Here is a 57,671-nt window from a genome sequence, read left to right on the forward strand (position 1 = left end):
TTCGCTTAGCTAACTTCTGCCGATATCGACGGTTACTGAGATAAAGAAAATTCGCTAACCGCCACCAGAATACATAGCGTTTCTTCGGCTTTTTGTACGCTGAATGGATAGCCTTTCTCCAAGAAAACGGTCTATTTTCCTGGCCTATCACCTCTCGATGTAAACACTGTTTTAACTCATCAACTGACATATCTGGTTACATCCATTGGGATAACGTTAACGAATGCATTACTATATAGCGATTAGGGTGTTAATTACAGTTTCGGATTCTTTTCAATGCAACAGGCTACGTTTCGTTACGACATAAACGGCTTACGGGCTTATGCCTTATTATTGGTCGTATTTTATCATTTTAATCTGCCGCTTTTTCATGCTGGATTTATCGGTGTCGATATCTTCTTCGTTATTTCCGGTTATTTTATGACGAAGATCATTTTTGATAATTCTCGTAGTAATAAATTTAATATTAAGGACTTTTTTTACGCCAGATTTATTAGGATCGTCCCGCCGTTATTATTCGTTACCCTCATATTCTATTGTGTAAGTTTTTTTATTCTGAACCCAGGCGATTTTCAGTACTATTGTAAGTACATTATTAAGTCTCTTACTTACACCTCGAATATCTCCTTACTCAAAGAGGCCGACGACTATTTCGCGGCTAACAGTGCAAGGAATTTACTGCTGCACACATGGTCCTTGTCGGTAGAGTGGCAATTCTATCTGCTTTACCCTTTTCTGTTTATTTTACTGAATAAAGCGATTAAGCGGCCTAAAGGGTTGATCATTACCCTCAGCCTTTTACTACTTTCTTCATTACTCTTTTCGGTTTATCAATCGACGCTTAATCGCGCCTATGACTTCTATATGCTGACGACGCGTGCATGGGAAATGCTGGCAGGAGGGCTGGTCTATCTCTTTGAATGCAGCAGAACGACGCAACAAAACCGCCCTGCTATTCTTTGTAAGTTAGTAGGGATAGGCCTTCTTGTCGTCTCATTAATCATCATTAATGAAAAAGATCCGTGGCCGGGTTATTTAGCTAGCCTTGCGGTGATCGGTTCGTCGCTGATCATTTTTTCACCGAATAATAGGTTACGGTTTTTTAATAATCGGCTGATTTATACCCTTGGATTAGCCTCTTATTCGATTTATTTATGGCACTGGCCGATTCATTTTTTTGCTAATTACTACTTACCCCACCCCTCTACGCTTACCAATATTTTATTTGTAGCCTTATCGATCCTCATTGGCTATGGAAGTTATCGATTTATTGAAAGCAAGGGGATTGCTTGGGCGAAAAGTAAAGGCCAATTATTCTCCTTTTCTTTTTTCTTATGCATAGCATTGATTTTTATCGGTCTCGCAGACCAGACCCGCAAGCATTCTGGATTCCCTTGGCGAGGGGGTGAAAGTTATCTTTCAGTCGTTAATAAAATCAAAATGCCTAGCCCGGAAAATGGCTGGTGCTTTTACTCTATCGCCACGGATCATCAACTCTCTGTTGGCCTACCTGGCGTCCAATGTCAGATTGGTGACACCACTCATCCACAGGTTAAAGCGTTACTCTTTGGCGACTCTTATGCCGGACAGTACATTCCCTTTTGGCATAAGGTGGGAGAAAAGAATGCAATGCAGATCCAGGCAGTCACCACCAATTGGTGTAATCCCTCTACCGGTAAAGATTTCCTTGGGCCTCGTACTTCACCCGCCTATCAGCAATGTCTGTTTAATCGCCACTATGTTCTCGACCATATTAGCGATTATAACGTCATTATATTAGCCGGATCTTGGACCAAGGCTTTCGCGAATCCCCATGCCGTTGAAGGCCTGCATGAATTAATCAGTAGAATTCAGCAACAGAATATTCCGCTGATTATTATGGAAGAGCCTTACCAATTTGCAGAAAATATCGGGAATCGTTATAAGCAGCAGTTATGGCGACATCACTATTTCGATATTCGGCCTTACACCTCTGTGAAAATCGATAACAAGATTAAAGCCACCAGCCAACAGCTCGACCAGTTGAGCGCTAATTCCGTACAGACGCTACACCTGCGCCGCAGTGATCTCTTCTCACCGACGCATTATGCCGTCGATGATATTCCTTATTCATTGGATGGAGGGCATATCAGTGTGCTGGGCTCGTTAGCCGCTGAGCGCTATTTTATCGCACAAGGTGGCAATGAGAAGCTTCGCCATTTCCTCAAGCAATAAGCTCGTTCATCCCCCAGTACACTGGGGGATGAATAATTATCTACTCAACGATACGAATAGATTTACGGTGCGTGAAGGCTTGGAAGCTAAAGAAACCGTGATATTCTCCCATACCTGAGCCACCCACCCCGCCAAACGGCAGATAAGGGGAAAAGAAGTGGGTCAATGTACCATTAACTTGCGCATCGCCACTCGGTACCGCGCTAATCACTTTTTTACCTGTCGCCGTGTCCTGAGTGAAGACATAAAATGCAAGCGGATTTGGATGACGACGGTTAATCTCCTGCACGACTTGATCAACCTCCTCATAGTTAACGATAGGTAATACCGGCCCGAACAGCTCTTCCTGCATTAACGCATCATCCCACTGTACATCAGATACGACAGTCGCTTGTAGATAGCGATTAGCGGGGTCAGCTTGTCCACCGATATCAACATGTCCACGGGTCTGCGTCAGTAACTCGAGTAAATGCTCAACCTGCCGTTGACTCACGACTTTACCGGTAGAATGCACTTCGGGGAGCTGCTCACGAATGGCTTGCGTTAATCGATCCACTAATGCGGTTTTAAGGCTAGAGGGCACCAGTACATAATCCGGTGCAACACAGGTCTGACCACTGTTGGTGTATTTACCAAACATCAATTGTTGGGTGACTTGGTCGAGGTCAGCATCAGGCAACACTAAGAAAGGCGTTTTACCCCCTAGCTCTAACACCACCGGCGTTAAATGCTTCGCGGCAGCCTCCATCACCACTCGACCCACAGTCGGGCTTCCGGTAAAGAAGATAAAATCGAAAGGTAAGCTGAGCAGTAAGGTATTTTCCTCTCTGGCCCCTTGCACCACGGCCAAATAGTGACTGTCAAAGGCGGTATTGACGATATCCTCAATAACCTTTGCTGTATGCGGGACTTGCTCCGACGGCTTAATTATCGCGGTATTACCGCCTGCGATGGCACCGACGACCGGCCCAAGCGCCAAGGCAACAGGATAGTTAAAAGGACCAATGATGTAGCTAACGCCATAGGCCTCATGCTGATAAGAACAGGTTGAGGGGGCAAGGATGGTCGGCGTTTCGACCTGCTTTTCACTACACCATTCATCGAGATGCGCGAGCGCGAAGTCGATTTCGGAGACGACCTCGCCGATTTCCCCCATATCGACCAACGCTTTATCGCGACCCAAGTCCTCTGCCATCGCAACGTATAATGGCTCTTTGTGTGCCAGTAAACTCTCTTTCAGCCTAGTCAGTGCCTGCTTACGGAAGGCGACATCACGCGTTTTGCCTTGGGCAAAAAAGTCTTTTTGCTGTTGAAAAATCTGTTCGATTTTCTCTTTTGCGGTATATGACATGGTCTCTCCTTTCATTCAATAGAAGGTATTGCCTTTACTTAGGGTTATCTTGTGCATCGTGATGGCTTTCAATTTGAAACGTCCACTGCTTGCCATAGGGTTGTGCCTGCATAATGCTCCAGCCTGCGGTATTGCCCGCACCGGCATTGCCGCCATCACGAATAATTTTTTCGATATCCTGTGCCGTAAACGTGGTTGAACTATGGTTCCCCCAAGCACCGCGTAAATAGTTGATCAGATCAGCCGTCTGTTGTGCACTCAGTCGATCGGCATAGCCTGGCATGCTGACGGTAGACGGTGCCCAGTTGCCGGCGGGGAGCGTCGCCCCCTCACGGATGATTTTGACCAACGAATCCGGTAGCGGCCCGGTAACGATGGCGTTATCGCGTAGCTGCGGGAACATCCGTGCGATCCCTTCTCCTTGTCGGCCATGACATAGTGCGCAGTTATCGTCGTAGAGAGCCTCTCCCGCTGGGTGGGAGGACGGCGGCGTTTGCGCGACCCTATCTTCAGGTTGACGGGCTGGGAGGGTCTTCAGGTATTTCGCGATCGCCTGTAAGTCGGCGTCAGTCAGGTATTGGGTACTCCAACTAATCACGTCTGTCATCGGTCCAAAAGAGGCGGTCCGATCTGTCCGGCCGGTTTTTAAATACGCCACGAGCTCGTCCTCTGACCAATTTCCAAGGCCGTTATAGCGATCCGCGCCAAGATTGGGCACCGACCAGCCATCAATCACTGTGCCGCCTGCTAACCAGTGCTCACCTTGCTGTTCATCTAAGGCTTTTTCTTGCATCGCCATTCCACGGGGGGTGTGGCAAGAGCCGCAGTGTCCCAAGCCTTGCACTAAGTAGCTGCCTCGCGCCACTTGAGGATCAGAGTAAGCCTGAGCGTTAAAGGGCTTGGCCTCCGGTGCGAAAAGTCCACGCCAGATCCGTAATGGCCAACGCATCGACAACGGCCAAGGGATCTCGGTCTCTTTATTGACGGTGGGGTCGGCCTTTATGCCCTGCATAAAGTAGGCATACAATGCATTGACATCGTCATCGCTAAGACGCGAATAACTGGGGTAAGGCATAGCAGGATAGAGTGTTCGACCATCTTTACGAATCCCCTGACGCAACGCATTCGCGAACTCTTCGAGGCTATAGCCACCAATCCCTTGTGCGGGATCCGGCGTAATATTCGTCGAGTAAATGACCCCGATTGGCGATTTAATTGCCAAACCGCCGGTGAAAGGTTTCCCCCCCACCGCGGTATGACAGGCCACGCAGTCCCCCGCTCGGGCCAAATATTCGCCCTGCTTAATTAAACGTGGGTCACTCTGCGCCCCGTAGCTCGCCACACTCGATACCCATAATGCTAACCCGCAGAGAAATGAAATATTTTTCATGGCTATTTCTCCGGCATAAAGTTAGGGCCGATGATGACCTGCCCAGGGACCTGCTGCGGATTTTTTCGTGCATCGACTTCTCTTTGGTAAGTAGCGTTCGCACGCTGGATCAGAAATTGACGAATCGACTCAATTTGCGCCGCAGACATATTTTTCTTAAAACCCACCATACCGTAAGCGGTCAAGGCCCCGTCACCGACAACGCGATAGAAGGCATCGGTATCTCGAATTGCACCAGACCAACGTAGATCCGGTAATACGCCGCCCGATTCGCCGTTATCGCCATGACAGGCGGCACAATAGTCCATGTAGTGGCCATAGCCATTTTTCGCCTGCTCAGGGTCAAATTTTTCCGGTGGCTTGACCGGTAGAAATCCCTTAGTGTTGACCGGTGGTAGGGTTTTATCCCCATCTAAGGAGAAGACGACAATACGCGACTTATTAACGGTCCAGCCTCCGGTTCTTGCCACACCCCCCATCAGCAGAGGATAAATCCCGCCCCAGCCCACTTCGACCACAACATATTGCTTACCTGCCACGGAATAGGTAATCGGTGCAGCCATCACTGCGCTTTGTAAAGAGGTTTGCCAAAGTTGTTGGCCGGTCGTCGCATCGTAAGCATTAAAAAGACCATTAGTCAGGCCTTGGAAAACTAAATTACCGGCAGTAGCCAGTACTCCACCATTCCAAGGACCTTGATGATTTACCGTAAAAGCGGGGGCCTGCTTAACCGGGTCCCATGCAATCAGCCATCCTTTCAGTAACGAACCAAACTGAGTCTTCACTTTAGCGTCATCAGGGGCACCGATTTTCGACATATCCAGACCGAGGTTTAGACCTTGCGGTTTAAGCTTCGCATCTTGGCTCGGTACATAATTAAAGGGGATCTGTTGGGCTGGAAGGTAGACATACCCGGTTTTTGGGCTATACGCCATGGGCTGCCAGTTATGTCCGCCTAAATCGCCTGGCAAACTAAACCAAGGTTTTCCGGTGACTGAGTAAAGGGCATCGGGAACAGTGTTTGGTCGACCGGTTTTCGGATCGACGCCCTTCGCCCAATTGACCTCAACGTAATTTTTCGCCGAGAGAAATTGTCCGGTTTTGGCATCGAGAATATAGAAAAATCCATTTTTAGGGGCATGCATAATCACATGACGGGGCTTGCGGTCCACCAGAATATCCGCGGTCATGATCTGCTGTGTCGAAGTAAAGTCCCATTGGTCCTGCGGGGTTTCTTGGAAATGCCAAACATATTCGCCCGTCTCAGGACGCAGCGCGAGAATGCTGCCGAGGAACAGGTTGTCACCTTTACCGCCTGAGCGCTGTTGGTAATTCCAAGGTGAACCATTGCCGACACCGATATACACTAAATCAGTGACCGGATCGTAGGTAATGGCATCCCAGACCGTTCCGCCACCGCCGGATTTAACCCAGTTTCCCGGTCCCCAGGTTTTGTAAGCTAATTCAGCGAGGGGTTTATCAGAAATAGCATGATCAGGCTTATTATCAGGGGCGGGCACCGTGAAGAAGCGCCATTTTAATTTCCCCGTTTCTGCATCGAATCCAGAGACAAAGCCACGCCCCCCAAATTCAGCGCCTGCATTGCCAATAATCACCACGCCTTTTGCCACACGCGGCGCACCGTCAACAATATAGCTACGCACCTCCCCTAACTGTGCATCGTGGGGAATGGTGTCGGTTTCCCAGACAGGCTTACCGGTTTTCGCATCCAGCGCCACTAAACGTCCATCGAAGGTGCCGAGAATAATCTTCCCGTTCCAGTAAGCCGCTCCACGGTTGACCGTGTCGCAGCAACCTTTTACCGCAGTATTCCCCGGCACTTTGGGATCGTACTGCCAAAGTAGTTGTCCCGTATCCGCCTTATAAGCACGGACTTTACTCCAGTTAGTCGTCGCGTACAGCACCCCTCCAACGACTAAAGGCGTCCCTTCTTGACCACGGTTGGTATCAAAATCTTGGTACCATGCGATCTGTAACTGCTTAACGTTTTTATCGTTAATTTGCGATAACGGTGAATAACGTTGCTCAGAGTAAGTTCTTCCATAAGTGAGCCAGTCCTGTGGCGTTTTATCTGCATTGATAATCGCCGCTCCCGTATCTTGTGCATAACCCTGATGAGTCATGCTGGAGAGTAACGAGAACAGGATAGCTCCAAGGCTAAATTTATAATTATTTTTCATTAGGCATTGCTCCAGTATCACGTCCTTTAAAACATCTGCATCAAACGGAGTTTGATCACGCTTTCCGACTTAAATCCGTTTTCAATACTCGCGTCGCGTCCCCAAGTCCCGAGCAGTTGAGTATGGGAAGGGAACATATAGGCCGCACCAAAGGTGTATTTGTTTTCCGCGGGTTTGCCCTGACTGACACCGTCAACCGAGGAATTACCGCCCCACTCTTTGGTGTATGAGGTACGCAGGTCGAGGGCGGGGGTGATCAAGTAACGTAAGTGCACCTGCCCTTGGTACAAGGTATTTTGTGAGAGTCGGCTCGACTGCACACCATAGTCGTTGTTATCACCGAATTTGGTCGCATCTAGCCCTATATCGAGGAGCAGCTTATCGTAGACGGGGGTACTGAACGCCGCTTGTAACGCGTACTTCCAGCGATTTTCCCCCATATTCAGGCTCCCTTCATGGCGATAACGGCCTGTCGGCGCATAGAGGAAAGGCGTAACCCCAAAATAGGTTTGCGTCGCAGGGTCGTTATAGAGCCAAACCGTAGAAGCCAGAATTAAATCCCCTACCCCTTGAGTGCTCCCCATATCATTCCCGCCTAGCCGTCCCTTTACATGACCGAAAGGAAGCAAAAATTGCGGATCGACGGTGAATCCCCCTATCGTGGTGAAGTGGATTACACGCAATACTGAAACATCTTGATTTAATTTTGTGTCATGTTTCGTTGAGTGGCCTTGTGAGATATAATTCCCACTGTGGGAGTGGGTGTAGTAAAGCAGCCCAAGATTGGTACCTGCCGGCATTGCCGTATAATCACCGGCATCGAAATCGATCGCTAAGGCCGTATTACCCCCCCACCACAGGAGGGAAATCATCATTAATTTCTTATAGTTATACTTTATCATTTGCTCACCCTATCTCGAGAACTTCCTCATCCGTAAGCTGATGATGACTAAAGAGAGTCCATTAAAAGAGTTCTCAACATCACTCACTCAAGAAAGTTACCCAATGATGATACGTATTGCCCCACCCAACTGATAAGGTAGATATGACAACACAACCGATACATATTTCTAACAAATAGATATAAATCAGAATCATTTGATTAGTATTTTTAGTCTGTTTTACACATTAAAAAAATTTAATAAACAGAGGCGCGTCACAATGCTGAGTGACGAGCGTAAAAAAAGCGGAGTAAAAACGAACAGAGTGAAGGCGGTAGACAATGCAGACGGAAACGGCTGCGCGGAAAATGTAAAATCAGCCGTTGCATTATTGAGGGGAGAAAAAGAGGTAATTGAACACTAAGTCATGGCAAAAATAGTGATTACCATGCAGTGGATGGATGCGTTGATAAGGAACGGTAGAGTGGCGATTAACCGGTTTTCTTCAGTATTAACCGGTAATAATCAATGTACACTTAATTTACGCCACCCTCCTTGGCCGACAATTATTCTCTTACGCTTCGCTACAACGAAGCTGTAAAAAGGTCAGATCTAGCCAACGACCAAACTTTGTGCCTACCTCGCGAAGCGTGCCAACCTCAACGAACCCCAGTTTGCTATGCAAGCTGATCGATGCCGTATTCGTCGACTCGATACCGGCAACCATAATGTGTTTGCCCTGTTCAACCGCCAAGGGGATCAGAGATTGCATCAAGCTTTTACCGATACCCTTGCCCCGCATGGCCGGATGAACGTAAACCGAGTGTTCGACCGTATGGCGATAACCGTCCCAAGGTCGCCAATCCCCATAGGTGGCGTAACCCGCGACATTACCTTGCTCATCGATGGCGACTAAGATTGGAAAACCAGCTTGCTGGCGAGCCTGTAACCACTCTTGGCGATTCGCTCTATCTACCGTGTTATCGTTCCAAATTGCTGTAGTGTTAAGGACTGCATCGTTGTAGATCTCGGCGATAGTTTCAGCATCGCTAGCAATAGCATGACGGATTAGCATAGTGGACACCTCGTTCAATATTCACTAAAGTAGACAAATTAAACACTATATTATTTATCCACTATGAAAGATGAAATGTCTAGTAAAGAAGATGAAATTGTTCAGCGTATTGCAGGCAAGGTCAGAGAAGAGAGAGAAAAAAAGCATTGGTCGTTAAGTGATCTCGCCGAGCGTTCAGGCGTATCGCGCGCGATGATCCATAAAATCGAACGGGCGGAAAGCAGCCCAACCGCGACTATTTTGGCCCGTTTATCGGCCGCTTTTGATATGTCGATGTCTCAGTTTCTCGCCGAAACGGATACACGAAGCGGTACGCGAATTAAATTAGCCGAGCAGCCGACGTGGACAGATCCTGAAACGGGATACTTACGTCGACAAGTCTCGTCTTGGCAGCTCCCTGTGGATATCGTGAGTATTGAATTACCCGCACAGTGTTCAGTGACGATACCCACGGTATCTTATCCTGCCCGCCGTCAGCTAATTTGGGTGAGTGAAGGAGAGTTAACCTTTACTGAGGGCGAGCGCACGACGGTATTGTCCGTAGGGGATTGCCTTGAGCTAGGGGAACCGACTGAGTGTACTTTTCACAACGCTACCGAGACCCTCTGTCGCTATACCGTGGTGGTGGTAAAGCCTGCATAACCGAGTCATTGGTAGGTTGAGCAGCCATCGATTTGAAGCCGCCTCACGTCCAAAGGCATTGCTCTATTACGCTGCGCGAATGGTAAAGGCGGTTCGTCATAGCGCTTCCGCTTGATCGATTTTTTCAGCATCATCGAGGTGGTGTATAGCTTAAAGTAAACTTGGCAGGGTAATAGGTTGCTGTTGGGCAAGGAGTTGAAGTACTGTTTGGCCAATGATTTCTTCCAGAAATCCATCATGACTCACGACATTAGTATCCATATTATAACCCCTAGAATTCTCTACAATTTTATATCAATAACTGTAGAACAAGCCTTTAATTAACTCTACTCGTGAGAAACTAAATACGTTAAAAAGTATTTCACTTAATAATTAAAGTTAATTTAAAATTCAATTAAAATCTATATAAATCAACATCATGGTATATTAAATATAGGTTTAAATTTTAATATTTGCGAAAAAAAATAGATAAAATTAAAATTTACCTCATGAGTTTAATGAGGTTATAGATATGTTCACTCTTTTAAAATCCCAATTAGCGCTTCTTCGCCCGAGTGAGCAACCTGATTATATTTTACGCTTTTTAATTTCCCAGGTTGAACAAGGTCATCTTGCCTCTGGGTATAAACTTCCCTCTGTACGGGCGTTGTCTTCTCAACGACAAATTAATTATGCCACCGTTCAAAAAGCCTACCATCAATGTAAATTGGCAGGCGTTATCACCTCGCGTCCCGGAAAAGGCAGTTTTATTAGCCGCCGAGGTATCGTTGAAGCGCTACAGAGCAGCCACGACTTAACGTCGATGAATTCGCCCCTTAGCGAGCACTCTGAGGAGCTGTCGTTAGAATTAAAACAGCAAGCGATCTCCTCAATCTATGACTATGATTTTCGGACTATTTTTCGCTATCACTCGACACTCGATAATCTTGATATCCGTCAAACCGGCCTAGAATGGCTAGGTAAAAAGATCCTGCAGCCCTCGGTGAATCGTATTTTACCTTGCGCGGGGATTCATGAAGGATTGTTGGCGCTATTTATTCTGCATCAGAAAAAAGGGACGATTGCGCTCCCCCAGTATTTCTATTCTGGATTAAAGTCGATCGTCCAGCTACTCACCACCCCGTATGTCACCATACCTTGCGATGAAGAAGGCCCACTTCCCGATGCCTTAGCGCGACGGTGTGAAGAAAACCAGATTAGCGCGCTGTATATCAACCCCAATATTAATAATCCCACCACCGTTACGCTTTCGATTAATCGTCGGCTGGCGTTAGCGGAAGTCGCCAAGCGCTATCACCTATCGATTATCGAAGATGATGCCTACGGCGCCCTCGCCAGTCAGGGGATAGCAACCTTTAGTCAGATCCTGCCAAGTCATACGTGGTATTTACAGGGACTTTCGAAAAGTTTTGCGCCGGGGATGAGAATGGCGTGGGTCTATGGGCCGTCAGAGGGTGATACACATCAACTTTGCCAGGTAATGGCAGCGTTAAAAGTGAGTGATAATCCCCTGACTCATCAGATCGTTAATAAGTGGGTGATGTCTGGCGTCGCCCAGCGCACGGCAGAAGAAACGCTGAAAACGACGCGGGTACGAGTAAAGTTATTTCGTCGCTTATTCCCCGATGATCGCTATCAAATCTCTGACGATGGCTTTCATGTCTGGTTTAGCCTGGGCAAGAAAAATGCCTACGAGATTGCTTTCCTGCTGCAACAGGCGGGTATTTCTGCAACCCCCTCCAACGAGTTTAGTTTTGAAAAAAGCGAAGAGAGCTTTTTACGGATTAGTTTAAGCGGTTACAGCTCGCTTGCCGCATTAGAACTCGCGTTAAAGAAATTTCGCGATGTGTTAAATACCCTCTATTTAAAGCAGACCCAGGTATAAGGTGAACGATATGAGCGCAGTACAAGAGATCTTACAACGCGAACTCACACGGATTAATCTTGAGGAGAAACGCGATGATAAGCTAATTTTCGATCCGCGTTTTGTGTTCGAAAAAAAAGGCCTTTACGCCATTATGCTCGGGATGTTTATCCTGACGTTAGGGCTACTGATCTATTCGGATATTTTTAGTCGTCTCGATGTATGGATATGTGTGGCGATTTTTGTCTTATTAAACGGCTTTTTCTTTTTCCATATCACCCCGTCCTATCATCTCGATGATATCGATAAAATTGCATGGAAAAATTGTTATACCGGTGAGTGGTATCGAGAGGTTCCAGTACGATCCGCCGTTATCGATCAGATCCTTCATTCAGATCGGGTTTCTGATCAGAGTAAGAATGAGATCAAACGCTTACAAGCGTTAGGGGCTGAAATTTTCTTTCGTGATTTGGCGAAAATGCAGTAGTCCGGCGAGTAAGCCTTACCTCTTCCCCCACGCTGAAACACTTCTCGTATTTGGTTACGTCGACAGTGATTACTTTTAAATTGCTAGTCACTGTTTGACGATAAGCTCCCGTAAGCTGTACCGCTCAACGAATTGGAGTCTTATTATGAAAAAGCAGTCTTACTCGGCATTGCTACTCTTACTGGTCTCTTTCGCTTCATTCGCTCAACCCAAGGTACATAGCGAGGGTCACACTCGTCCGTGGTTACATCGATACCCGAATCATTATGCCGATACGGCAGAATCACCCGATGAATTTTTGAGAACGCCTGTACGAGAGCTCAAGCCTTAAGGTAATGACGAGGCATTCATCATCGAATGCCTCTTTTCACCATCAGTAATGTTCAGGAACGACCATATGTGGAGGCACTGGCGTGCGGATATAATCAGGCTTATGCTCCCGAGCGGGCAAGGTGACGCTCGGAGGCTCGACAGCTTCATAAGGAATTTGCGTTAATAGATGGCGAATACAGTTCAATCGCGCTTTCTTTTTATCAACACCCTGTACGACCCACCAAGGGGCATCAGGAAAATGGGTGCGTTCTAGCATATCTTCTTTGGCCTGCGTGTAATCCTCCCATAAACGCCGACTTTCTAAGTCCATTGGGCTAAGTTTCCATTGTTTTAGCGGATCGTGGATACGGCTAAGAAATCGAATTTCCTGTTCTTGATCCGTTATTGAAAACCAATACTTAATAATTTTTATCCCACTCCGGCTTAGCATCTTTTCAAACTCTGGGACGCTACGATAAAACTCTTCAAGCTCTTTCGCGGAACAGAAGCCCATCACACGCTCAACCCCGGCACGGTTATACCAACTGCGGTCAAATAGCACCATTTCACCGGCCGCCGGAAGATGTGCAATATACCGCTGAAAGTACCATTGCGTTTTTTCTCTATCATTCGGTGCCGGCAGTACAGTCACACGACATACACGGGGATTTAAGCGTTGAGTAATACGTTTAATCACACCGCCTTTGCCTGCCGCATCTCTTCCTTCAAACAGGATGATCAACCGATAGCCGGTTCGCTGTACCCACTCCTGCAATTTCACTAATTCACCTTGCAGCCGTAATAACTCGCGAAAATATTCGCGGCGCCACTGTTTTTCTTCATCACTTTGAGGATGATTTTCGCTCTCTAACCGTAACTCATCCAGCTCCATTTCCAGCTCTTCGTCATAGCTGTCGTAGAATTCTTGCAGTAATCGGGCATTAAATTTTATCGATGTATCAAAATGATCATGTAATGACATAATGCCTCCTAAAAGTGAGAAAAAAGCGTAAACAGCAGTGCAGAAAGTAATATTGAGGCGGGCAATGTCAGCACCCATGCCATCACCATATTGCGAAGGATCGTTGTTTGTAATCCACCGCCATTCGCGACCATTGTCCCAGCGACCCCCGATGACAACACATGTGTCGTTGAAACCGGTAATCCGAAAAGATCGGCCGCGCCAATCGTCGCCATCGGGACCGTTTCAGCACTGACGCCTTGCGCATAGGTAAGATGTGTTTTCCCTATACGCTCACCGACCGTTATCACAATACGCTTCCACCCGACCATTGTGCCTAAGCCAAGGGCTAGGGCGACGACGATTTTTACCCACATTGGAATAAAACGAGTGGCATGATCGAGCTCCGTTTTCATCGCATTAAGATTCGGTTGGACTGATTCCGGTAAAGGGATGTTGGCCGCTTTGAAGGCTCTTATCGCCTCTGCCGCGAGGTACATATCATTTCTTACGTTAGGGACGAGATGCGCAGGAATTTTATCCATGGTGCCATACAGTGTCAGCTCCCGATTAATTTCCATGAGTACCGTGCCCAACGCTGGAAGCACCTGCTGTGTCTGGCTAACAGCAGGAGTTTGAATAAAGTTTTTTAACTGATCTCTGGCCAAACTCGGCGCTAAACTTAGCGGGCTTTTAGGAATTAATTGCTGTCCCGTCACCTGAGCCAGCGCGGCAACTCGCGGTACCTCATTGATCGGCATAGACCGATTCAAGGAATAAGCTATCGGCATTGTGCCAACCAGAATCAACATAATAAGCCCCATCCCTTTTTGCCCATCGTTGGCACCATGCGCAAAAGAAACGCCGGAACAGGTAGCGATTAGTAGACTGCGAATCCATAAAGGAGGTGCGCCTTGCGCAGAGGGCGCACCAAAAAGCTTCTGATTACGCATCGTGCGTTTTAGTAGTAGGAGAATAAAAGCCGATAACAGAAAGCCGACCACAGGCGACACGAGTAACGCCGTAAAGACACTTGAGACTTGCGTCCAATTTACGCCACTCCAGCCATTCTGCCCGGCTTGTATCGCATAGGCGACACCTACCCCGATAATTGAACCGATCATCGTATGCGACGAGGAAGATGGCAGGCCAAAGTACCATGTGCCTAAGTTCCAGATAATCGCCGAACATAACAGTGCGAAAATCATCGCAAAACCATGGCCTGAGCTGGCTTGTAAGATTAAATCAACGGGTAGCAGAGAAATAATACCGAACGCAACCATACCGCTGGACAGTAAGACGCCGGCAAAATTACACAGCCCAGACCAAATTACCGCGATATTGGGTGACATCGACCGAGTATAGATAACCGTCGCCACGGCATTGGCTGTATCGTGGAAACCATTTACAAACTCGAAACCAAGCGCAATCACCAGCGCAAGCCCTAGTAAGCTAAATGAGAGTAAACTGGTAAAGCGGTCTCCCGATAGAGCGATATCTTGGAACAGGTTAATCCCAGCGAAAATCAACCCACCTATAGCGAGTACGCTAACAATCCACAAGGTACGGTAGTTCTTAGAACCCTCGATTAGCGAAGGACTAATAGGTCGGGCAGATAAAGGTACAGAGTTCTGACTCATGGGCGGTCTCTCAATAATGATATTGCCCGCATCATAGAAAGTGTACGTGAAGAGATTATGACAATGGCCGCAGCCTTGTCATCGGGGTGTCATGTTACCTGCCTACCGTGGGCGATAGTCGGAATATTGAGAGCCTACCCGCGTGCGAGTGACTTATTTTTCCCCTTTTATCAATTATGCCAACGAAGTTTCCGGAGTGATCCATGGCTATCTGTTTCTACCCAATCAGTTACCCTTGCGGCTGACCGCCGAGCAATTAGTCCTTCATCCTCAGCAGAAACAGCCTAAAGAAGGCTTTATTTGGTTACATATCAACTTACACCATGCCGCAGCCGGCCGCTGGTTACGCCAACACTTTTTACCCGATGATGATTTTCTAAAAGAAATCGCGGCGACCTCCCCTCTGACACGATTATCGTTACAAGATAATGCACTGTTTGCGGTACTGAACGACGTCACCCCAACAGAGGCCTCTAGCCGCAATGCATCATTATGGGCGTGGTACTGCGAAGCGATGATAATTACTGCGCGCTTTGCTCCGGTGACGATGGTCGAAACATTGGTCGCCGAACTTCACCACCTGCCCCTATCCCAACCCGAACATTTATTGATGTGGTTACTCGCTTATCAAGAGGATAACGTCGAGAAAATTATTCGTGAAGCAAGCCGCCACGTCCTCGATATTGAGGAGCGTTTATTCGACCACTCCTTACGGCACAACCGTACCGTACTGAGCCATATTCGCCGTAAATTACTCAGGATTCAGAGTCTTTTAGTCCCCGAACCTGCCGCACTCTTTCGCCTCCTTAACCGTCCACCCGACTGGTTGGCCGCCGATAGCGTGCGTGAACTCCGCGAATTCACAGAAGAATTTAGCTTAGGTATTAACGATATGAGTAATTTATTGGAACGAATTCGATTGCTACAAGAGGAAGCGAGCGCACAAGCCGTAGAGCAAAATAATCGTACCTTGTATTGGTTAACTGTCGTTACGGTCATGGCACTTCCGATTAATATTATTACCGGCCTTTTTGGAATGAATGTAGGGGGTATGCCCTTCGCCAGCGATCCCCATGGGTTTTGGCATTTACTTATCAGTGCAGCCAGCTTTACCTTATTACTTGTCCTGCTGATTTATCGTCGTACACGCTGAATTCAAAATCGCTTTGTTCCGCGATGTCATTCCCTTCAGCGTTACCCGAAATTATTGATTACCGATAAATACGTGGCCTTTCGACTTTTTTAACGAGAAAATAAAATCTGTTTATCTAAAGAAGAAATATCCATGCCTAATCAAAAAAAACTCACTCCCTTTAAGGCGATGATTGCTGCAGTCAGTGGTTACGCAATGGATGGGTTTGACCTGTTAATTCTAGGATTTATATTACCTGCGATCAGTAGCAGTCTCTCTCTTAATTCCGCACAGAGCGGCGCCTTAGTGACTTGGACCCTAATTGGGGCGGTTATTGGCGGAATACTGTTTGGGTTTCTCAGTGATCGGTATGGCCGCGTCAAGATGTTGACCATGACCATTTTAATGTTTGCCGTTTTTACCGGCCTCTGCGCTTTTTCCCAAGGCTATTGGGATTTGCTCACTTACCGTACTTTAGCCGGTGTGGGCTTAGGCGGAGAATTTGGTATTGGGATGGCACTTATCGCCGAGACATGGCCAGCGCAGCAACGTAACCGAGCCTCGGCGTGGGTCGGTATGGGATGGCAACTCGGCGTGCTGCTCGCCGCAATCATTGCCCCTCTCTTACTTACCGTCGTCGGGTGGCGAGGCATTTTTTTAATTGGCTTGCTCCCTGCATTATTCTCCTTTTTCCTGCGCCACGGGCTGGAAGAACCCACCGCTTATCGCCAAGCTCAAACACAGAAACCGCGAATTGGACTGGGAAAAAGCCTGGCGATGCTTTGTCTCGACCGTATAACAACGAAAGCCAGTATCGGGATAGTTATCCTCTGTTCCGTACAAAACTTTGGTTATTACGGATTGATGATCTGGATGCCCACTTACCTTTCTCAGCAATTCGGTTTTTCACTGACAAAATCAGGACTTTGGACCGCGGTTACCGTAGTAGGCATGATGCTTGGCATTGGTCTATTTGGTTTCTTAGCAGACCGTTACGCCCGCTGGAAAATCTTTATCCTTTATCAATTGGGTGCACTGGCGATGGTGATCCTCTATGCACAGCTACAAGACCCAACAGGTATGCTGATTGCCGGCGCGGTGATGGGAATGTTTGTTAATGGTATGGTCGGTGGCTATGGAGCCTTGATTTCAGATACCTATCCCACGGAAATCCGTGCGATGGCTCAAAATATCCTGTTTAACCTTGGTCGAGCGGTGGGTGGCTTTGGCCCTCTGGTGATGGGATTAATCGCTAGCCATGGCTCCTTTATGCTCGCCATTAGCTTACTGGCTATTCTCTATTTGCTTGATGTGATAGCAACATTATTCCTTGTCCCTAAACAGCAGCCGACGACTGAAGACCATTTGGGCGCTATAGGTTAATGTTTTTGCCTCGATAACAATAATCTAAGAGCTTAGCAGCACCTCATCCCACTCACGATGGGGGGCTGTATAGCGGCTACTGTAAACAAGGTCTTCAATCACTATTGAAAATAGACTCTTAAATGATATTATCGAAATAGTGATATTCGCTATAAGTAATAAAATAAAACACGATAAAATTCATAATGTCATCTTAACGAAATTTCTTGTTAATAAATTCACCCGCTTGAATAAATGCTTCCCTCGATACTGATAGCGCCCCTGCCATCTCAGTAAAGCCGTGTATCATCCCTTTCTCTTCAATATATTCAACTTCGACATTCGACTTTTTTAATTTTTCAGTATAAAAATATCCTTCATCTAAAAGAACATCACATTCACCTGTAAAGATCAGCGCAGGAGGGAGCCCTGTAAAGTCTTTCGCCTTTAGAGGGGACAACAACGTATCATTTCTATCGTGATTACCGACAAAAAAATTAAGCATATAATTACATGCTCCAATCGTTAAGGGCGGATAAGCAGCGTTACGATGTCTTGACGAATAATTACCAGCATCAAGTGAGAGATCGGTACTTGGATAAAAAAGCACTTGTGCTTTAAACTTAACCTTATCCTTCAATTGCTGGGTTGTGACTGCAGCGAGGCTACCGCCGGCGCTATCTTCTACAATGGCTAGCTTATCCTTATTTATCCCCAGCCTATCAGGATTATCTACAATCCATTCAACAGCCGATAATACATCTAGAGGACCATTCGGTGCAGGAAATTCTGGTGCTAATCGATAGGCTACCGAGATCACTTTCAGGTTACTGGTGGAAGCTAATCTTCTGCAAATTTTATCGTGCGTGTAAATACTTCCCACACACCATCCGCCACCATGTATATAAATTATCGCGCCGTCAGAAGAAATATTATTCGGCGAATATAGGCGTAAGTGAATTTTACCACCCTTGCCATTATCTTCTATCGTTACCTCTTCAACATGATCGACAGGTAATATTTCGCCCCCTAGTTTCTCCGACATTTGTGCATGGACTTTACGCATGTCGTCCAAGCTTAAAGATTCGAATGGGGGAAAGTTTGATGCTTCAATGATCTCTAAAACATTGAGTGCTTCTGAGCTTAATCTGGTTGGGTCAAGTTTTTCCATTTTCTATTTTCTTAGATCTCACTGTTTACATAAAGCATGATAACTACACTTAGTCTTAATTAAGCCATGATAAGATTTTTCAAATAAAAACCTCAGCATCAATTTAATAGTTATAGTCACTATCCTATAAAAGAACAAGCCATATTATGTGATCAATGTCGTTAATTTAACACTAATTAGAAATAGGGTTGGATACTAACTCATAAAAATTTTAAATTTATTTGAGTGTTATTTATATGGTTTTTAATAAAAGATTAAGTGGGTATTTTACTCCTAGCGTTTCATTTTTTAAGTGAAATTAACTCCCTTTAGTTTTTGACTGAAAAAATTAACACAATTTCTACTACCACTCTACTTATATTGATATTATATAAACCACTTTAAAAATAGTTAAACGCTTATTTATTTTAAGAATATTTATAGCCGATTAAATGAGGATAAGACTAAAGATAGCCAGCATGAGTAAAGGATCAGAGTTCTTTTATAGAAGAGGCGTATTTATCTCTCACTAAGGTTCATTTTATAACGAATCACGGTGCGTGATAGGATGGAAATGTGAAGAAGTTCATTACTATAGCGACAATATCATTATTTATAGTGTTAGCATCGCCTTAATTTGGCCCTATCTAAAAACGGGTTTTACTCACCGCACCTATTATTCTGAACAGGGTAAATGGGAGTGTGGATATTACACGCCTGAGCTTTTAAAGAAGGCTCCTCATCTTTCTGAACCTTCAACCTACGCTATAGAGCCCTATGTCGATACAGAGTAGTCCAACGACTGTACGTTAGGTACCGACTCATCGTTTAATATTTCTTGATACTTACCAACAATTAAAGATTTTATATGTTAGGCTGCTAACTGCGTGGCATCTTTATCGCTGGAGGGTATCAACATCAAGGATATAGACTTAAACATTCCCTTAAGGATCATTGGGCGAACAATCCGCTTGATGGTTGATGGTTGATGGTTGATGGTTGATGGTTGATGGTTGAGAACGATTTGACGATGGGCAAAGAGGATATCGTCGCGCAAATACATACGATGAGTTTAGCAGCCACCGACGCTGAGGAGCTGATCTACTACCGGTTAGCTATCCAAACGGTAACCCAAAAAAGCCACTAAATCACTTTATTAGCCCGCTAGGCCTTGACCCTTCTTAGCGTAGATCTCGCTAAGAGTGATCTCTTCGCTATGCGAATTTTGTATCTGGTGAAGTGATGAAAGGATTGCTTTCAATGCTGAGGCTTCTTCACGACAGGTCTCTTTCGAGAACTTATCTTGGAATGCGTGTAGCAAAGAGTCGAGTGTAATCTTCTCTTTCTTATCAAGTAGAGCTACTGATACTTCACCATATAGACGGTCTATAGTTTCTTCAGGGATTAAAGCCATACAGCGTGGGTTCCTCTCTTTCACTTTACTCGAAGAATTTTACTGAAATTTCGTGATGACTCAAGAGCGGCATTGTTATTTTGTTTTAATCATTTCGAATTGACGTTTTTTATTGGTAGGCTGGTACTTACTAGATTGTTTATAAAGGATTTCACCATTGATAGCCGTTATCTATGTGATAACTGAACAATCTGTCCCCTTAAAAAGAATACTGAAAATGCTAAAGATAAATTTTAACGGCGCCGAAGGTAAGCGAGGTATTTATAGGGGGGTATCCTACTTAAGGCATATTGTTCGACAAGAGAAATATGCCCCATACCCGTTTATCCTTAACCCTAAGCTAAGTCCGGTATGGGGTTTATTCACACTTATCGGCCAACCAGCTTACGGCTTAATAACCGAGGCGAACAATTAAGGATACTTCGTTGAGGCAGTGACCCCGCCATCAATCAGAATATCGCTACCGCTGATATAAGTTCCCTTAGGGCCAAACAGAAATTCGGCGAGATCGCCAATCTCGTCCGGCGTCCCGCCGCGACCAGCTGGAGAGTTACCCAGCATAGTGCGGTAATACTCTCCGCGTTCGGCACTGGTTAATTCGTCATAGGCTAATGGGGGGTAAACAACCCCGGCGCTGATACAGTTGATCCGCGCACCGCGTTTACCCCACTTAACGGCCTCAGAGACGACACGTAGCGCATTGCCCCTTTTCGAGATTTGGTACGCATAGAGACTGTCATCAATTTCTTTGATCCACGGCAGCTCGAGCAGTTCCTCGGGCAGTAGCAGCGCTAGATCATCCGCGTTTTTTTGGGAGAGGGCATCGACGGCTAAGCGATGGCTCGATTGAGAGCCAATCACTACCCCCGATCCACCCGGCGCGATGACTTTACCGAAGGCTTCAAATACCACCGCTGTACCGTAGAGATCGACCCGTAATAAATTTTGCGCAGCGGATTGAGACGGTGATAATCCCGCCGTATGAATAACACCTTTTACCTCGCCCAGCGCCGTCGCGGTGGCCACTAAAGCGTCGATAGACTCACGGGAGGAGACATCCACATGGGTCGTGCTGACCTCAAAGCCCGCTTTTTTCAGGGTCTCTTCGACCCTTTGAGTCGTTTCAATAGCGATATCGGCGAGCAGGATTTTTTTGCCCACACTGACGCGGCGTGCGATAGCTTGAGCAATAGATCCACTCCCGATGACAACAATAACGTCTGACATAAGAAGACCTCGTTAGTCGTGTAGTGTGAATAATGGCATCTGTTGGCGCGACGATTATCGGGTCTGCGACCTCTTCGTAACGGACGTCGCCCGCACCGTGCATCATCGTTGCAAACATTGTTGTCTCCCAGTAAGTGAGTGGTTACTTAGTTTTAGTTTGATGGGTATGATTTGCTGTCGTGAGCGGGGAAAAGAACGTACTGTAGAGCATTACGGCGACACGCTCGGCTGAGCCAGCTCGCGTTTTTTAACAATTACAATCACCGCCAGCCCCTCGATATTCTGGTATCACGAGTTGAAAGCTTTTAGCAAAATCACCAGCCGCCATACCGTTGATAATGGCAACAATAGTGAACACAGACTAGAGGGGAAATGGCGAATAACGTTATCAATCCCATTCATTAATCCCTATCGATCGTCGCAGCATCAGCCGCGAAGAATTAATCGTGGCGCTGGCTAGCAGAACGTAAAAAAATCTTATAAATTACTTAAGTGATAAAGAATCGAGTAGATATAACAATAAAGAATAATAAGACGCGCCACTGTGAAAGTTTGGACTCGATCAGCCCGGCAAACGCCCTGTTTAGCAAGGAACAAAAATGAAGAAAACGTTGATAAGTCTCTTATTCACCGCATCGCTTACCGCGCTCTCGGCACACAGTGCTACGCCACCCAATACCTTAGTGGTCGCGCAATCGCTTGATGATGCGATCAGTTTTGACCCGGCACAGGGTTTCGAAACCTCTACCGTCCAAGCCTTTACCAACTTATACCAACGCCTGCTGCAATCGGATCCTTCTCACCCTGTCGATTTACGCCCCACACTGGCCACACATTGGCAAGCGGGGAGCGATAATCGGAGTTTAACCTTCACGTTACGCGACGGGGCGACTTTCGCCAGCGGCAATCCGATCCGTCCTGAAGATGTCATCTTCTCATTATCACGTGTGATTAAGTTGAATTTAGAACCTTCATTCGTTCTGACGCAACTTGGCTGGAATGCAAAAAATATCGATAGCCAACTGACAAAAACCAGTGCCAATCAGGTCACGCTGCATTGGGATGCCGCGGTCAGCCCAGCCTTTGTGCTGAGCCTGCTTTCTGCACCGGTGGCCTCTATCGTCGATGAGAAAGAAGCGTTAAGTCATCAAGTTAATAACGACTTCGGGCATCAGTGGCTATCCAGTCATTCCGCGGGCAGCGGTCCTTATCAAATCCGTCGCTACGTTCCTCATGAAGTGCTACTGATGACCGCTAACCCACGCTCACCCGCTGGGGCGCCCAAACTCAGCACGCTATTAATTAAAAATGTTCCTGAAGCGGCAACGCGCCGTCTCTTAGTTGAGCAAGGGGATGCGGACATTGCACGTAACTTAGGCAGCGACCAATTCAGTGCATTACAACATAAGCCAGGCGTCACGCCAGTCTCCGTGCCTATCGCCTCGCTTTACTACCTGCTGTTTAATACGAAATCTTCCGCAACGCTTAACAACCCGGCCTTCTGGGAAGCATCGCGCTATCTGTTTGATTACGATGGAATTGCCAATGGCTTATTAAAAGGCCAATTCTCTATTCACCAATCGTTCCTGCCCAGTGGCTATTTAGGTGCCCTTAACGATACCCCTTACAGTTATAACCCGGAGAAAGCGAAAGCAATTTTAGCGAAAGCTGGCCTCTCCACTATCTCCTTCAAGATCGTGGTCAATAACCAACCGCCTTATTTAGATATCGCGCAAGCGCTGCAAGCCAGCTTTGCAAAAGGTGGGGTAAAAATTGAGTTAGTGCCAAGCCTAAGCAGTGAGGTCACCGCTAAGATGGCGAGCCATCAGTTTGATGCGACCGTAACCTCATGGGGACCCGACTATTTCGATCCCAATACCAATGCCGCTGCCTTTGCCACTAACCCAGAAGATGGCAGTAGCACACTGGCCTACCGCGCTGGCTGGCATATCCCTGAGCTGACCGCCGAAACACATAAAGCGGTAGCCTTAACAGATAACGCTCAGCGAGCGGCACTGTATGAGAAATTACAACGCCAAGTTCAGAAAAGCTCGCCTTATGTCATTGGCTTGCAAGCCCACCAGCTGATCGCCCTGCGCAGTAACCTTAAAGGGTATCAGCAAGGGATGAACCCTGACATGGTCTATTACAGCCAGGTAACAAAATAATGGCAGTGTCTGCGTCCTCCTCTGGTCGCAGCATGCCGGTCAGGCGGCTTGTACAGCGCCTGGCGGGTAATCTTTTTTCATTGGTGATTACCCTGCTCGGTTTGTTAGCGTTTACCTTTACTCTCTCCCACCTCTCGCCAGTCGATCCAGTTTTACAACTGGTGGGCGATCACGCCACAGCCTCCACTTATGCGCAGGTTCGCCACCAACTTGGGCTTGATCACTCGCTACCTGTTCAGTTCTGGCATTACCTACAGCAACTCGCCCAAGGCCACCTCGGTGTATCGCAAAGCACAGGCCAACCCGTAGCCGACGATCTGTTACGCACCTTTCCGGCAACCTTTGAGCTGGCGACCTGCGCCCTAATCCTCGGCGCTACCTGCGGTATCGGTCTGGCACTGGTCTCAGTCTGGCACCCTAAAAGTTGGATTGACCATATTACTCGGGTTATCTCCTTATTAGGCTATTCTGTTCCCGTCTTTTGGATCGGTTTACTTGGATTATTACTGTTCTATGCCGGGCTGCATTGGTCAGCAGGGCCGGGGCAGCTCGACGATCTCTACATTTACACGTTAGAACCGAAAACCGGTCTGGTCATTATCGACAGTTGGTTATCCGGTGATCGTCAGATGTTTATCAATGCGTTGCAGCATCTATGGTTACCGGTAGTCATCCTAGGTTTACTGTCGATGGCCTCGATCACACGACTGCTTCGCGCAGCGTTACTAGAAGAAAACAGCAAAGAGTACGTCACCCTCGCAAGGGCCAAAGGGGCCAGCCGCTGGCGAATTGTCTGGCATCATTTGCTGCCGAATACCCGCGGAACCCTGATTACCGTCGTCATGCTCTCCTATGTTTCCTTACTGGAAGGTGCAGTATTAACTGAGAGCGTGTTCGCTTGGCCTGGATTGGGCCGCTATCTGACCAACGCGTTATTTGCATCAGATATGCCTGCCATCTTGGGAGCAACCTTAGTCATAGGAAGTTGCTTTATTATCATCAATGCCCTAACCGATGCGTTAGTTTGGCTTACCGATCCGAGAACACGATGACCGAGACTTCCTTACCGCTTCGCGCGGTCCGACGTGATAAGCGCCGATGGTTACTGATCATCGGCTATAGCCTGTTGGGGTTACTTATCGCCATGGCGCTGTTTGCCCCTTGGGTATCGCCTTACGATCCCAATGCCCAAGTGATGGCCGACCGGTTACTGCCACCCGATAGTCATCACTGGTTTGGCACCGATGGCTTTGGCCGCGACTTACTGTCGCGCGTGATTTATGGCACACGGCCTACGCTCCTATTAGTGGTGTTTATTCTCCTTCTGACCGTACCCGTTGGCATGACAGTAGGCATTGCTGCCGGCTATTTAGGTGGTTGGGTCGAACGTATCTTAATGCGTATCACCGATATCTTTCTCGCTCTGCCAAGCTTAGTGATCGCGCTGGCAATGGTCGCGGTGCTAGGACCCAGTATTTTGAATGGTGCACTGGCTTTGGCGCTGACAAGCTGGCCGCCGTTTGCGCGACAAGCCCGTGCAGAGACACAGCAACTAAGACGTAGCGATTACTTAGCGGCCGCAAAAATGCAGGGAATTAAGGGGTTACCCTTAATGTTTGGCCATCTGCTACCGCTTTGCTTACCTAGCGCGGTGGTCCGTGCGGCCTTAAGTCTTGGTGGCATTATTCTCTCTGCTGCAGGCTTAGGCTTTCTGGGAATGGGCGTGCAGCCCCCGACCGCTGAGTGGGGGTCGATGGTGGCAGAAGGCGGTAAAGTGATTTTTGACCAATGGTGGGTGGCGGCGGCACCGGGCGGAGCGATTCTTCTGGCAAGCTTAACCTTTAATTTCATCGGTGACGGTCTACGAGACCGCTTGGACAGTCGCAATGACAGCTAATACCTCCCCTTTTATCATTGCTGATCGGCTCACTATCGGCCTGCCCGAAGGCCGTCCCTTAGTCGACGGTATCTCGTTTGAAATTGGCAAAGAGCGGGTTGCGTTAGTGGGGGAATCCGGTTCGGGAAAATCGCTGACGGCCCGCAGTCTAATGGGGCTGCTTGCTCCCTCGCTGAGCCTTAACGCCTCGCAACTCTCTCTTGCAGGAAACGATTTACGTCATCTAAAACCGTCGCAATGGCAGTCGCTGCGCGGGGGGAAAGTCGCGATGGTGATGCAAGACCCGAAATATGCCCTAAACCCTTCTAAAACCATCGGTTGGCAGGTCGAAGAGCCGTTAATTCTGCACCGTAAACTCTCCCGCCGTCAGCGCCAAGAGAAAGTGTTAGCGATGCTTGAGGCCGTCGGTTTGGCGAATCCGCATCAGCTGATTAAGCGCTATCCCAATCAGCTTTCTGGTGGAATGGGACAGCGCATTATGCTGGCTATCGCCTTGATCACCGATCCCGAGTTCCTGATTGCCGATGAGCCAACGTCGGCCTTAGACCATGCGATGCGTGATCAAGTGCTGTCGTTGATACAAGACCTCGTGGCACAGCGCGATATGGGATTGTTACTGATTAGTCATGACTTACAACAGGTGGCGGATCACTGCCAACGGGTCATGGTGATGTACCAAGGGAAAATTCTTGACCGCTTAGCGGCCAAGGACCTTCCGCAAGCAACCCATCCTTATACCCAAACGCTTTGGGCATGTCGGCCAAGCCTCGCGACTAAAGGTAAGCGCTTACCCACACTCGACCGCGCAGCGTTGGAGGGATACCCATGAGTACCATCAGGTTAGACAACCTTAATGTCTCGCATCCTCAGGGATATCAGTTACGGCAAGTCGTCCAAGATGTCAGCCTCAGGGTCGAACCAGGCGAGTGTTTCGGGCTGGTCGGGCCTTCCGGCTGTGGAAAATCGTCGCTACTTTGGGTGATGGCAGGTCTTAATCCTCACTGGAGTGGAGATATGGTGTTAGCGGGTACTCACGTACAACCCGGTTCGACGTTTACCGGGCAGCTACGCCGCGATGTGCAAATGGTATTCCAAGATCCTTATGCCTCTTTACATCCTCGTCACCGTTTACGTCGTACCCTTGCAGAACCCTTAAAGCGGCTGGGCGTCGAGAATATTGATGACCGGATAGCCCAAGGCTTCCAGCAAGTCGGCTTAGCCAGTACGCTGATTGACCGCTATCCTCATCAGCTATCAGGCGGGCAACGGCAACGAGTCGCTATTGTGCGGGCACTGCTTCTTGAACCGAAAATAGTGCTACTTGATGAGCCAACCTCCGCGCTGGATATGTCAGTACAGGCGGAAATATTGAATTTACTCAATCAATTAAAAGCCGAGCGGCAGCTGACGATGGTGTTGGTGAGTCATGACCCAGATGTGATCGACCATATGTGTGATAGATCGGTGACGATGCAGGCAGGTCGCATTACCCATCTTAGTTAAAAACCGACTTTAGATATCATTTAAAACGAATATTCAGCGCAGTTGATCGTCCCTATACTCCTAATAACGCATCGTTATTAGGAGGCTTTACGAGTGAAACCCTATCTTCCGTTGTTCTTTGCTACCCTCTTTTCCTCCGCCAGTTATGCGGCAACGCCAGCAAATAGCTTAGTGGTCGCCATTCCACTGGATGGCATCATCAGTTTTGATCCGGCAGAGAGTTTTGAAACGGTGAGTACCAGTAGCTTGGTCAATCTGTATCAAGGTTTAGTCAGTGCTGATCGTAATCATCCGCAACAAATAGTGCCCGCGGCGGCGGCCAGTTGGTCGGCCGCATAGTCTGCGCTTTACCCTAACACCTCATCAAGCCTTTGCCAGCGGGAATCCACTGACTGCCGATGATGTGATTTACTCGTTAAGCCGCGCCGTAAAATTGAATAAAGCACCGGTGTTTATTTTGGGGGAATTCGGGTGGACCCCAGAGAATATCGATGCCTCATTACATAAGATCAGTGACACAGTCGTCGAAATAACCTGGCAAAGCGATATTGGCCAAGATCTTGCCCTGCGTTTACTGTCTGCCCCCATCGCCTCGATTGTTGACCATAAGTTAGTAAGTGAGCACCAACAAGCTGGTGATTACGGGAATAACTGGCTTAAAAATCATTCCGCAGGAAGTGCTGCCTACAGTATTCAACGCTATGTTCCGCAGCAAGCTTTACTGTTAGAAAAAAATCCGCATAGCGCTATCCAGCCAAAAATAGCGCATGTGTTATTAAAAGGGGTGCCAGACGCCAGCGCTCGCCGGTTATTACTGACGCAAGGGGATGCCGATATCGCCTACGGATTAGGTGCCGATCAGTTTGCGGCGCTACGCCATACCGCGGGAGTTAAGGTGGCCAGCTTCCCCTCCAGCCTAATTTATTATCTTGCCTTCAATACTCAGGATAGCCAACAACCGGCTTTAGGCAATCCAGCGTTATGGCAAGCCGCTCGCTGGTTAGTCAATTATGGCTCTCTGTCACAACAATTACTGAAAGGACAGTATCAGGTCCATCAATCCTTCTTGCCGATAGGGTTTGATGGGGCATTAGAGAAAACCCCTTTTAGCTTGGATGTGGCGAAAGCGAAACAGATCCTGAGTAAGGCCGGGATAAAACCCGGAACCACCTTTACGCTCTCTTTTACTAATCAACCCCCCTATAGCGATATCGCGCAAGCACTACAGGCGAGCTTCGCTCAAGCCGATATTCATATAGGGGTCAGTTTGGATATCGAAAATTATTGTACGTTAAGGTGGTTTTTTGTACCTCTGAGCTGTGGTGGAGCACAGGCAGCTTTGAGCGAGGAGCAGACGTACAGACCCATGGTACAAAAGACTATCTGACTGAATAAAATCACCACAAAAAATTGTGTGTCCAGCCAACGAGAAGTAGGCCGCATAATTCAGGTTTCGACCGTGGGACGCAGCAAATATGCGGATTAATGTCCTCTCATGCCATTAGATGGGGCCAAAGATTAATCACTAAGACCTGATATCCGTCAGACCTTAGTAACCCATAAGCTCTCTTTAAGCGCCCAGTTAACACTTACATAAAGATTATACGTGATACTTTCACACCAAAATCAGCATCAGGATTTGTTCTGCTGTCGCCGGCCCGTTCCCGGAATATGGCGGCTGCAAGATCCCTTCTTGTGGCCAGACGGGATACCTCAGCTGATGCCAGAGCTGCGGGTATTTCATCATAATGCAGATCTGTACAATAAACCGGAGAGCCCGGCTGCTGACGCCAGGATTCTGCCAGAATGCCTGCGTCATAGGCATCAAAGCCGGTATCACTGACCAATTTCATAATCAATTCGCGATGTTCCTTGTTATCACCGGCCACAGGTATGGCGATTCGGCTATCTGCGCATGCTGGCTTGCCTTTGGCTGCAAAAGATCCGGAACCAATCGCATTCCAAGCTTTAATAACGGGTCGGCCTAACTGCTCCTCAACCCACTGGCTTTCAACCTGGCCGCCTTCAATAGCGTCAATTCTCTGATCCCGGTGCGGATAATAATTAGACGTGTCAGCCACGATAACGTCAGAAGGCAGACTCAGGACAAGCTGCGAAATCTCAGGTATTCGCATAAGCGGTATTGAAAGTATTAACACATCAACGTCGCTGACGGTTTGTTCAACCTTAACAGGCAGAGCACCTGTTTCAAGTGTTTCGGCCTCAATCGTTTCCGGACCACGCGAGTTAGCGACCTTTACGCTATGTCCTGCGGCAGCTAATTTACGGGCCAGGGTTTTACCTATATGGCCAGTGCCAATGATGCCAATCTTCATAATAATTACCTTGCTTGTAGAGGGTATGGGATGCCACTTATTCAGATGCGGGATGAGACAGATCATTCAGCGTGTCGCGTAGCTGGGCCAGCCCTTCTTCGCTGAGCTGACAGGCGGTTTTGATTTTGTCGGTGATACACCAGAGTTCCTCCCGCAGGGCGTCTCCGGCTTCAGTCAGGGTGATGAGTACCCGACGCTCATCAGAAGTGTCGCGCGTGCGCTTGACCCTACCGGCAGCTTCCAGACGCTTCAGCAGAGGCGTGATGGTTCCAGTATCCATATCGAGTTTTCTCCCTAAATCACCGACTGCCCGTGGTGTGCCACAGAACAATTCAAGCATCACCAGATACTGGGGAAACGTCAGGCCCAGCGGGTAGAGAAATGGTTTATGAAGCCTGTTCATGCGGTTTGCGGCTCCGTACAAGGCAAATGAGAGCTGCTTCCCGGTTTCCATATTTGCTTTAGATTTCATGTTTTAAATACTCTGCCGCTTGATTACCTAGCGCGCTAGATAAAAGATAAACGTTCTTGCGTCGATATGAAAGATTTCAGAATGGGTAATTTGTGCGGTTTTTCAGTGTTAGCCGTTCAGCTAAGTTGTTATGCTTTTACAAAGAGGAATTCATGACCGCCTCCCTATTGCTTACATTGTTATGCCCGCTCCTGGCACATGGCTGCCGAAACAACACAAAGGGACTGCCCTGAGCGTGAAACGGACATTAATTTGAAGAGGAGAATATCGAAGTCAATACGTTGGATGTCAGTACCAGAGTCATCGGTTAGACACTAAGGATGATAAAAAAGCCCGGATATTATCCAGGCTATAGCAAAATCATTAATAAAATACTGCGGTAAGAATTACTCTACGACCACAACTATTTTGCCTACCTGGCCATTGGCCTCCATATAGCGCTGGGCGTCTGCAATCTCGTCGAGCGGGAACGTTTTATCGATGACGGGCTTCAGTGTGCCGACTCGTAAACCTTCTGTGACGAAGGATTTTGCGCGCGCCATTTTTTCAGAGTCCATCGTGATTTCAAACAGCTCATATCCACGCAGAGTGAGATGCTTACCGAGAATATCAAATACAGGCACAAGCATGTCACGGCTATCGAGCGCGCCATACTGAAAGAACATGCCCTGCGGTGCCATTACCTGAGTCAGTTTTGCCACGTCGGGGCCGCCGACAGGATCAAAAACAATATGGGCGCCCGCGCCATCTGTTGCACGATTGATTTCAGCAACCATATCCTGCTCCGCTGTAGCAATGACGGCGGCTGCACCGGCTTTCAGGAGCATTTCGCTTTTTTCTGCGGTGCGCGTAAGCGCGATGGGTTTTGCACCCAACATGTTAGCTATCTGTATGGCAGCCAGACCCACGCTGCTTGATGCTGCGCGGATCACGACATTCTGACCAGCCTGAAGGTTGCCATATTCAACCAGCGCACCATAAGCGGTGACATACATCATCCAGCTTGCGGCGGCTTCCTCGAAGGAAAGGTTTTCAGGATACTTCACGACAGCGTGCACCGGGGCGTTGACCAGTTCGCCGTACATGCCGTATTCATTAAACATAAATGAAGGGATCACACTTATCCGATCTCCACTGGCAAACTCTTCAACATTCTCACCTACGGCCTGAACAACGCCTGCTGCTTCATAACCAAGACGTGCCGGAAATTCCGGCTCAATAACATACTGACCGTTGCGGTACATGATGTCTGCACGGTTGAGACCAATAGCATGTACGCGAATCTGCACTTCACCCGCTGCCGGCGCGGGTACCTGTATATCAACAACTTCCAGCACTTCCGGACCACCGGTGCGGTTAAAGGTAACAACTTTAGACATATTCAGCTCTCGTCAGTTAACGGTACATCTTCAGAATAATGCCGAAGAGGTGCCCGAATTATTTGTGAACAATCTACATTGTTATAAACGCACCAAAAATAGCCGACAGGGAACTTCAGTATTAATTATCCATTAACAATCCACCTGCTTCAGCGGATCTGTGTGGCCATAACGTCAGTGAACCAGTCGATAAAAACCCGTACTTTTGGAGACAGATAGCGCCTGTCCGGATACATCACTGATACGGGCTTCGACACCGAGGGGTATTGCGTCAGAACCTCTTCAAGAGCGCCGGAAGAGAGATGGGGGGCAAGGGCGTCAAAGGTGGCCTGGATAATACCCAGACCGGCCAGACCACAGGAAAGCAGAATATCAGAATTATCAACCAGCATACTGCTCGCAGGGCGCAGCGAAACGACACTCCCGTCCTCGATAAACTTCCATTCCATCACCTCACGACTGTGATCGCTAAAAAAGTTAACTGCCCGATGCTGATCCAGATCCGCAAGTGTTTCCGGCCGACCGTACTCTCGCAGGTAAGACGGGGCTGCGCAGGTAACCATCCTGATGTCACCAAGACGTCTGGAAACAAAACTTGAATCCTGAAGCGTGCCCAGGCGGACAAGGCAATCTACGCCTTCCGTAATCAAATCAGTTTTTTTATCCGATGAAACCAGCACGACTTCAATACCTGGATACAATGCCCGAAAATCTCTGAGATTAGGGATCAAGATGGCATGCGCCAGCGCCAGGGGTACATCAAGTCGCAGGCGTCCTCGCGGTGGAAGAGTCGGTGAAAAACTGGCCATCATGTCATTAACTTCAGCCAGAACATGCCTGGCATGATGATAGAACTCATCCCCTTCAGCAGTAACGCTCAACTTTCGGGTTGTGCGATGAATGAGTTTTACACCCAGATCATTCTCTATCTGCTGTATAGCTTTGCTCACAGTGGGGCGATGGATCTGAAGTACATCAGCTGCTTTTGTGAAGCTACCCTGCTCAACAACCTGTATAAAAATATTAAGGTATTCAATCATGTTGGTATGCACGTGATCACCTGTTTTTTAGGCTATTTAAAACTGGCATTGTAAAGTAAACCATCCCAACGACATTAATTCTTTTCGTTCAGATAAGGACTTCCAGGCTGTCAGTATGTCCGTTCCTGGCACGCAGCGGACTTTCCTTACATAGATGATGCGTCAGGCTGCTAATCACAAAAGTTGTTACAGCGCGAACTATTACGCCATGACTGCAAATAAACACCGTTATTCCAGCCTTTCAGGCAGTTTCATTATTTTTATGAAGCGCTTGTATCCGGCAAACCTGTGAAGCACTGTAGCCTGTAGCATCCGCCGTTTCCCGGATACTCAGTTTCTTTACCTGCCGGTAGTACAGGACTTTCTGATGCCGTTCCTGATCGGCCTGCTTACCCCGGTACTTTCCAATTGTATGAGCCCGTTCGATTCCCTGTTTTTGCCGCTGGCGGCGGCTCAGCCAGTCCTTATGTGACATTGCGGCCATCAGATCGATAAGCATGTTATTGATGGCGGTTATCACGGCGCGGGTGATCGGGTCGGCCTGCGAAGGGGCCTTATCTGACAGTGCCTGCCATGATGTGGGCACATCAAGACTGACAATTCGCAGCTCATGTTGTTCTATCTGTTTTTTTAGCGTCATCCAGTCGCTGTTGCTGAGACGTGTAAGACGGTCTATCTGCTCGACCAGTAAAATATCATTGTGGTGACTGTCCACCAGTAAGCGTCCCAGTTCCGGGCGCTCAAGTTTTGTACCACTGATATTTTCCCGGTAGTAGCTGGCGATTTTAGGGGTCTGAAGCCCAACCGTACGAAAACGTACGATAAGTACGTTTTTTGAGCAATAAAAATCAGTTATGCAGTCTGCCTAGTACGCACCAAGTCCGTAAATGTTGCCACATCCATCAGCCACGTTTGCTGGGCCGGCGTATAGGTCTGATGCAGGCCATGCGGTAAAACGAGTTGCAGGCATTTACTCGCCATTTCGTCCGTCTGGTAGGTGGAAATTGAAGTTTCCAGCGTAAGAAGGTGTTTGTGGTCGATTCTGTCGGCCTCGGCGAGTACCTGTCGCCAGCGATCTTTACAGGTCGATTTCACGCCGAGCATAGTCAGTTTCGATGGATCGTATGCTGGATTATGATAGTCCGACACTCCGGGAAACAAAAAATCCGGTTTAGCCTTGTTTTCTGTTCTTGCTGTGCGTGCATAACGCAAACCATTTTCTACAAACAGCACTTCAAGATGATTCTCTAGGTGTAACGGCTCGCAATCTAAATCCCTCTGACTCGCAATCAGCGCGTATTTCGGCTCACATTAACTGCAAATGAAAAACACCCCCGGCTCGCATTAAATGATAATGGGCTCGAATTTATCCGGCCCGGCTCGCAATCCATTCCACCGGGCTCACAATAACTGCAAATCAACTTCGTCATATTGGCAAACTAACCGCCAGCATTCTGTCGCGTAGTTCGACTGCGCGGGCTGGGTCTATCTAACGAGAAAGCACCGACTCTGACAGTGTGGCGATTATCGGTTTCCCATGTGTTTGGTATCCTGCATCCATTGCCAGCGTCTGGTATAAATGTATTTTCTGGTCCTTAACCAGGCCCGTTATATGCCGGGTTCCGACCTTATGTTACTGGCGTGTCGCTTTGCTGTCATGTTGGTGTCGTATACGGTGCCGGGTTGATGTGCAAGTATTATCACAGGCATTGCAGAGAACGGGAACAATGATGACTGTAGCTGAAAAAGTGAAAACATATCGTCTGACAAAGGCATGGTCGCAGGAACAGCTGGCTGAAGTGGCCTCTCTTTCTGTAAGGACCGTGCAGCGAACTGAAAAAGGCCAGAAACCGAGTCTGGAAACACTCAGTGCGATTGCTTCAGCCTTTGGTGTAAATGTTTCTGATCTCTCGGAAGAGACTTACGTTGCCAGCCAGGCTCTTGATGAACGCATCAGCGAAGCCAAATTTCAGGTAGCGCAGGAAACCCGGTTTTATCGGATTCTGGTTACTGCTGTTCTGGTATGCACAGCATTAATGATAATTAACTATCTGTTTACCCCAGAAAGTTACTGGTCCGTTGTGGTAGCTGTCATATGGGGAGGACTTATCATATTCAGGGGAATACGCGTCTTTATCATGCGAGGGAAAATCGCCTTATGGCAACAACGCAGGTTGCAGAAAATTCTTCGCTCAGGAAATAAAAAATTGGATAACAAAACCACCGAAAATTAATGGTGTGCCGATTCACCTGTACTGAAAAAGATTAACTTTCGTAACTGGGACAACTTATGAATAGTGCACTCTTTTTAAGAGATACCCCCGTCTGGGTATGGATCCTGCTGGCTTTTTTACTGCGACGCGGCTTTGCTGCTCTTTATGACCGGGAGATGACAACCGGACGGTTGTTTTTTCTTCCGGTAATTTTTCTTGTCTGGGGGGCATAGGGTGTTATCACTGAGACAGCACTTGCTGGCGCAAGCCTTACAATGATGGCAGTTGGACTGCTCGCAGGTACCGCTCTTGGATACAGGTTGTGGCGCTCACAGCCACCGCTGAGAAATTCAGATAATCCGGGCATGATTATCAGGGCCGGGACGCCGCTGACCCTGGGGCTGATTGTGATTACTTTTTGCATGAAGTTTATACTTACCTCAGCCATTTATCTGCAGCCGGGATTACGGTCATCCGCAAGTTTTTGTATGTTGTTTGGCGGTGTGACGGGACTTGTTGATGGCGTATTCTGGGGGGGGGCCCTGAGACTTTTCATACCCTGGTACAGCAAAAAATGATTAACCGTAACTGCCTGTAATTGAAGCCCCACCGACCCGCTATCAATTGTTGTTGGCTTACGCCAGATGAAACTGAAATTTTCTCCTGTGGTAAGCGATGGACGTCCAGTTAGAGTATACCCTAACTGGACGTCAGGCCTGATAATGAAAAACTGTCAGAGTAAAGTCACTCTGACTATTTATTGACAGTGATAATTAAAGGTCATGGATTCTTTTCTGACACATTCAGTATTGGAGGCGTATGAAAGGTCAACGTATTGGCTATATCCGGGTAAGTAGCTTTGACCAGAACCCAGAACGGCAACTGGATCAGACTCAGGTGGATAAAGTCTTCGTCGATAAAGCATCCGGTAAAGATACTCAGCGGCCAGAGCTGGATTCACTGTTGTCATTCGTGCGTGATGGAGACATCGTGGTGGTTCATAGTATGGACCGGCTTGCTCGTAACCTGGATGATTTGCGCCGTCTGGTACAAAAGCTTACCCATAAAGGTGTGCGTATCGAATTTGTTAAAGAATGTCTGACATTCACTGACGAAGATTCACCAATGGCAAACCTGATGCTCTCAGTAATGGGGGCTTTTGCCGAGTTCGAGCGTTCTTTAATCCATGAACGTCAGCGTGAAGGCATAGCTTTAGCCAGGCTACGTGGAGCTTACCGTGGACGGAAAAAATCACTGTCCTCAGAACAACAAAATGAAGTTCGACGGCGAGCAATGGATGGTGAGAAAAAAGCCCAGCTTGCTCGCGAGTTTGGTATTAGCCGTGAAACGCTGTATCAATATCTGAAACAGTCTGATTAACATCTCATTTTTATGTATTCGTATATGATCCGTAGCCAGGGAAGCACTTTTGCCAGCAGATTTTTTAAACGCGGAACAACGTGCCAGTTATGGTCAGTTCTCTGGTGAGCCTAATGACATTCAGCTTGCTCGTTTCTTTCTGCTGGACGAAGTGGATATGGATTTCATTAACAACCGGCGCGGAAGGGCAAACCGTCTGGCAGTGGCATTGCTGATTGCCAGCGTTCGATTTCTTGGCACATGGCCTTATGACTTGTCGGCGATCCCGACCAACGTACTGTGGTTTGTTGCCCGACAGTTGGGAATATCCGATACGGGCGTTCTGTCCGACTACTCCAGAAGAGAAACTACGCTGCGTGAACATCAGGCACTGATCCGTCGTCAGTATGGCTATCGTGATTTTTCGTGGCCGTGGACTTTCAGATTGAGCCGGTTACTGTTCACCCGCAGCTGGCTTAGCAACGAACGACCGGGTCTGCTTTTCGATCTGGCTACCAGTTGGCTTCTGCAAAATAAAATACTGTTGCCGGGCGTCACCACGCTGACCCGTCTGATATCGGAAATACGTGAAAAATCAGCAGACAGGCTCTGGTCACGTCTGTCCGGGCTGGCATCAGGCGAGCAGTGCTCATTACTTGAAGAACTGTTACAGGTGCCTGACGGAGTACGTACCTCACGTTTTGATCAGTTAAGAAAAGGTCCTGTTGCCATCAGTGGCCCAGCATTTAATCAGGCCGTTGCGCGCTACCTGAAACTGAAAGCATTTGGCATGCAGGATCTCGACTTCACCGGTATTCCTCCGGTGCGTTTCAATGCACTCGCCCGGTATGCTGATATGATTTCAGTGTACAAAATAGCCCGGATGCCGCCCGCAAGACGAACAGCTATGCTGGTTGCCTTTGTCCGTTCCTGCGAAATATCAGCGCTGGATGACGCGCTGGACGTTCTGGATGGAGTTATCGCTGATATCGGCCGGGAGGCGAAAAAAATTGGGCAAAAAAAACGACTGCGAACACTGAAAGACCTTGATAAATCAGCATTAGAACTGGCAAATATCTGCTCGATGCTTCTGGATGAAAATGTCGACAGTGAGTTGCTCCGCTCGACAATATTTAAAAAATTCCCTCCGGCCAGGCTGGCCGACACCATCACATTTATAAACGCGATTGCCCGGCCTCCTGACGCCAATTTTCACGATGAAATGGTGGAACAGTATGGAAGAGTCCGCCGTTTTCTTCCCTGTTTGCTGGAAAATATTGAATTCAGCGCCGCTCCGGCAGGTGAAACAACGCTGGAGGCTATACGCTACCTTGCGGCGATCCGATCAACCCGGAGGCAGCTTATTGATGATGCGCCAATGGCTGATAATTACCGGCCCCTGGAAGCGACTCTGCTATGGCAAAGACGGTCATTTATCCCGACAGGGCTATACCCTCTGTTTTATGAATAAGTTACAAGACAGCCTGCGGCGACGGGATATTTACGTCGCACGGAGCGAACGTTGGGGAGATCCACGGGCTAAACTTCTCCAGGGTCAGGACTGGCATACCAACAGAGTGCAGGTGTATCGCTCCCTCGGACATCCCCTCAACGCCGGAGAGGCCGTCAATGCGCTGACCCGGCAGCTCGACACGGTGTACCGACAGGTCGCTAAAAATTTTTCTGATAATCAGGCCGTTTCGCTGGATTTCACAGGTAAACGCACGAAGCTGACCATTGCTCATCTGAACGGACTGGATGAGCCGCCGACCCTGAAATTACTCTCAAAACGTATATCTGACCTGCTGCCTGTTGTCGATCTGACCGAACTCCTTCTTGAAATTAACGCGCATACAGGGTTTGCAGATGAATTTACCCATGCAAGCGAAGTGGGCGCGCGTATGGATGACCTGACCGTCAGTATCTGTGCAGTATTGCTGGCTGAAGCCTGTAATATTGGTATGGAGCCCTTTATTCGACCCAATATTCCAGCGCTGACCCGTTATCGTCTCAGCTGGACCAAACAAAATTATCTCAGGGCAGAAACGCTGGTAAAAGCAAACGCCAGACTGGTTGATTATCAGTCTACCCTGACTCTGGCTCAGAAATGGGGCGGTGGTGAGGTGGCCTCTGCGGACGGTATGCGATTTATAGCCCCGGTACGAACGGTCCATGCAGGTCCCAACCGAAAATATTTTGGTTCCAGCCGTGGGATCACCTGGTACAACTTCATTTCAGATCAATACTCCGGATTTCATGGCATTGTCGTTCCTGGCACGTTGCGGGATTCTATATTTGTACTGGAAGGCCTGCTGGAGCAGCAAACCGGACTCAACCCGACAGAGATAATGACAGATACAGCGGGTTCCAGTGACCTGATCTTCGGTCTTTTTTGGTTGCTGGGCTATCAGTTTTCACCCCGTCTGGCCGATGCCGGGGCTTCTGTATTCTGGCGAGTGGATAAAGATGCAGATTATGGCGTACTGAATGACATCGCCCGCAATGCTGCTAATGCCCGGAAGATAGAGCAACACTGGGATGACATGATGCGTATGGCCGGTTCTCTGACGCTGGAGACAATCCGGGCGTCAGTTTTGATTCGTTCGTTGCTGAGCAGCGATCGCCCTTCAGGGTTAACACAGGCAATTATCGAAGCCGGAAAAATAAATAAGACACTGTATCTGCTTAATTATATTGATGATGAAGATTACCGACGTTGCATTCTGACCCAGCTTAACCGGGGAGAAAGCAGACATGCTGTCGCCAGAGCCATTTGTCACGGGCAGAAAGGCGAGATCAGAAAACGCTATCATGACGGGCAGGAGGAGCAACTGGGCGCTCTGGGGTTGGTAACCAATGCTGTTGTGCTCTGGAATACCATTTATATGCAGGCCGCGCTGGCACATTTACGTGACGAGGGCGAAACCCTTAATGAAGACGATGAATCCCGGTTGTCACCACTGCGACATGCGCATATCAATATGCTGGGTCACTACACATTCACTCTGGCAGAGCAGGTAACAAAAGGACAGCTAAGACCACTTAAGCAAGCGGAAGAGAGCGATGAATGGCCTCTATAATTGTCTATTGTCATGGCAATGAAAATACCTAGTTGGTTAAAAAACGTACTTAGCGTACGTTTTCGTACGGTTGGGCTTCAGACCCCGATGTGCAGCGCCTGGCGTTGGTCCGTGACTTCGTGTCACAGGAAATCGGTGAGCGTCATGCCTACCAATTTGCCATTCATAATCCCAAGGCGGCGATTGCCGGCGGCGAACAACCGCATGCCCATATCATGTTCTCAGAGCGTCACTGTGATGGTATTGACCGTGACCCTGAGCAGTATTTCAAACGGGCCAATAGCAAGAATCCTGAGCGCGGCGGGGCAAAAAAGGTACGCTTTGGGGAAACGCCGACCGAGCGTAAAGCCTATCTTACCGAGCAGCGCAGTCGTTGGGCTGATTTACAGAACGCCTATCTTGAGAAGTATCAGCATGATGACCGCGTTGATGCGCGGTCGTATAAAGCGCAAGGCATTGACCGACAACCTGAACGCCATCTTGGACCTTATCAGGTCAGACAGCTCGATATTGCCCAGTTACAAGCCGTCATTGACCGGCGTGAGGCCGAGTTTGTTGCGGTTGAACAAAAAGAAAAGTTACAGGGTGCCATTGATGTGACCAGTTCACTGCACAGTGTGTTACGCGAACGCGATGAGGCACAGCGAACCTCGCCAGTAGTTGAGCGTGAACAGCGCCAGTCAGGTAAGGCAAACCAAGATGAGATTAATAAACTTGTTAATACAGCGATGGGCGATATTCAGCAGGACATTGACCTGCAATCGCTGATTGATTCATCAATGGCTGAGTTTGCCGGTATTCATCAGCAACAACTCAAGCAACAAGAACAACTGAAACAAGCGAAGCTGCAAAAGCAGCGCGAAGTTGAACGCCAAAAACAGGCTGAGAAGCTCAAACAGCAGCAATCTCAGCAACTGAAACCGAAAAGCCGTGGCCCAAGAATGTAACAGGAGACTGTGATGGACGACCAAATTAAGAAAATAGCGGCCTTAATTGGCCATCAGCAACAGCAAGAAACCCGTGTGACGGCGTTAATCGAAGCCTTTGAGAAAGAGTCTACTTTACTGAGAGAGGAAAATGCGAAGCTCGCCGGCGCAATACGTTCGCTGTCACAGGCGACCGGTGATGTGACGGATACCGTTAGACAATCTGTGAGTCGGGGAATTTCACAAGTCTCGGAAGAAGTGAAATCTGTGGCACTTGAAAAGCAGAAGCCGGTTATCAGTGTATTGACTCAGGTGGTTAACGAGGCGCGAGAGTCTGTGAAGTCAATTCGACGTGAAGCTGCGTGGTTTTATTGGAAATCAGCGTTCTGGACTGTATTGTTGGGTTTTACGTTATTAACTGGAATTCTGATTGGATTTACTTACTACCTAAATCATGGATATCAGCGTATCGCCGATATGCAAGCGATGGAAAAGCAGTGGGAAAAGAAGGCGCCGTTAGCTAATATCAGTACATGTGATGATAAGCCTTGTGTTGAAGTGACGGGAACTGAATATTCTAATAAAAATGGAGATCGCTTTTATCTAATTAGACAGGACTTTAAATAGGTGTAACCCTCTATTTAAGTAGTTTACTAAGCTTAATTCATATCATGAAGCTCTAATTTTATTTTATTGACATATCTAAACTACCTCCTAGGGAGTTGGTGATTGAACCTGTAAGGATATAGCACTGAAGAGTGCCAATATTGGAATATCTCTACTTACTCACCACAATTAAAAGGAGAAAAGCCGACATGGTGATTTACAGAATTTCATCACATGTTTACTGGCGTTGTAAATACCACATTGTATGGACCCAAAGTATCGTTTCAGGATCTTGAAGGATAAATGGGAAAAGATCTTTATAGGATAATCTACATTCTTGGCGGAATAAAAGATTGTGAGGTTCTTGAGCTAAATGTTCAGCCAGATCATGTAAATCTTGTTGTTATCATTCCACAGAAAATATCGATATCAACTCTGATGGGGTATTTGAATGGCCGTAGTACACTCAAGTTGTACAATCGTTTCCCACATATAAGAAAGAAAATATGGTTAATAACTTTTGGTCACGTGGCTACTTTGTAGATACTGTTGGGGTAAACGAGGAAATTATCAGACTGTATGTTAGGCATCAGGAGGAAACGGAACAAACACATGAACAGCAGATGGAGTTGCTTGAGTAGTAAGCGGAATGTGATAATAGCCCTCTGTAAGGGGCTATTACTATAAATAAAATATCCATAGCCCTTTTATTTTATGTCAGGGCGTGAATAAACCATATGTGATTTGGTTTATTCCATCAAATAATTATTTAAATCACAGTGATGACTTTAACTCCCTTAAGCTTTCAGGCCAATCACCAGCCCATTCATACTTATCCTTCAATATTCTAGCGCTATATTCTAAGCAAATTCTTATTGGTAGGCCAGGGTAAATTCTATCCATTTCATTTATTACATCTTTACTATTATTAGTTTCTTTTAGTACTTTAAGGAAATCATTTATATAAGTGCGAGTGAAAGATATGGAGGCAGGGCTGAATGATGAGTTAACTCTAGCGTGACCAGGGATGATAATTTTTGCTTTTAATTTTTCTAAATCATCTAAGCTCTTCATCCATTTATTTATTCTTTCAGGTGTTCTCATGTCAGCGATCCAGACGTGCACATCGGAAAAGATAACATCTGAAGCAATTAAAGTACTTATTGATGGGATCCAAAGTGGTGTTATTTCTATGCAATCACCCCCCATCGGGTCTAAAATTATAATTTCCTCCCCCTCTAGCTGTAATGTCTTTTCCTTTATCTCATTTATTTCGAATTTGTTTTTTGCTCCATTTTCTTTTAAAGTATCAATGCCCCAGTATTTTATTTTAAAGTCATATGCTTGATTTATATCATTAGCTATTTCTTTATAAGAAATAACTTTGGCATCAGGGTATTTCGCCTTAATCACCTCTAATCCTAAATAATGATCTGGGTGTAAATGAGTGATGAATATACTTGTTATATTTTTTTTTGACTCAATTATTTCAGCTAGTAATCGATGAGCATTTGAGAGCGTAAATTGTGCATCAACCAAAATAGCATCATTTTCGCCCATAATTAGTGTTGATGTTACTCCGAAACCATTATGCTCATCACTTGCTATGAATGTCTTTGTAGATAAGGTCATATTTAATCCTTTTTTTCTGAAATGGTGAAGTTAACAAATACATCAATATAGATATTTTCCTTTTCCAAAAGATGCTTTTTTTTGAATTTATTTTGTGATTTTTTTAATATGTTTCTTTGTGAGTTTTTCGCATTTTTTTGTTTTGAAAAATACAGGATTTAATATTAAAATCCTGTATTTAAATAATTATTTGTTGTCGAAATAATTGTCAGGAAGTTGGCCTGGAGGTACGCAAATAACTGAGTCGTTATCAATGCCTTCATTTTTCATATAAGTAACTTTTGCAAATTCTGGGATGACTACATAAGGGTATGCAGGCCCTTCATCGCGAAATTTATTCATATCGTCAATGAAATCATTCTGATAGCAAATAGTTTTTTCTGGGTGTTGTCCTTTTCCTGCTATCCATTGAGGGAAGAAAATGGTCCCGTGAATAATTTTACGTTTTAAATCAAATAGCAAACTAACGCATGTCCCTGTTGGCTCATGCCAATCCACTTTGTAAATGCCGGGGGCAAATTGTACTGCATTCATCTTTTGATTAGTTACCCATCTACCGCCGACTAACCCCTGATGAATGCGATAATCACAGGTGTTATCATTTCGTGCATACCATTCATATTTCCATCCATTATCGTATGTATATACAAAATGGGTACCGACAAATTCCGATAAGTCTTTTGATTTATTCATTTTTTTTCCAAAAAACAAGCTGTTGAAGAAAAGTTCATGAATTATCTTATTGCATTATTGAGTTAATTTAAATAGCTAATAGTGCTTAGTATTTAAACATTTACTTCTTAGTGCTTTTTATGAAAAGCAGCTCTATTTTACATAAGAGTGCTGTTGCGCACCGTATGAATAAACCCCAGTGAAAACTGGATTTCTAGCTAGTTTTTTATTTATCACCGTAATAGTAGCGAGCAGCATAGATGATTACTTCACCATTTTCGATGGAGTAAACTAAACGATGGGTCTGGTCTATACGCCGCGAATAGAGGGCTGGATCTTTATGGTGCCTTAATCTTTCAGGCTTTCCTATGCCATTTAAAGGGTCTGATTCTATGTCTTGGAGTAGTTGCCTGACACGCTCAAACTTTTTTTTGTCAGTATCTCGCCAGTAGTTGACATCATCAGCGCTATTTTTAGTGAACTTAATATTCCACTTTGACAAATTCACCGAGCTCCGCCTGTTTCATTGCTTCATTGATATGATCTGCGTTAATTGGATTACTGAATAAATAAATTGTTTCTATTAAGGCTTCGTATTCAGCAGCATCAATCATGACAATATCAGGGGCATCACGGCGCATTACGCGTACTGGTTCTGCATCATCGGTAACGCGCTTCATTGTATCTGCGAAGTGCTTACGAGCATCCGTAAAAGTGATTGCTTGCATATTGAGTGTTCCTCTATGTTTGAAATACAGAATAATACATGTACGTTATCAGGTACAATAATTTACTCATAAACCAGTTTCGTGTGTTTTAGAGAGGCTTATGATGAATGCAACTAGTGCTATTCCATGCTACTTGCATGTTATTATATGCCTCCTTGAATCGTTAATTTATTCGGAGAGTTATGTTGAATTGCACGAATTGTACTAAGCCTCTCAACATCTCTATTAGGAGTGATGACGGTACCTTAAAATCATGCCCAAGATGTTCTCAAACACATGGTTCAATGCATGTTTTTAGGAAGTATCCAGAGAAATTTGATACTAGGGGTCAGTTTGGATATCGAAAATTATTGTACGTTAAGGTGGTTTTTTGTACCTCTGAGCTGTGGTAGAGCACAGGCAGCTTTGAGCGATAAGCAGACATTTGCATTTTCGCTCATGCATCGATAAATGAAATAAGGTTTCCGGATTACATAAAAAGAGCCCGGTGTAATCGGACAATATAATCTGCAGTCGGATTGGATCGTTTATCACCCATTCGCTCCTGAATTGCCTGAACAGCAATATCCCGACGGGCAGGCAGTCGTGATTGTTCCGTTAGGGCAAGTGCAGACTTCATTTCAGCATAAGTGAGATCTGTACAGTAACACGGTGCGCCCGGCTGTTGCCGCCACGACTCCTCAAGCGTACCCGCATCGAAGGCGTCAACTCCTGTTTCACTGACAAGGCGCATTACCACTTTCTTGTGTTCTTCGATATTCCCCGCGACAGGAATTGAAATACGTCCCACCGCACCCTCTGTTGTACCTTTATTCGCAAGGGAATCTGAACCTATTGCATTCCACGCCTTTACCAGAGGACGGTTAAGGAGCTGTGCCACCCACAGGCTTTCGACCTGACCATCTGAAAACGTATCAATGTTGTCGTCGCGATGGGGATAATAGTTCGACGTATCAGCAACGATAACATCCCAGGATAATTTCCGTACCAGAGACGCTATATCCACAAGCTTTGCCATAGGTATGGACAGGATGACAACTTGTGCATCCTGCATGGCACTTGCTGCATCGGCTGCTTCGGCTCCCGTTGCAAGCACGTCGGGGGCTATCGTTTCAGGCCCACGTGAATTTGCGACCTTAACGGAGTGACCAGCAGATGCAAGGCTGCGGGCAAGCGTTTTACCTATATGACCGGTCCCCAAAACAGCAATCCGGTACTTTTCATGATTAATCATAATGTTCCCTTTTTGACTGGGGCCGTTACTGCGCGATTACGTTTGATGATGACATCATGGGTGAGCTGATCGCCTGCGGACATGAACTCTTTGATCAACGCATCTCTGTTCAGTGGTGCGCGGGTTTTATCCGCTGACTGGAGGGCAGCTTCAAGCTCTTCAGCATTTAGTTCTGTGCAATAGGCTGGCGTACCGGGCTGTTGTCGCCATGATTCGCTGAGCGTACCGGCGTCAACTGCATCGAAACCTGTCTGCCTGACCAGTTCCATCACAACAGATTTTGCAGCCGGTGCATCACCTGCAACCGGGATCGCAATACGGGACGGTGAACCGACAGCTAACCCTTTCTCTTTCAGCGTCTCGGCCAGAACGGCGTTCCAGGCTTTTATAAGAGGACGCCTGACAATTTCACTGGCGTAAACACTTTCAGGTTTGCCTTCACGGATTTCACGAATATCTCCGTCGCGGAAGGGGTAGTAATTAGACGTATCAATGACAATCACGTTGTCCGGGATATCGCGCTGGAGTTCAGTAAGTTCAGCATGCTTGTCAAAGGGTATGGAAAGGATGATAACGTCTACATCGCGAACGGCCTCCTGGCGCTCAACTGCCACTGCCCCGACCTTTTGCGCCAGCTCTGCAATTGTTTCCGGGCCTCTTGAGTTCGCCAGTTTGACGGTGTGACCTTGCCCGGAGAGCTTATGTGCCAGCGTTGAACCAATATTTCCTGCGCCAATAATGCCTATTTTCATACCAGTACCTTTTGTCTGAGTGGAAGAGGTTCGATTATCAGCAGGATGAGCAAAGCCATTCAGGGTATCCCTTAACTCCTCGAGCTTTACATCCGATAACTGACAGGCTGATTTGATTCTTTCGGTTACTTGCCACAACTCTTTTTGCAACGCGTGTCCGTTATCCGTAAGGGTAATGAGAACCCGCCTTTCATCGGTACGGTCACGCGTTCGGATTATGCGACCAGCAGATTCAAGCCGTTTGAGAAGGGGTGTAATTGTACCGGTATCCATACCGAGTTTATGACCAATATCCCCCACACTGCGTGGTGTGCCGTTATACAACTCCAGCATGACCAGATACTGCGGAAAAGTGAGCCCCAGTGGGTCCAGGAACGGCTTATGTAACCGGTTCATGCGGTTCGCTGCACCATAGAGTGCAAAAGAAAGCTGTGTCCCTATTTCCTGTCGCGACTGCATATTCGTACTCCAATAATTTATCTTGCTGCTTATTATCTGGCGCGCTAGGTAAAAGCATATAGTAATCTTTTCGTCAGTGAAAGAGTGATGAATAAGAAATTTGTGCGGTTTACAATGCCCACAAATCAGGTAAGAAAAGCCAATACCAGCGTGGTGCTATAGCTCTGTGTAAGTCGAACAGGTTCGCTTTTGGCACAGACCGGCCAATACCAAGCAAAACGGACTTACCAAAGCACTGAGGGAAATTGGCCGTATTGAACGAACGCTGTTTATGCTCGACTGGTTCCGCGATCCGGCACTGCGTCGGCGGGTACAGGCGGGACTGAATAAAGGAGAAGCCCGTAACGCGCTGGCGCGTGCGGTATTCCTGCACCGCCTGGGTGAAATCCGGGACCGGAAACCGGAAAATCAGAGCTATCGCGCCAGTGGACTGACGCTGCTGACGGCAGCTATCTCGCTGTGGAATACCGTCTACATGGAAAGAGCGGTCGAGGCCTTGAAGCGTAAAGGGCTGAAGATCAACGAGCAACTGCTGTCGCATTTGTCGCCGTTGGGCTGGGAGCACATCAATCTGACAGGCGATTATATCTGGAAAAGCAACCGGATACCGGCTTCCGGTAAGTTTCGTCGGCTGAGGCCAGCTAAAGTAGAGAGGTCAAAAAATAGCCTTAACGTACAATAATTTTCGATATCCAAACTGACCCCATATAAAGCTCCAACCGGTGCCTGAAGCCGAGCTTTGGGGAAAAATGCGCAGTCGCCAGTTCCAATCTATTTTCACTTACTGGGGCGCGGATTATATCGATCCCAATACCAATGCCAGCACCTTTGCCTATAACGTGCCGAATGGTCCGAAAACCTTGGCGTGGCGAGTAGGCTGGTCTATTCCACAACTCAGTGAATTGACACAACAGGCCGCGGCGACCAGCGATGCAGGGAAGCGCCGAGCGCTCTATGGGCAGATTCAGACTAGCGTGATGCAAGACTCTCCCTTTGTTGTTGCCTTACAAGGCGCACAACAGGTGGGGTTACGCAGTAATATTGAGGGGGCACAGCAGAGTTTAGGGGTCAGTATGCTCTATTTTGACCAGATCGCTAAATAGCGAAGTGAATAGGGGGTAGCGTCGACCCTACCCCCTTTCAAGCAGTAGCGTTAGCCATTACCTCTGAATTCAGGGTATAAGCTCATGCCGCCATCAATAAAGAGTGTCGAACCGTGAACGTAGTCAGACAGATCACTGGCCAGCCACACCACCGCATTCGCCACATCCTCTGAGGCACCGATACGACCATAAGGAATTAACTCCAGCAGCTTCTTCGCCGCGTCCCCTTCGGTGTTCTCGGCATTAATTGCCGTTGCGATAGCGCCCGGGGCGATCGAGTTCACTCGAATCTGCTCTTCGCCAACCTCTTGCGCGATACTGCGCATCAGTAGATCCACCCCACCTTTTGATGCGGCATAGTTCACATGACCCGCCCACGGGATAAGTTGGTGGACAGAGCTGACATGAATAATTTTGCCGTTCGCACGACTGACCTGGCGCTGACCTTTCTGTTTACGGAACTGTAATAACGCCGCTTGCGCCGTCAAAAATTGGCCGGTGAGGTTAACATCGATGACCTTTTGCCAATCTTGTAGCGTCATATCACCAATTGCTGCGTCTTTTTGCAGCCCTGAGTTTGCCACCAGAATATCCAGTCCACCAAAGTGTTCCACTGCCTGAGCAATTAAGTGGTTAACATCATCTTGCGAGGAGACGTCACCTTGCACCGCAATAGCTTGACTACCTTGTTGGCGAATTTCCTCAGCCAGCTTCTCGGCAGGCTCGGCTTGGCTATTGTAATTAATCACGACACTGGCTCCGGCGGCGGCAAGCCCTTTTGCACAGGCATAGCCTAGACCCGAACTGGCACCGGTTACGAGGGCGACTTGATGAGTTAACGATATTTGCATGGTGACTCCTGAGCGAGTTTCAATAAGAGTGAAGCATGGTATTGAGTATAGGACAGGACGGGAAATTTGATCGGATTCACAAAAAACAGCGATAAAGCGACAGTTCCGCTCGATAAGGAGCGGAACATGACTGGATGATGCTAACTACTGACTCACCTTTTTAAGAGTATCCTGCAGCGAAGCACCGAACATTGCCCCATGGCTCAACCCAGAGTAATGGACGATAGAGATACCCAGACCTTGTTTTTGCCATTGAGCAACCCGTGGTGACAAATCGATGGCAGGCTGAGCCCCCGCTCTCGCCGGCTGTGAGGATCCCACCATCAACGTGAGAGTAGCCGGATTCACCGTTTGCGCTTGAATATCATCGACTAAAAATTGATACCCCTGACCCAACGATGGGCTAGCGGCAAAGTAGTGACTAAATCGGCTGGAGTGCAGATAAGTATCCATGACAAAAAGCCCCCCAAAGGAGTGTCCCCATAATGATCGTTTTGCCTGATCGATCGGTAGAGACGCTTCGCTCTGCGGGATGATTTTCTGTTCGAGTAAGGCGCGGAAAATCGCACTGCCGCCGCCCACTCGTCCACGGCCTAGCATCGAGTTCCCCTCAGTAGTGCTTCGGGCGACAGGGGTATAATCGAATGACCGCGCTTTCAGGTCAAAAGGCAGTGGCGTATCGTAGCCAACAAACACCAGTACCGCTGGGTTTTTCTCGCTGATGCCCTGAAGCTGCGACTCATTGAGACGACTCAGGCTCGAGTTACCGTCCAACAGATACAGAATCGGGTACCCCTGTGCAGGGGCCGGTTTCTTCGGTACCGCGACCCAGATTTTGTGATGCCGCTGGGTATCCACCGACTCAACTTTATAGGTCTTAAAACGGTAGAACGACGATCCCTGTTCGGCAATAGAGGGGCCTAGAGGCGTCATGTCCGGCCTTGAAAAGGCACTCGGTGAATTAACCAACATTAACAACAGTATCACCACCGCTTTTCGATAAAAACCTACCATGACGTCCTCATTTTTTATTCAGCGTAAAGATTAAAAGTGCATACCGACTTCCATATAATATGTCCGACCGGACTCATTATAGGTATTGGCCCCCGCTCCCCAGAGATAGGCACCCGTGGTCGAGTTGCCTGTGGTTTGCGCATTACCCTCACGGAAATGGCGTTTATCAAACAGATTATCGATACCCGCCGTTAAATCAATGTTCTTATTGATAGTGTAGGTTCTACTCATACCGACAATCGCATAAGGAGAGACTTCACGCGTTTCACTGCCTGAGGTTCGCTCACCTTGGTAATTATATTTTTTCGGCTTTTGGCGACCGTACCACGTTAAGGTACCCTCGAAAGATAACTTATTCGTTGCCTGCCAATCTAAGGTCGAATTTATCGTGTATTTAGGGATAACCGATAAATAATCATGAGTGGTCTTATTTTCATTCTTCAGAATATAAGTCAGGTTATTTTTCAGTGTGAGGCTATCGGTGATTGGGAAATTAAGCGTCCCCTCAATCCCTTCCACCACTGCTTTCGGTACGTTTTCCCATTTATAAATGTTGGCAGTACCATTGTTATATTCACTGGTATAACCGGCTTCAATTTTATTATGGTAATCGTTGCGGTACCAGGTCACGCCTGCCTGCACATCATGAGCATTATGGTATTCGATGCCAATTTCTTTATTCACGCTAGCTTCAGCACTGAGATCCTTATTACCTTGCAGGTAACAACTGCCACCGCCGTAACAGCCTTGACCGTTGCTGTATAACAGATAGTTAGGATTGGTTTGATAAAGATTCGGCGCTTTCCACGCACGAGCAATCCCCATTTTCAAGGTAAAATCGCTCCCCAACTCTTGGGAGAGGTTTAAGGATGGGCTCCAGTCTCCACCGGAAATACTTTGGTGGTTAAAGCGAACGCCCGGGACGAGTTTAGTGCTGTCGGTCAGCTGCATATTGTCTTCAGCGAAAATGCCATAGATATCCGCTGAGCTATATTCAGAGCGCCCGGTACTGGAAATACCGTCAACGCTCCCCGCGCTGGCCGTCACCGTATTAGAGGTTGGATCTCGCATCGCTTGGTGATTGAATTCTGCCCCCACCGTGAGCACATGATCGACCCATGCTTGGAAAGGAATACTCACATCGGAGTGCACGTTGGTATCGTAGAGCGTGATGGTTGAGAACCCAGTATTCGTCGTACTGAAGATACCGGATGCGCCACCCGATAGGCCTTCATTTAGCCGCGTATTACGCGTTTTTTCAAACTGAACGTAGTTATTGGTGGACACCCCATTATCCCAAATCCCGGTATATTTGAGCGCCAACGTTTGCCGATAGAGGACGTTAGTTTCGTTACCGTAATTCGCTTTCACCAACGCATTACTATTAGTATTTTGGGTATCTCCTGCATAGATATTCCCCTGCCGACTAAACCCAGTATCGAGTTCGATGTTCTGGTTTGGCATAAACTCCCATCGTAATACAGAATGAATTTCACGATTTAATGACCCTTTGCGGGGTAAGTGCCAGCATAGGTCCCTGTACGGGTTTGTGTGTGGCTTTTATTGATATCTTGGGCATCGGCCTGGGTTTTACTCCAGTTACCGTATAGGCGGAAAGTGAGGTTATCAGCCAATTCACCGCTCAAGCTTGCGTTATAGCGTTGAGTCGCCCCTTCTGCTTTATGTTCAGGTGCATTGAAATAAGAGTTAACGCTGCCATGCCACGCTTTGCTAGTTTGCTTAGTGATAATATTGACCACGCCACCCATTGCGCCGTTGCCATATAACGCCGCCGCTGGTCCACGAATAACGTCAATACGCTCAATCATTTCCGGCGGTACCCAGTTAGTATCACCGCGTGTATCACGCTCATCACTCCAACCATAACGAACAGAGTTACGGCTAGTGACCGGCATACCATCAATCAAGATCAGCGTATTTTCTGGCCCCATTCCCCGAATATCGATCTGCCGGTTATTGCCGCGCTGGCCACTGGTGGAGTTACCCGTTAGATTGACACCCGGTTGAGTACGAATGATTTCGGACAGATCTCGCTGGATAGGGTGTTTCTTTATCGCTTCGCTGGTGATGGTCGATACGCCCGGCGCTTGGAGGGTTTGTTGACGTGCCGTGACGACTAATCGACCTTCAGGTTTGGTGTCGCTGGATAACGTACTGGTGCCGGTATCTTTGGTCTCAACAGTATCGGCAGTGTTACCTTCTGTCGCGGCCATCGCGCTAACCTGTAACCCAACCAGAACCAAAGGAATAACAAGCGGACGTATCACTTTTTTAATAAGCATGAGCGTGTACTAGACAGACAGGATAAGAGTGACAGTAGAGTATCTTAATGAATATTAATGTAAATGATAGTGATTAGCATTTACATTTCCTTAGCACTCTCTTTGCTTTAGACCGTCATTCCCGCAGTAAGGGGTTAGCCAAACTGCTGCTGATGCTGCTTTTTACGCTGTAAATAGTCGTTGTCGGCCCTAAGCTTATCCCATGATTGTTTGAAGATCTTCGCTGCCGCCGCTTTCTCCTCATCGAGTTGATAAGGCAGTATTTTTCGGTTCTTATCGTACTTTTTTCCGCCGGGATGGTTGGCATAGCGCCTTGCACGGGTATATCCCATCTGAATAAATTTACGCGCCATATCCATACCGACAAAATCGTCTTGTTGCCGATAATCCTCGAACAATTGCATAATTTTATTGGCGGAGGCGGTTGCGCTGGCGACATCTTTAAATCGCCAATAGGGAAGAATTTCACTTTTATAAGGTTCGACCATCAACACTCCCTGTTCCCCACGCCCCACTTGATAGCGTTCGGGTTCTTTACGGAAATCAATGGTTGAAAAGTCTTGTTGATAGTTGAACGCTTTCATTAGTTACTCACCTTTTTTCGCTAATAATAAAGTATAGGTGAGAGTGAGGCGCAGGAAGGGTTAATCCTCAAATAGGTGACCCGCTCCTCAAAAAAGTGTCTTAACCGAACGTTGAGAAGAGTGAACGGATAATCGGCTCATCATTATTCTTTATTTTACGTTGAGCCGCTTCTCTATTAGGGTGCTGTTCTATTGCGTAGAATTTGGGTAGATTGAATCATGTAATAACATTGCACCCGCCACGTAAGCATGCGCGCAAAGGAATTACCGGTGGATAAGATTGATTCTTTAAGATTGGAATATCGTAGCTTATGCGATACTGATTGGCCTTTATTTTTGCCGTTACATGTCGATCGCCAAGTGATGACTTTTATTAGTGATCCGCTTGATGAAGAAACGATCCGCCGCCATTATTTTGAGCCACGTTTACGACCTTGGCAGCCAGGCTGTAAACACTGGCTTTGCCTAATCATCAGTGAGAAGACCACAGGTATTCCTATTGGTGTAACCGGCTTTATCGAACGCAGTGACGGTATCGCCGAGGTAGGATTTATACTTAAACCTGAGTTTCAGGGGAAGGGTTATGGCCGTGAGTCATTAAAGGATATTATTCAGTTTGCCTTGACGCATTATCACTATCATAAATTAGTGGCGACGGTAACGTCAGGAAATGAAGCCTCACGTCGAACTTTAATCAGCGCCGGATTTCTGCAGGAGGGAACCTTAAGAAAAAACTATTATTTAAAAGGATCTTGGCAAGATGACTGGTTATTTGGATTATTGAGAGAAGAGACGGGATAGTAATTCTTTAATAATAATGCTTTTATGAATATCGACAAAGACGAAAATACCTTAAGAGCCAATATAATGAAAAAAAGTAAAATTGGTATTTTAGCGGGAATGGGACCGCGCTCCACCGCCCCTTTTCTGGAAAAGATTATCGACGAATGCCAACGTCAATATGGCGCGACCTACGATATGGATTTTCCTGAAATGCATATTCTCTCTCTGCCGACGCCCTTCTATCCTGGAAGACCGATTGATTGCGCTAAGATGCGTGAAGCGCTGCAGAAGGGTATTACCGATTTGGTAAAGAGTGGTGTGAGCTTAATCTCAGTCCCTTGTAATCTTGCGCATTGCTATTTTGACGAAATGATTGAAGCTTCACAGGGTATCCCTCTGCTGCATATTGCTGACTCGCTCTCTCCGTTACTGCCACCCCCGCCATCATCAGTCTGTTTACTGGCGACGCTCCCCACCCACGATGCTGACTTTTATCAGCACAGGCTCGGTAATAAGGGGATTACCCTTATCGATTCTGACGCGTTAAGAGAAAAAACCACCGCTCTACTCCCTATCCTTAAAGCTGAGGGATACCAAAACCGCCAGGTCCACGATTTATGGCAGGAGATTGTCGCCGAGATGAGTCGGTTAGGCGCCGAACAGGTGATTATTGCCTGCACAGACCTCAGCCCCTTAGTGAAAATAAGCGATGGATCGTCACTACACTTTATTGATTCTATGGCAGCTTTAGCCACTGAAACCGTTACTGAGTATTTACGTCAAGTTGAGGGCCAATCATGACATTGCTTAATCACCTACAGACCAAATACCCTAATGCACTGGCTTGGGGCTTTGGCGACAGCGCGGCCATGGCTGATGAGCTTGCTAACCATGTGGTTGAAGGGCGTAAAACGGCTTCTTGCGGTTCACTGAGTGCCTACCTGAATGAGGTATCGCCCCCTACGGTCGGCAGCTACCATATTATCCTCAATGGTCGTGAAGAACCGGTATGCGTCATCCGACTGATCGCTATGCGAATAGTGAGGTTCAATAAGGTGGAGGCTGAATTTGCCTATAAAGAGGGCGAGGGTGACCGTAGCCTAGCGTATTGGCAGCAAGAACATAAAGCCTTCTTCACCCGAGAAGGAAGCTTCAGCGAGACCATGGAACTTGTCGCAGAAGAGTTTGAGTTAGTGGAAGTCGTCTAACATTATTTTAGAAGTAGCTTTAGCCCGAGCAACCCTAATATGCCCGCAGAGAGGCGATCTATCGCGACATTATTGCGGAGATAAACACGTTTTGGTAATGCTTGGCTTAAGATTATCGCGACAAATATAAACCATAAAAAATCGATGAAAAACGTCATTCCCGGTACCGTAAAATAGACTATCGTCGAGACATGATGATCGAGTAATGGGGTAAATAAACTCGCAAACACCATAGCCGTATTAGGATTACTCAGTTGCGTAAACAGTCCCCTAAATAAGGCTTGGGTGAAGGTCAGCGTAGGAGTGGCTAAATCCTTTTCTTTCACCTGCGGTTTTTTGTATAAAATGTTGACTGCGCGCCAGAGTAAGTAACCGCCGCCCAGCAGGTTTAAAACCTGATGCAGTCCAGGAATAATGTTCAACACTGCCTGTAACCCAAACAGGGCTATAAACGCAAAGATCATCGCCCCACTTCCCAAGCCGATCGCTACGCCGAGCGAGGCGGAAAATGGCGAGGAGAGTGCGACGCGAGTGGCGAGCAAAAAACTGGCGCCGGGGCTCATGGCTCCCACCCCTATCGCCATACCGATGGCACAAAGCTGAATGAAATCGCCGTCCACTTCTCCTCCTAATGTTTAGGTTTACTCGAGCAGTAATATTATATCGGCTGGTAGCCCTGCCAGGCTGGGCGGTCAAGCTGACCTTCTGCCATTGGAATTAAATGTAGATAACCGTCGCCAACTTTTTCGAGTAATAAGCAATTATCAACATCTTTGAGATTATCTTTATGCTGTTGCGCAGCACCAGATAATAAACGACTCAATGCCTGTTTTTTTGCCTGCTTCGCGTCTTCGGCGACAAAAAGCCCGAACTCGTGCAGTTCAGCTAAGGTATCTGGCCGATATGCGCCGACATTCACAAAAAAAAGTTTCTGCGCAGCGTCAGAGGGTGTGTCTTGTAAGCTGACACGGTAGCCATCCACCCACGTGATCTGGGTATACCCATCTAGGTGAACCTTATTTTTATCGCCAAACCACGCTTTTTTTAGCGTCGGCCAAGCCTCTTCCGGCGTAGTCGCTGCCACAAATTGAATATCATGAACTTCAATATTTGATTTCCCGGCATTTCCCCCGAGATAAAACATATATAAATTCACTAAAATCTCCCGATATTGACTCGAATCTATCTCGTATTTTCTAAGGCTGCCGCTTAGTATAGAAGCCATAAGACTTCCCTATCACAGCCCGTTAGAAGAGGACCCCATGGCGCAGCCTTCGTACCCAGCTACCCCTCATTCTCAGTATTACCATGAATTTTTACGCGGCGCGACAACGGTGATCCCCGTAATGATAGGCGTGCTCCCCTTCGGTTTACTCTTAGGGGCCCAAGCTGCCCAGAAAGGCTTATCTGTCGGACTATTAAGCTTGATGACCGGGCTAAATTTTGCGGGGGGATCTGAATTCGCTGCGGTTGCGCTCTGGAGTGCAACCCCTCATCTGATCACTATCGTTTTAGTCAGTATGCTGGTAAACAGTCGGCATTTAGTGATGGGCGCATCGCTTGCGCCCTACCTGAATCATCTACCTCGTCGTAAAGCCCTACCCGCCCTATTTTTTATGTGTGATGAAAATTGGGCACTGGCCATGGCAGATGCTACGCGCCGCCGGGCCGCAGGACAGGAGCCTGCTTTCAGCTTGAGCTTCTATTTCGGTTTGGCGGTAACCCTCTGGGCTGTGTGGTTAGCCTCTACTACTGTCGGCGCCTTAATCGGCCCGGTATTAGGCGATATTAGCCGGTGGGGCTTTGATATGGCATTTCCAGCGGTATTCTTGGTTTTACTTAAGGGGATGTGGAAAGGCATGCGCTGCGCAATCCCTTGGTTGGTCAGTCTACTCTGCGCAAGCTTGGCGTATCACTCTTTACCGGGGGCGGCTTATGTCCCGATTGGTGCCATCACCGGTATTATTGCCATCGTGTTAATGGGAGCCAAAGCGTGAATGATTTACCTGTCGCAACCATTTTACTGATGGCACTCAGTACCTATTTCACCCGTACTCTCGGCTATTTGTTATTACGAAATCGTCAACTGAGTCCTCGTATGCAGGCCATAATGGATGCCGCTCCTGGATGCGTATTAATTACGATTATCTCCCCCTATTTTGTCACCGACAGGCCTGCTGATTTACTGGCGTTAGCCATCTCATTATTCGCAGCGTCACGCTGGGGGCTGTTACCCGTAGTGCTGATTAGCGTAGTGAGTACGGCTGTGTTGCGGTTTATGCTGTAGCCAAACTCCCCGATAAACGAAAATAGTTACTCACTCTCACCCTATAGAGTTTTAGTGGCTACTTTCTTTCATGGCTAAAGACAAAATGGTTGTTAAAGAAAGGAAGTACTAACGATTAAGGTGAGGGGGATAGTTCAAATAATACAGACGCGAGATGAAGCATAAGTGGTCTGTTATTCAGGAGTTAGCCTCCGGCTACTTATATGCTGTCATTTTTCCGATTCATTCTGAAAATTGTGATGACAGTATTATCTACATTTAACGGTAGATTTCAGGAAATAAAGGTTCTACACCGAAGGTGACTGTCATGCTTACCTCGGGAAAACAATGATGACCGATTAATAAAAAGAGTCAGATATGAGTAAAGCCTTTTCTTCGCACGGCATTCAAAAAAGCCCAGCATATTTTGCTGGGCTTTTTTTTGATGTGGGAGGACAAAAAAGATCTAAAATCAATCGGCTTGTAGTCCGCATTTTTTGAACCTCATTCGTAGAAGAATGACAAAAAAGATCTAAAACAGCATATTTCTAGCTAAAGTGCCTTTATGTAAAAAAGTGACAAAATAGTTATAAAATAGTCAATAGTATTGATAGCTATCAGATTGTTTAAAATTATTCAGATTCCACTTAGAGATCAAAATTATAAAATGAAAACTATTTATCCTTTTTAAGTATAGCTTTGAGAGCTACAATATTAACTCTCCCGCCTTCTGCCTCTCTTAAACGACGCCGCTGTGCTGTATAGCGGTCAAACTCTAATTTCGCCTTATCATCAGCATCTTTTTTAGCGATGTTTCCCACTCCATTTAATACGTCCCGATCATTAAAACTTAAAAATTGATCTAGTTTGTCGGCCCAGTCCTTTAAGAAAACTTATTACGACGTAGCGCTTGGTCTTCGGCAAAGTCGAGCCACATATTAACAATCAGATGAGACTCTTTGGTTTCACTTTCACATAGGTAGTTCTTGGCAACAATAACATCTGTCTTGAGTACTTCATCACCTTTATAGCTGGTTAAGCCCATATCCGACTTACTGGCATCCACACGGCTGACGATAAGCTCAGCAGCCGTCGTATGCATACTAGTATAATGCAGCTTGTTCTGAATGGTTTGGAAGAGGCGGTGGGTCTCTTGGTTAGATGGCTCGTAATCAGCAGCCATAGTAAAGATTTCTTTCACTCGAAGATAAACTCGACGTTACTAGCGCGGATATCACGAATACGTTCCAGCATTTCATCAAAGTAATCTGGCACAACAGAATGACCAACGACCGGATTTTTTAAGCGCTCCTCATCCATGGCAAATCCCTTAATCAGATATTCTTTCAGGACTTGCGTTGCCCGTTGGCGGAACTGTGTACCACGCTGCGAACGAACTCTGTAACCTACACACAGAATGGCATCGAGATTGTAGTGGTCGATTCGTCGAGAGACTTCGCGAGTACCTTTTAATCGAACCATCCAAAATTTCCGGATGGTTGCTTTTTGTACAAACTCACCTTGGTTGTAGATATTGATTAGGTGCTCATTAACTGTACGGACGTCTTTGTCATAAGGCTCAGCCATTGTAGCCTGAGAAAGCCACAACGTATCAGATTCAGATCAGCATTCGACGCGAATTTGACCATCCGTACTGGTGAAAAGAACAAACTCACCTTGAAGGGCTTGAGAGATGTTACCCGCCATGCAATCAACCTTTTACTTACATACAGGGAAGTCCAAGCTTGTCAAAGAATGCACGATTACGTTCTTTAGCCGCCTTTACTAACTGGTCGAAAC

Annotated in this window: 51 protein-coding genes and 9 pseudogenes (2 of these 60 running past the window's edge); 28 read left to right on the forward strand and 32 right to left on the reverse strand. The window is 47.1% G+C overall.

Annotated elements, in window-relative coordinates; genetic code table 11:
- On the reverse strand, positions 1–190 hold the 5' portion of the coding sequence (locus tag HGT71_RS09860; RefSeq protein ID WP_214217620.1) for a serine acetyltransferase. Its footprint begins 350 nt before the window's first position; the window shows 190 of its 540 coding nt (coding positions 1–190); it begins with the start codon at positions 188–190; the stop codon falls past the left edge of the window.
- A gap of 86 nt (positions 191–276) precedes the next feature.
- Between HGT71_RS09860 and HGT71_RS09865 the strand changes: the two genes are divergently transcribed.
- Positions 277–2,214 carry an acyltransferase family protein gene (locus HGT71_RS09865; protein ID WP_214217621.1) on the forward strand — a complete coding sequence of 646 codons (1,938 nt, stop codon included), beginning with the start codon at positions 277–279 and terminating at the stop codon, positions 2,212–2,214.
- A 40-nt stretch (positions 2,215–2,254) separates the two neighbouring features.
- Here the strand turns inward: HGT71_RS09865 and mdlD are convergent, their stop codons facing one another.
- The 5 genes from mdlD to HGT71_RS09890 form a co-directional block, all read right to left on the reverse strand.
- Positions 2,255–3,565 carry an NAD(P)-dependent benzaldehyde dehydrogenase MdlD gene (mdlD, locus tag HGT71_RS09870; protein WP_214217622.1) on the reverse strand — a complete coding sequence of 437 codons (1,311 nt, stop codon included), beginning with the start codon at positions 3,563–3,565 and terminating at the stop codon, positions 2,255–2,257.
- Positions 3,566–3,599: 34 nt separating this feature from the next.
- Positions 3,600–4,955: a cytochrome c gene (locus tag HGT71_RS09875; protein WP_214217623.1), complete on the reverse strand. Its 1,356-nt coding sequence runs from the start codon at positions 4,953–4,955 to the stop codon at positions 3,600–3,602.
- Positions 4,956–4,957: 2 nt separating this feature from the next.
- A complete protein-coding gene (locus HGT71_RS09880; RefSeq protein WP_214217624.1) occupies positions 4,958–7,156 on the reverse strand; it encodes a PQQ-dependent dehydrogenase, methanol/ethanol family in 2,199 nt (732 codons plus the stop codon).
- A gap of 26 nt (positions 7,157–7,182) precedes the next feature.
- Complete coding sequence (locus tag HGT71_RS09885) at positions 7,183–8,031, reverse strand: transporter (RefSeq protein ID WP_214217625.1); 849 nt, start codon at positions 8,029–8,031, stop codon at positions 7,183–7,185.
- 580 nt (positions 8,032–8,611) lie between these two features.
- Positions 8,612–9,112 carry a GNAT family N-acetyltransferase gene (locus HGT71_RS09890; RefSeq protein ID WP_214217626.1) on the reverse strand — a complete coding sequence of 167 codons (501 nt, stop codon included), beginning with the start codon at positions 9,110–9,112 and terminating at the stop codon, positions 8,612–8,614.
- A gap of 63 nt (positions 9,113–9,175) precedes the next feature.
- Here HGT71_RS09890 and HGT71_RS09895 point away from each other — a divergent pair, with 63 nt between their 5' ends.
- The 4 genes from HGT71_RS09895 (at position 9,176) to HGT71_RS09910 (ending at position 12,436) form a co-directional block, all read left to right on the forward strand.
- A complete protein-coding gene (locus HGT71_RS09895; RefSeq protein WP_214217627.1) occupies positions 9,176–9,754 on the forward strand; it encodes an XRE family transcriptional regulator in 579 nt (192 codons plus the stop codon).
- A 511-nt stretch (positions 9,755–10,265) separates the two neighbouring features.
- Entirely contained in the window at positions 10,266–11,639 is a 1,374-nt protein-coding gene (locus HGT71_RS09900) for an aminotransferase-like domain-containing protein (RefSeq protein WP_214217628.1), read from the forward strand.
- Between the two features lie 10 nt (positions 11,640–11,649).
- Positions 11,650–12,105: a YlaC family protein gene (locus HGT71_RS09905; protein WP_099825078.1), complete on the forward strand. Its 456-nt coding sequence runs from the start codon at positions 11,650–11,652 to the stop codon at positions 12,103–12,105.
- Positions 12,106–12,250: 145 nt separating this feature from the next.
- Entirely contained in the window at positions 12,251–12,436 is a 186-nt protein-coding gene (locus HGT71_RS09910) for a hypothetical protein (RefSeq protein ID WP_214217629.1), read from the forward strand.
- 42 nt (positions 12,437–12,478) lie between these two features.
- Here the strand turns inward: HGT71_RS09910 and ppk2 are convergent, their stop codons facing one another.
- Positions 12,479–13,399: a polyphosphate kinase 2 gene (gene ppk2, locus HGT71_RS09915; protein ID WP_214217630.1), complete on the reverse strand. Its 921-nt coding sequence runs from the start codon at positions 13,397–13,399 to the stop codon at positions 12,479–12,481.
- Positions 13,400–13,407: 8 nt separating this feature from the next.
- Positions 13,408–15,018 (reverse strand): inorganic phosphate transporter, encoded by a 1,611-nt coding sequence (locus HGT71_RS09920; RefSeq protein WP_214217631.1) that lies wholly within the window; start codon positions 15,016–15,018, stop codon positions 13,408–13,410.
- A gap of 142 nt (positions 15,019–15,160) precedes the next feature.
- Between HGT71_RS09920 and HGT71_RS09925 the strand changes: the two genes are divergently transcribed.
- Both HGT71_RS09925 and HGT71_RS09930 read left to right on the forward strand, forming a co-directional pair.
- On the forward strand, positions 15,161–16,171 hold the full coding sequence (locus tag HGT71_RS09925) for a CorA family divalent cation transporter (RefSeq protein WP_214217632.1): 1,011 nt from the start codon (positions 15,161–15,163) through the stop codon (positions 16,169–16,171).
- 132 nt (positions 16,172–16,303) lie between these two features.
- Positions 16,304–17,533: an MFS transporter gene (locus tag HGT71_RS09930; RefSeq protein ID WP_244986479.1), complete on the forward strand. Its 1,230-nt coding sequence runs from the start codon at positions 16,304–16,306 to the stop codon at positions 17,531–17,533.
- Between the two features lie 193 nt (positions 17,534–17,726).
- Here the strand turns inward: HGT71_RS09930 and HGT71_RS09935 are convergent, their stop codons facing one another.
- Positions 17,727–18,683 carry an alpha/beta hydrolase gene (locus HGT71_RS09935; RefSeq protein ID WP_214217633.1) on the reverse strand — a complete coding sequence of 319 codons (957 nt, stop codon included), beginning with the start codon at positions 18,681–18,683 and terminating at the stop codon, positions 17,727–17,729.
- A gap of 988 nt (positions 18,684–19,671) precedes the next feature.
- Between HGT71_RS09935 and HGT71_RS09940 the strand changes: the two genes are divergently transcribed.
- On the forward strand, positions 19,672–19,809 hold the full coding sequence (locus HGT71_RS09940; RefSeq protein WP_214217634.1) for a hypothetical protein: 138 nt from the start codon (positions 19,672–19,674) through the stop codon (positions 19,807–19,809).
- A gap of 9 nt (positions 19,810–19,818) precedes the next feature.
- Here HGT71_RS09940 and HGT71_RS09945 read toward each other — a convergent pair whose 3' ends face one another.
- Both HGT71_RS09945 and HGT71_RS09950 read right to left on the reverse strand, forming a co-directional pair.
- On the reverse strand, positions 19,819–20,076 hold the full coding sequence (locus HGT71_RS09945; RefSeq protein ID WP_214217635.1) for a hypothetical protein: 258 nt from the start codon (positions 20,074–20,076) through the stop codon (positions 19,819–19,821).
- A gap of 411 nt (positions 20,077–20,487) precedes the next feature.
- Positions 20,488–21,303, reverse strand: a complete 816-nt coding sequence (locus HGT71_RS09950; protein WP_214217636.1) for an SDR family oxidoreductase — start codon at positions 21,301–21,303, stop codon at positions 20,488–20,490.
- A 599-nt stretch (positions 21,304–21,902) separates the two neighbouring features.
- Here HGT71_RS09950 and HGT71_RS09955 point away from each other — a divergent pair.
- From HGT71_RS09955 to HGT71_RS09980, 6 genes and pseudogenes are all read left to right on the forward strand, one after another.
- Positions 21,903–23,471, forward strand: coding sequence for an ABC transporter substrate-binding protein (locus HGT71_RS09955; RefSeq protein ID WP_214217637.1), 1,569 nt, complete (start codon positions 21,903–21,905; stop codon positions 23,469–23,471).
- The gene (locus tag HGT71_RS09960) at positions 23,471–24,523 is read left to right on the forward strand and encodes an ABC transporter permease (RefSeq protein ID WP_214217638.1); all 1,053 of its coding nucleotides are present in this window, start codon (positions 23,471–23,473) and stop codon (positions 24,521–24,523) included. Before HGT71_RS09955 ends, HGT71_RS09960 begins: the two co-directional genes overlap by 1 nt.
- The gene (locus HGT71_RS09965; protein ID WP_214217639.1) at positions 24,520–25,368 is read left to right on the forward strand and encodes an ABC transporter permease; all 849 of its coding nucleotides are present in this window, start codon (positions 24,520–24,522) and stop codon (positions 25,366–25,368) included. The genes HGT71_RS09960 and HGT71_RS09965 overlap by 4 nt, the downstream gene beginning before the upstream one ends.
- On the forward strand, positions 25,358–26,197 hold the full coding sequence (locus HGT71_RS09970) for an ABC transporter ATP-binding protein (protein ID WP_214217640.1): 840 nt from the start codon (positions 25,358–25,360) through the stop codon (positions 26,195–26,197). The genes HGT71_RS09965 and HGT71_RS09970 overlap by 11 nt, the downstream gene beginning before the upstream one ends.
- On the forward strand, positions 26,194–26,871 hold the full coding sequence (locus tag HGT71_RS09975) for an ABC transporter ATP-binding protein (protein WP_048912494.1): 678 nt from the start codon (positions 26,194–26,196) through the stop codon (positions 26,869–26,871). The genes HGT71_RS09970 and HGT71_RS09975 overlap by 4 nt, the downstream gene beginning before the upstream one ends.
- 93 nt (positions 26,872–26,964) lie before the next feature.
- Positions 26,965–28,135: pseudogene (locus HGT71_RS09980) on the forward strand (ABC transporter substrate-binding protein); the annotation flags it as partial.
- Between the two features lie 325 nt (positions 28,136–28,460).
- Here the strand turns inward: HGT71_RS09980 and HGT71_RS09985 are convergent.
- The 7 genes and pseudogenes from HGT71_RS09985 to HGT71_RS15840 form a co-directional block, all read right to left on the reverse strand.
- Entirely contained in the window at positions 28,461–29,273 is an 813-nt protein-coding gene (locus HGT71_RS09985) for an NADPH-dependent F420 reductase (protein ID WP_483407264.1), read from the reverse strand.
- Positions 29,245–29,679 (reverse strand): MarR family winged helix-turn-helix transcriptional regulator, encoded by a 435-nt coding sequence (locus HGT71_RS09990; protein ID WP_241596743.1) that lies wholly within the window; start codon positions 29,677–29,679, stop codon positions 29,245–29,247. Before HGT71_RS09990 ends, HGT71_RS09985 begins: the two co-directional genes overlap by 29 nt.
- Positions 29,680–30,065: 386 nt before the next feature.
- The gene (locus HGT71_RS09995) at positions 30,066–31,058 is read right to left on the reverse strand and encodes a zinc-dependent alcohol dehydrogenase family protein (RefSeq protein ID WP_214217642.1); all 993 of its coding nucleotides are present in this window, start codon (positions 31,056–31,058) and stop codon (positions 30,066–30,068) included.
- A 149-nt stretch (positions 31,059–31,207) separates the two neighbouring features.
- Positions 31,208–32,098 carry a LysR family transcriptional regulator gene (locus HGT71_RS10000; protein WP_214217695.1) on the reverse strand — a complete coding sequence of 297 codons (891 nt, stop codon included), beginning with the start codon at positions 32,096–32,098 and terminating at the stop codon, positions 31,208–31,210.
- A 241-nt stretch (positions 32,099–32,339) separates the two neighbouring features.
- A pseudogene (locus HGT71_RS10005) lies at positions 32,340–32,885 on the reverse strand (recombinase family protein); the annotation flags it as partial.
- A gap of 65 nt (positions 32,886–32,950) precedes the next feature.
- Positions 32,951–33,391 carry a type II restriction endonuclease gene (locus tag HGT71_RS10010; RefSeq protein ID WP_277755766.1) on the reverse strand — a complete coding sequence of 147 codons (441 nt, stop codon included), beginning with the start codon at positions 33,389–33,391 and terminating at the stop codon, positions 32,951–32,953.
- A gap of 133 nt (positions 33,392–33,524) precedes the next feature.
- A pseudogene (locus HGT71_RS15840) lies at positions 33,525–33,686 on the reverse strand (ExeA family protein); the annotation flags it as partial.
- 142 nt (positions 33,687–33,828) lie between these two features.
- On the opposite strand from HGT71_RS15840, the gene HGT71_RS10015 reads away from it, so the two are divergent.
- The 7 genes and pseudogenes from HGT71_RS10015 (at position 33,829) to tnpA (ending at position 40,923) form a co-directional block, all read left to right on the forward strand.
- Positions 33,829–34,332, forward strand: a complete 504-nt coding sequence (locus HGT71_RS10015) for a 2TM domain-containing protein (protein WP_214217696.1) — start codon at positions 33,829–33,831, stop codon at positions 34,330–34,332.
- 56 nt (positions 34,333–34,388) lie between these two features.
- Positions 34,389–34,544 carry a hypothetical protein gene (locus tag HGT71_RS15845; RefSeq protein WP_241596750.1) on the forward strand — a complete coding sequence of 52 codons (156 nt, stop codon included), beginning with the start codon at positions 34,389–34,391 and terminating at the stop codon, positions 34,542–34,544.
- 586 nt (positions 34,545–35,130) lie between these two features.
- Positions 35,131–35,691, forward strand: a complete 561-nt coding sequence (locus tag HGT71_RS10025) for a recombinase family protein (protein ID WP_214217643.1) — start codon at positions 35,131–35,133, stop codon at positions 35,689–35,691.
- Between the two features lie 49 nt (positions 35,692–35,740).
- Positions 35,741–38,750, forward strand: a pseudogene (locus HGT71_RS10030) (Tn3 family transposase).
- An 89-nt stretch (positions 38,751–38,839) separates the two neighbouring features.
- Positions 38,840–39,697: a MobA/MobL family protein gene (locus tag HGT71_RS10035; RefSeq protein ID WP_214217644.1), complete on the forward strand. Its 858-nt coding sequence runs from the start codon at positions 38,840–38,842 to the stop codon at positions 39,695–39,697.
- A gap of 12 nt (positions 39,698–39,709) precedes the next feature.
- The gene (locus HGT71_RS10040) at positions 39,710–40,303 is read left to right on the forward strand and encodes a tRNA modification GTPase (protein WP_214217645.1); all 594 of its coding nucleotides are present in this window, start codon (positions 39,710–39,712) and stop codon (positions 40,301–40,303) included.
- 282 nt (positions 40,304–40,585) lie between these two features.
- Positions 40,586–40,923: pseudogene (gene tnpA, locus HGT71_RS10045) on the forward strand (IS200/IS605 family transposase).
- Between the two features lie 133 nt (positions 40,924–41,056).
- On the opposite strand, the gene HGT71_RS10050 reads toward tnpA, so the two are convergent.
- The 6 genes from HGT71_RS10050 to HGT71_RS15850 all read right to left on the reverse strand — a co-directional run bounded on the left by HGT71_RS10050 (position 41,057) and on the right by HGT71_RS15850 (position 45,759).
- A complete protein-coding gene (locus HGT71_RS10050; RefSeq protein ID WP_214217646.1) occupies positions 41,057–41,914 on the reverse strand; it encodes an MBL fold metallo-hydrolase in 858 nt (285 codons plus the stop codon).
- Positions 41,915–42,100: 186 nt separating this feature from the next.
- Entirely contained in the window at positions 42,101–42,607 is a 507-nt protein-coding gene (locus HGT71_RS10055) for a phenolic acid decarboxylase (RefSeq protein ID WP_214217647.1), read from the reverse strand.
- A 205-nt stretch (positions 42,608–42,812) separates the two neighbouring features.
- Positions 42,813–43,088, reverse strand: a complete 276-nt coding sequence (locus tag HGT71_RS10060; RefSeq protein ID WP_214217648.1) for a Txe/YoeB family addiction module toxin — start codon at positions 43,086–43,088, stop codon at positions 42,813–42,815.
- Positions 43,069–43,314 (reverse strand): type II toxin-antitoxin system Phd/YefM family antitoxin, encoded by a 246-nt coding sequence (locus HGT71_RS10065; RefSeq protein WP_214217649.1) that lies wholly within the window; start codon positions 43,312–43,314, stop codon positions 43,069–43,071. The genes HGT71_RS10060 and HGT71_RS10065 overlap by 20 nt, the downstream gene beginning before the upstream one ends.
- A 469-nt stretch (positions 43,315–43,783) precedes the next feature.
- Positions 43,784–44,548 (reverse strand): NADPH-dependent F420 reductase, encoded by a 765-nt coding sequence (locus HGT71_RS10070; RefSeq protein WP_214217650.1) that lies wholly within the window; start codon positions 44,546–44,548, stop codon positions 43,784–43,786.
- Positions 44,545–45,759, reverse strand: a complete 1,215-nt coding sequence (locus HGT71_RS15850; protein WP_244986480.1) for an NAD(P)-binding domain-containing protein — start codon at positions 45,757–45,759, stop codon at positions 44,545–44,547. The genes HGT71_RS10070 and HGT71_RS15850 overlap by 4 nt, the downstream gene beginning before the upstream one ends.
- A gap of 211 nt (positions 45,760–45,970) precedes the next feature.
- Here HGT71_RS15850 and HGT71_RS10085 point away from each other — a divergent pair.
- Both HGT71_RS10085 and HGT71_RS10090 read left to right on the forward strand, forming a co-directional pair.
- Positions 45,971–46,441 (forward strand): annotated as a pseudogene (locus HGT71_RS10085) (Tn3 family transposase); the annotation flags it as partial.
- A 25-nt stretch (positions 46,442–46,466) separates the two neighbouring features.
- Positions 46,467–46,862, forward strand: a pseudogene (locus HGT71_RS10090) (ABC transporter substrate-binding protein); the annotation flags it as partial.
- 50 nt (positions 46,863–46,912) lie between these two features.
- Here HGT71_RS10090 and HGT71_RS10095 read toward each other — a convergent pair.
- The 4 genes and pseudogenes from HGT71_RS10095 to HGT71_RS10110 form a co-directional block, all read right to left on the reverse strand.
- The gene (locus HGT71_RS10095; RefSeq protein WP_214217652.1) at positions 46,913–47,713 is read right to left on the reverse strand and encodes an SDR family oxidoreductase; all 801 of its coding nucleotides are present in this window, start codon (positions 47,711–47,713) and stop codon (positions 46,913–46,915) included.
- Positions 47,714–47,857: 144 nt separating this feature from the next.
- Positions 47,858–48,727, reverse strand: a complete 870-nt coding sequence (locus HGT71_RS10100) for an alpha/beta hydrolase (protein WP_214217653.1) — start codon at positions 48,725–48,727, stop codon at positions 47,858–47,860.
- A gap of 30 nt (positions 48,728–48,757) precedes the next feature.
- Positions 48,758–51,030: pseudogene (locus tag HGT71_RS10105) on the reverse strand (TonB-dependent siderophore receptor).
- Positions 51,031–51,164: 134 nt separating this feature from the next.
- On the reverse strand, positions 51,165–51,614 hold the full coding sequence (locus HGT71_RS10110; RefSeq protein ID WP_214217654.1) for a DUF4385 domain-containing protein: 450 nt from the start codon (positions 51,612–51,614) through the stop codon (positions 51,165–51,167).
- 249 nt (positions 51,615–51,863) lie between these two features.
- Between HGT71_RS10110 and HGT71_RS10115 the strand changes: the two genes are divergently transcribed.
- From HGT71_RS10115 to HGT71_RS10125, 3 genes are all read left to right on the forward strand, one after another.
- Positions 51,864–52,415, forward strand: coding sequence for a GNAT family N-acetyltransferase (locus tag HGT71_RS10115; protein WP_214217655.1), 552 nt, complete (start codon positions 51,864–51,866; stop codon positions 52,413–52,415).
- A 66-nt stretch (positions 52,416–52,481) separates the two neighbouring features.
- Complete coding sequence (locus tag HGT71_RS10120) at positions 52,482–53,198, forward strand: aspartate/glutamate racemase family protein (RefSeq protein ID WP_214217656.1); 717 nt, start codon at positions 52,482–52,484, stop codon at positions 53,196–53,198.
- Positions 53,195–53,605 carry an ASCH domain-containing protein gene (locus tag HGT71_RS10125; RefSeq protein WP_214217657.1) on the forward strand — a complete coding sequence of 137 codons (411 nt, stop codon included), beginning with the start codon at positions 53,195–53,197 and terminating at the stop codon, positions 53,603–53,605. Before HGT71_RS10120 ends, HGT71_RS10125 begins: the two co-directional genes overlap by 4 nt.
- A 2-nt stretch (positions 53,606–53,607) precedes the next feature.
- Here the strand turns inward: HGT71_RS10125 and HGT71_RS10130 are convergent, their stop codons facing one another.
- Positions 53,608–54,225, reverse strand: a complete 618-nt coding sequence (locus HGT71_RS10130) for a LysE family translocator (protein ID WP_214217658.1) — start codon at positions 54,223–54,225, stop codon at positions 53,608–53,610.
- 38 nt (positions 54,226–54,263) lie between these two features.
- The gene (locus tag HGT71_RS10135) at positions 54,264–54,761 is read right to left on the reverse strand and encodes a DUF1543 domain-containing protein (RefSeq protein WP_214217659.1); all 498 of its coding nucleotides are present in this window, start codon (positions 54,759–54,761) and stop codon (positions 54,264–54,266) included.
- A gap of 106 nt (positions 54,762–54,867) precedes the next feature.
- Here HGT71_RS10135 and HGT71_RS10140 point away from each other — a divergent pair, with 106 nt between their 5' ends.
- A complete protein-coding gene (locus HGT71_RS10140) occupies positions 54,868–55,602 on the forward strand; it encodes an AzlC family ABC transporter permease (RefSeq protein WP_214217660.1) in 735 nt (244 codons plus the stop codon).
- A complete protein-coding gene (locus tag HGT71_RS10145) occupies positions 55,599–55,892 on the forward strand; it encodes an AzlD family protein (RefSeq protein ID WP_342355455.1) in 294 nt (97 codons plus the stop codon). Before HGT71_RS10140 ends, HGT71_RS10145 begins: the two co-directional genes overlap by 4 nt.
- A gap of 653 nt (positions 55,893–56,545) precedes the next feature.
- Here the strand turns inward: HGT71_RS10145 and rhuM are convergent.
- Positions 56,546–57,578: pseudogene (gene rhuM / locus HGT71_RS10150) on the reverse strand (RhuM family protein).
- A gap of 16 nt (positions 57,579–57,594) precedes the next feature.
- Positions 57,595–57,671, reverse strand: the final stretch of a protein-coding gene (locus HGT71_RS10155) for an ATP-binding protein (protein ID WP_214217661.1). It continues 1,942 nt past the right edge of the window; 77 of the gene's 2,019 nt are visible here — the last part of the coding sequence; its start codon lies beyond the right edge, outside the window; its stop codon occupies positions 57,595–57,597.

It is taken from the genome of Rosenbergiella epipactidis (genome assembly GCF_018494055.1).
Lineage (GTDB): Bacteria > Pseudomonadota > Gammaproteobacteria > Enterobacterales > Enterobacteriaceae > Rosenbergiella > Rosenbergiella epipactidis.

Coding starts and splice junctions, on each gene's coding strand:
- HGT71_RS09865 (WP_214217621.1), top strand. CDS start 277: ATGCAACAGGCTACGTTTCGTTACGACATAAACGGCTTACGGGCTTAT.
- mdlD (WP_214217622.1), bottom strand. CDS start 3,565: ATGTCATATACCGCAAAAGAGAAAATCGAACAGATTTTTCAACAGCAA.
- HGT71_RS09875 (WP_214217623.1), bottom strand. CDS start 4,955: ATGAAAAATATTTCATTTCTCTGCGGGTTAGCATTATGGGTATCGAGT.
- HGT71_RS09880 (WP_214217624.1), bottom strand. CDS start 7,156: ATGAAAAATAATTATAAATTTAGCCTTGGAGCTATCCTGTTCTCGTTA.
- HGT71_RS09885 (WP_214217625.1), bottom strand. CDS start 8,031: ATGATGATTTCCCTCCTGTGGTGGGGGGGTAATACGGCCTTAGCGATC.
- HGT71_RS09890 (WP_214217626.1), bottom strand. CDS start 9,112: ATGCTAATCCGTCATGCTATTGCTAGCGATGCTGAAACTATCGCCGAG.
- HGT71_RS09895 (WP_214217627.1), top strand. CDS start 9,176: ATGAAAGATGAAATGTCTAGTAAAGAAGATGAAATTGTTCAGCGTATT.
- HGT71_RS09900 (WP_214217628.1), top strand. CDS start 10,266: ATGTTCACTCTTTTAAAATCCCAATTAGCGCTTCTTCGCCCGAGTGAG.
- HGT71_RS09905 (WP_099825078.1), top strand. CDS start 11,650: ATGAGCGCAGTACAAGAGATCTTACAACGCGAACTCACACGGATTAAT.
- HGT71_RS09910 (WP_214217629.1), top strand. CDS start 12,251: ATGAAAAAGCAGTCTTACTCGGCATTGCTACTCTTACTGGTCTCTTTC.
- ppk2 (WP_214217630.1), bottom strand. CDS start 13,399: ATGTCATTACATGATCATTTTGATACATCGATAAAATTTAATGCCCGA.
- HGT71_RS09920 (WP_214217631.1), bottom strand. CDS start 15,018: ATGAGTCAGAACTCTGTACCTTTATCTGCCCGACCTATTAGTCCTTCG.
- HGT71_RS09930 (WP_244986479.1), top strand. CDS start 16,304: ATGCCTAATCAAAAAAAACTCACTCCCTTTAAGGCGATGATTGCTGCA.
- HGT71_RS09935 (WP_214217633.1), bottom strand. CDS start 18,683: ATGGAAAAACTTGACCCAACCAGATTAAGCTCAGAAGCACTCAATGTT.
- HGT71_RS09940 (WP_214217634.1), top strand. CDS start 19,672: ATGGTTGAGAACGATTTGACGATGGGCAAAGAGGATATCGTCGCGCAA.
- HGT71_RS09945 (WP_214217635.1), bottom strand. CDS start 20,076: ATGGCTTTAATCCCTGAAGAAACTATAGACCGTCTATATGGTGAAGTA.
- HGT71_RS09950 (WP_214217636.1), bottom strand. CDS start 21,303: ATGTCAGACGTTATTGTTGTCATCGGGAGTGGATCTATTGCTCAAGCT.
- HGT71_RS09955 (WP_214217637.1), top strand. CDS start 21,903: ATGAAGAAAACGTTGATAAGTCTCTTATTCACCGCATCGCTTACCGCG.
- HGT71_RS09960 (WP_214217638.1), top strand. CDS start 23,471: ATGGCAGTGTCTGCGTCCTCCTCTGGTCGCAGCATGCCGGTCAGGCGG.
- HGT71_RS09965 (WP_214217639.1), top strand. CDS start 24,520: ATGACCGAGACTTCCTTACCGCTTCGCGCGGTCCGACGTGATAAGCGC.
- HGT71_RS09970 (WP_214217640.1), top strand. CDS start 25,358: ATGACAGCTAATACCTCCCCTTTTATCATTGCTGATCGGCTCACTATC.
- HGT71_RS09975 (WP_048912494.1), top strand. CDS start 26,194: ATGAGTACCATCAGGTTAGACAACCTTAATGTCTCGCATCCTCAGGGA.
- HGT71_RS09985 (WP_483407264.1), bottom strand. CDS start 29,273: ATGATCTGTCTCATCCCGCATCTGAATAAGTGGCATCCCATACCCTCT.
- HGT71_RS09990 (WP_241596743.1), bottom strand. CDS start 29,679: ATGAAATCTAAAGCAAATATGGAAACCGGGAAGCAGCTCTCATTTGCC.
- HGT71_RS09995 (WP_214217642.1), bottom strand. CDS start 31,058: ATGTCTAAAGTTGTTACCTTTAACCGCACCGGTGGTCCGGAAGTGCTG.
- HGT71_RS10000 (WP_214217695.1), bottom strand. CDS start 32,098: ATGATTGAATACCTTAATATTTTTATACAGGTTGTTGAGCAGGGTAGC.
- HGT71_RS10015 (WP_214217696.1), top strand. CDS start 33,829: ATGACTGTAGCTGAAAAAGTGAAAACATATCGTCTGACAAAGGCATGG.
- HGT71_RS15845 (WP_241596750.1), top strand. CDS start 34,389: ATGAATAGTGCACTCTTTTTAAGAGATACCCCCGTCTGGGTATGGATC.
- HGT71_RS10025 (WP_214217643.1), top strand. CDS start 35,131: ATGAAAGGTCAACGTATTGGCTATATCCGGGTAAGTAGCTTTGACCAG.
- HGT71_RS10040 (WP_214217645.1), top strand. CDS start 39,710: ATGGACGACCAAATTAAGAAAATAGCGGCCTTAATTGGCCATCAGCAA.
- HGT71_RS10050 (WP_214217646.1), bottom strand. CDS start 41,914: ATGACCTTATCTACAAAGACATTCATAGCAAGTGATGAGCATAATGGT.
- HGT71_RS10055 (WP_214217647.1), bottom strand. CDS start 42,607: ATGAATAAATCAAAAGACTTATCGGAATTTGTCGGTACCCATTTTGTA.
- HGT71_RS10065 (WP_214217649.1), bottom strand. CDS start 43,314: ATGCAAGCAATCACTTTTACGGATGCTCGTAAGCACTTCGCAGATACA.
- HGT71_RS10070 (WP_214217650.1), bottom strand. CDS start 44,548: ATGATTAATCATGAAAAGTACCGGATTGCTGTTTTGGGGACCGGTCAT.
- HGT71_RS15850 (WP_244986480.1), bottom strand. CDS start 45,759: ATGCAGTCGCGACAGGAAATAGGGACACAGCTTTCTTTTGCACTCTAT.
- HGT71_RS10095 (WP_214217652.1), bottom strand. CDS start 47,713: ATGCAAATATCGTTAACTCATCAAGTCGCCCTCGTAACCGGTGCCAGT.
- HGT71_RS10100 (WP_214217653.1), bottom strand. CDS start 48,727: ATGGTAGGTTTTTATCGAAAAGCGGTGGTGATACTGTTGTTAATGTTG.
- HGT71_RS10110 (WP_214217654.1), bottom strand. CDS start 51,614: ATGAAAGCGTTCAACTATCAACAAGACTTTTCAACCATTGATTTCCGT.
- HGT71_RS10115 (WP_214217655.1), top strand. CDS start 51,864: ATGCGCGCAAAGGAATTACCGGTGGATAAGATTGATTCTTTAAGATTG.
- HGT71_RS10120 (WP_214217656.1), top strand. CDS start 52,482: ATGAAAAAAAGTAAAATTGGTATTTTAGCGGGAATGGGACCGCGCTCC.
- HGT71_RS10125 (WP_214217657.1), top strand. CDS start 53,195: ATGACATTGCTTAATCACCTACAGACCAAATACCCTAATGCACTGGCT.
- HGT71_RS10140 (WP_214217660.1), top strand. CDS start 54,868: ATGGCGCAGCCTTCGTACCCAGCTACCCCTCATTCTCAGTATTACCAT.